Genomic DNA, 57,671 nt, shown 5'->3' with positions numbered 1-57,671 from the left:
CGCGGGATTGATGGCATTGCCGGCGAAATCGGCCATCATGTCATTGACATTCACGGCGTTCGCTGCAACTGCGGCAATAACGGATGCTGGGAGATGTACGCATCAGAAAAGTATATTCAGCGCCGGCTCGAGCAAGAACATCATCATTCCATGCTAGAAGACTTTTCCATAGAAAAAGTGCGCGCATTGGCTGAACGCGGCGACAAGCAAATGGCGCAAATATTGGCGGAGGCCGGCCGCTACCTGGGAATTGGCATTTTACATATCATTTATGCGTATAACCCGGAAGCCGTCATCGTTGGCAGTACGATTGGCAAGGCGGGCAAATGGGTGCTGGAGCCGGCACGGGATGAAGTCGAAAAAAGGATATTGGTAAAAAACGGGAACGGCCCGTTCATTATTCCATCGCAGTTATTGGAAAAAAGCTGTGCGATCGGCGCTGTGGCTTCCGTATTAGAAAAAGTAGTGATGCCTTCGGAGTTAGAAGTCATTTCCTAGCAGTCTAAACCAGGTGCCCTAAAAGTTTTTTGGGACACCTTATTTTTGTATCATAAATTCTTCACTTTGGCAGAAAGTAAAGAGGTGCCTGCTGTTTTCTTTATATGACAACGAGAAAAAAGGATAGATGAAAGCAGTTTATGGCTTCCATCTATCCTTTCTAACGATCATTAAGCTTTTTTCTTAATTTTCCCTGTCCACGTTTTAAAACCGCCTTTTAAATGGTACAAATCGCGGTAGCCTTTGCGGTACAGCATTTGCGCGGCGCGGCCGCTGCGCAGCCCGTTTTGGCAATATAAGTAAATTGGCTGATCTTTTCGCAGCTCTTTCATGCGCATGCGTAGTTGGGTCAAAGGAATATTGCGCGCCCCTAAAATATGTCCAGCCGCAAACTCATCCGGTTCGCGGACGTCAATTAATTGTGCTTTGCGATAACCGGCGCGGAATTCTTCTTCCGTCAACGCTTTCACCATTTTTCGCTGCATCAAGTAGGTGACGACCGAATAAATGACAATCGCGCCGAGAATGATCAATAGTACTTTCACAAGCCAGTCCTCCTTTTTGTACATTCGCTAACATCTATTATATAAAGGTTGCTATTTGGAAGCAAAGCATTTTCATAGCAACGCCATGAAAGGAAAGAGGAACTTTTTTCACGATATAGCGTTTTTCTTTCCATGTTCCGTTTTGTTTGCTAAACTAGTAAACGCGAACTTAAAAAAAGAAGGGTTGAAAGATGGCAAAAGAAGTATGGCGCTTTATTGATTCGGGCTATTGTTCCCCATCGTTTAATATGGCGCTTGATGAAGCGCTGCTCGATTGGCATAGCGAAGGAAAAATTCCGCCGACAATTCGTTTTTACGGCTGGAATCCGCCGACGCTATCGATCGGTTACTTTCAAAAAGTCGAAAAGGAAATTGATTTAGAAGCGGTAAAACGCCATGGCCTCGGATTTGTGAGACGGCCGACAGGAGGACGCGGCGTTCTCCATGATAAAGAGCTGACGTACAGCGTGATTGTTTCCGAGGAGCATCCAGATATGCCAAAAACGGTAACCGAGGCGTATCGGGTGATTTCGCAAGGAATTTTAGAAGGATTTCGTTTTCTCGGCTTAAATGCCTATTTTGCCGTGCCAAGAACGGAAGAGGAAAAAGCCGATTTAAGAAGCCCAAGATCCGCCGTCTGTTTTGATGCGCCGTCATGGTACGAGCTCGTCGTCGAAGGCCGCAAAATTGCCGGCAGCGCACAGACTCGGCAAAAAGGGGTTATTTTGCAGCACGGCTCGATTTTGCTTGACTTAGATGAAGATTTGCTTTTCAGTTTGTTTAAATATCCAAACGAACGGGTAAAAGAGCGCCTGCAGCGAAATTTTAAAAACAAGGCGGTGGCGATTAACGAATTGACCGACCGCAAGATTACGATCGAAGAAGCGAAAGAAGCGTTTTATAAAGGATTTGAGAAAGGGCTCAATATCGTGCTGGAACCGTATACGTTATCGCCGGAAGAGCTCGAATATGTTCATAAGTTGGCGCGTACGAAATATGAAAGCGATGAATGGAATTTCAAACGCTGATTGGCAACATGGAAAATCATTCATTTATCGGCAAAAAAGGCGGGATTTTTCCGTTTCTCTCCCTTTTTCGCCGTTTTCTATTGTTTTTTTTATTTGACAAAATGAAAAACAGTTGACCTAAACACAATATATAGTATGTTTTTTAGTAAAAACCATACTATATATTGTTTTTTTATGGTTAATATGGTAAGGTAGAAAAGACAGAACATGCAGGCAGAAAAGTGATGAAGAAATAGAAAGAAGAGGAGAGATTGAAGAATGACGGTCGCGTCTTCAGAAAAAATGAAAATTGATATCGAAAAGCTGAATGAGGATATTCGCCTTTTTCCACAAGTGCATCCGATTACGGAGGACATGAAAATTACGCATAAAGGTGTTTCTCGTTTAGTGATGTTGGATCGCTACTCATTTAAAGATACGGAAAAATTAACGCTGGGAGTCGGCGATTTTGTCGTATTGACGATTAAAGAAGATCCGAAATTTCCGGCTCGCGGCTTGGGGTTTATCGTCGATATCGATTGGGAGACGAAAAAAGCGAAAGTGCTCGTTGAGGAAGAATATCGGCACGTGCTTGAAGGAGAAGAAGCAGAGACGGGAATCGTCGTCCGCTCGCTTGATGTGATCGACAAACCGCTCGAAATCTTTTATGAACAAATTGCCAAACGCAATGCGACAGGTTTGGCGGCGGTGGAAAAAACGGAGGAAAAACGGAAAGAGTGGTTTGAAAAGTTTTATCAAGAACTTGTCAGCTTAAACTTTGTGCCGGCGGGACGCGTATTGTACGGCGCTGGGTCTGGCAAAGAGGTAACGTATTTTAACTGCTATGTCATGCCGTTTATAAAAGATTCGCGTGAAGGGATTTCCGAGCATCGCAAACAAGTGATGGAGATTATGAGCCGCGGCGGCGGCGTCGGCACGAACGGTTCGACATTGCGTCCGCGCAACACGCTGGCGCGCGGGGTAAACGGCAAATCGTCCGGGTCGGTCTCCTGGCTTGATGATATTGCGAAATTGACCCACCTGGTTGAACAAGGTGGCTCCCGCCGTGGCGCGCAGATGATCATGCTTGCTGACTGGCATCCGGACATTATCGAATTTATCGTATCGAAAATGCAAAATCCGCGCATTTTGCGCTACTTGATTGAAAATATGGAAGACGAAGGCATTAAAAAAGCGGCACAAGACAAATTGAAATTCACGCCGCTTACCGAGCGGGAACGCGCGATGTACCAGGCCATCGTTAACTACAAAAACGTTCCGGGTTACGGCGGCTTCAGTGAAGAAATTATTAAAGAAGCCGAAGAAAAATTACGGACAGGCGGGACATACACGGTACATAACCCGGACTTTTTAACGGGCGCCAACATTTCCGTCTGCCTGACGAAAGAGTTTATGGAAGCCGTCGAAAAAGATGAAGAGTACGAACTGCGCTTCCCGGATGTTGAAACGTATTCCGAAGAAGAAATGCGGATTTACAATGAAAAATGGCACGAAGTCGGCGATGTGCGTGAATGGGAGAAAATGGGATACCGCGTGCGCGTGTACCGCAAAATTCGCGCCCGCGAGCTTTGGAAGCTGATTAATATTTGCGCAACGTACTCCGCGGAACCAGGCATTTTCTTTATCGATAACGCCAACGAAATGACAAACGCCCGCGCGTACGGTCAAAAAGTGGTTGCGACCAACCCGTGTGGTGAATAATCGCCTCACGTAAAAAACTGCGGAATTAAGCGGGGAGGCTGAGATGCTAACCCGAACCGAAGGCTGAGCCTAAAAACTCAGTCAGGGGCAACGCATAGGTGGTGAACCTGCGAAAGCAGAATATAATCCACCCACGAGGCCGCAGCATTGCACACGCTTATGAAAAATGTGTGCAATGAAGATGTATGCTGAGCTAACGGGAAATGAACCGTTAGAACTAGGGGATAAAAAGCCCCTAGGGTAACATAACTGGAACAACCTCTCGCACCATATTCCGTCTGCAACCTGGCCGCCATTAACTTAGCGAATATGGTCGATAAAGAAAAGAAAGTCGTCGACTATGAAAAATTAAAACGCACCGTCGAAATCGGCGTAAGAATGCAGGACAACGTCATTGACGCAACACCGTATTTCCTGGAAGAAAACAAAAAACAAGCGCTCGGGGAGCGCCGCATCGGCCTTGGCGTCATGGGATTGGCTGATTTGCTTATTTATTGCGAAAAAGAATACGGTTCCGAAGAAGGGAACAAGCTGGTCGATGAATTGTTCAAAACGATTGCGACGACCGCTTACCGGGCGTCGATTGAACTGGCCAAAGAAAAAGGCAGTTTCCCGTTCCTTGTCGGGGAAACGGAAGAGGAAACGCAAAAACTGCGGGAAGCGTTTATTAACACCGGCTATATGAAACGGATGCCGGAAGATATTCGTCAAGACATTTTAAAATACGGCATTCGCAATTCGCATTTGCTGACTGTGGCTCCGACAGGATCCACTGGGACGATGGTCGGGGTTTCTACAGGACTTGAACCATATTTTTCCTTTTCTTACTATCGGAGCGGCCGCCTCGGCAAGTTTATTGAGGTGAAAGCCGATATCGTTCAAGAGTATTTAGACAAGCATCCAGAAGCGGATCCGAACAACTTGCCGCACTGGTTTGTGACCGCGATGGACCTATCGCCGGAAGCGCATGCCGATGTGCAATGCATCATTCAGCGTTGGGTCGACTCGAGTCTATCGAAAACGGTGAATGCGCCGAAAGGATATACCGTTGAGCAAGTGCAAAAGGTATACGAACGTTTATGGCGCGGCGGCGCAAAAGGCGGCACGGTCTATGTGGACGGAAGCCGCGATGCGCAAGTATTGACGCTGAAAGCAGAAGAAAATACGCTCGAAGAGCAGCTCGAACTGCTTCCGGAAGAGGGAGAGGATAAAGAAACAAAACGCGCCGTTGTTCTCGTCGATACGATTCAAGACTTACGCGCGACTGATGTAACGATCGGCTCTGAAGTCGGCAACATTTGTCCCGTTTGCCGCGAGGGTACGGTCGAAGAAATCGGCGGCTGCAACACGTGCACGAGCTGCGGTGCGCAGCTAAAATGCGGGCTGTAAGCAAAATTAAGTAGAGAAAGCTGGCTTCAACCATGAGGCCGGCTTTTTTTCATTCATGAAAGCATGGAAAAGAAAATATAGTAATATAAGGCGTAATTACTGACTAAGGGGGATAACAATGCTGATCCATGTTGTGCAGCGAGGGGAAACGCTTTGGGCGATTGCCCAACGCTACAGGGTGCCGCTTGACCAGGTCGTCGCGGCCAATGGGCTGAAAGATGCTAACCGTCTCGCGGTCGGTCAGGCGCTCGTCATTCCGGTTCCGTATCGCTATCATACCGTTCGTCCGGGAGAAACATTATGGGCTATCGCCAGACGATACGGCGTTTCGTTGGATGCGATTGTTCAGGCCAACCGAATCAGCAACCCTTCCGTCCTTTATCCAGGAACGGTTCTTTTTATTCCGCCTAGGACCCATACGGTGCAGCGGGGGGAAACGTTGTCGCAAATCGCCGCGCGATATGGGACGACCGTGCAAGACATCCTGAGAGTCAATCGGATTGCTGATCCGAATGTGATTTCCCCTGGCATGGTATTAACGATTCCTCATTCTAAGCCGATCATTGAAGTGAATGCGTTTACGATTGATCCAGGGGAAAAAGGAGCGCAGCAAGTCCGGGAAGTAGGCCGCCATTTAACGTACGCATCTGCGTTTGCGTACACGATCAGAGCAGATGGCGGACTCGATCCGTTCAATGATTCGGCCATCATTCAGGCAGCAACGGCAGAAAGGGTCGTTCCGATGATGGCGATCACCAATTTTACGTATAAAGATCCGGGGTCAAGATTGGCTCAGACGGTCCTTTCCAATACACAGTTGCAAAACCGGCTGCTTGACAATGTTGTCCGTACGATGCGGGAAAAAGGATATCGCGGGTTGAACATTGATTTTGAAAATGTCTATCCTTCTGATCGTGAGCGGTATAATCAATTTTTGCAGCGCGCTGTGGAGCGGCTTCATCGGGAAGGATACTTTGTTTCGACTTCTCTCGCCCCAAAAACAAGCGGGGAGCAAAAAGGACTGTTATATGAGGCTCATGACTACCCGGCACATGGGAGAATTGTCGACTTTGTCGTGCTGATGACGTATGAATGGGGATACCGGCTCGGGCCGCCGCAGGCGATTTCCCCGATTCATCAAATTAGAAGAGTGCTCGATTACGCGGTCAGCGTGATACCAAGAAACAAAATTTTTATGGGGTTTCAAATTTACGCGCGCGACTGGGTGCTTCCGCATGTACAAGGGCAAGAGGCGGAAACGTTCAGTCCGCAGGAAGCAGTAGAACGCGCCATTCGTTATGGAGCAACGATTCAATACGATCCAATCGCCGCATCGCCGTTTTACCGCTATGTCGACAGCCAAGGGCGGGCGCATGAAGTTTGGTTTGAGGATGCCCGCAGCGCCCAGGCGAAATTTGAGTTGGTGAAAGAATATCAGCTAAGGGGAATTAGCTATTGGGTGCTTGGTTATTCTTACCCGGAAAATTGGGTATTATTAGAAGATAATTTTCGCGTTCGTAAGTTATGATAAATGGCTTTTTCAGGCGAGGTGCGTGTAAGCGGGCTACTCCGGCAGCACGCGCTTTTTTGTTTGAAATATTCCGTTTTCCTTTTTTGACTGTGAAGGATGGACGATGGAAGAAATGCTCGAGGCAACCTATGATATTTATACGAAAGAGAAGGGGAAGTCGGCCATCCATATACCATTGCTAGAGGAATTAGAAAAAGAGAGGAGAAGACAAAGATGTCGTTAGAGGTTATTTCTGAACGGTTTCGCCGTTTTGCTATTCGTGAATGCCGAGACTCTAGTGAACTATATGAACAGTTGGCATTAAATATCGCCGAAGATGACGAACTATTGCGCCTTGCTTCAGCCGCTCGAAGCGGTCAGCCGATTCCGAACTTGTTATTTGGTGCGGTACACTATTTATTGCTTAAAGGATATAGGCATGAGCTGCGTGAATTTTATGGAAGTATAGTTGATCAGCCGCGAAACCCGCAACACGCTTTCCCTTATTTCCGTGATTTCTGTATCCACTATCAAGAAGACATTACAGCGATGTTGACAAGTAAACTTGTGCAGACGAATGAGGTTCGGCGTTGCGCGTATTTATATCCTAGTTTTTGTTTTATTTATAATATAGCCAAAAAGCCTCTATCGCTCATTGAAATTGGCACAAGCGCCGGTTTGCAGCTGGCGTGGGACAAGTACCGATATGATTACGGTTTGCACGAGACATACGGAAACCCGCATTCCAATGTTGTGATTACCTCCGAAATTCGCGGAGAGCGTTTGCCATTTTTGCTGCCGAAAAGTCCTCCTGCTTATGATTCGCCAATCGGCAAGATAACAGTGATCGCCGTTCCATTTCCTTTGCTGTTTACATTTCTATGGCACATGATGCATGAGCCCTAATCCACTTCCGCCTGAACGGTCCGCTTTATAGAATCGTTTAAACGTGCGCATTGTGAAAGATGAACAAAGGTTTTGCTATATAGTTGCAAGGCAACATCAATACGATATTTTTCCATTTTCCGTTCATACTAACGGTGGGTGAGTATGAATGGAAATGAGGTGAACGGATGAAACCTTTTGTTCCGCAGCTTGTTTATTTTGAGCCAGAAGCGCTTTCATATCCACTTGGAAAAGAATTGAAAGAGAAATTTGAAAACATGAACATTGAAATTCGCGAAACGACGTCACACAATCAAGTGCGCGGCATTCCAGGAGAAAATGAATTGCAGCGCTATCGGAACGCAAAATCCACGCTTGTCGTGGGGGTGAGGCGGACGCTGAAATTTGATACATCAAAGCCATCAGCGGAATATGCGATTCCGCTGGCAACTGGCTGTATGGGCCATTGTCATTATTGTTATTTGCAAACGACTTTAGGAAGCAAACCGTACATTCGTGTCTATGTCAACTTGGACGATATTTTTGCGCAAGCAGAAAGGTATATTAACGAACGAGCCCCGCAAATTACCCGCTTTGAGGCAGCTTGTACGTCCGATATTGTCGGTATTGACCATCTGACCCACTCGCTTAAAAAAGCAATTGAATTTATTGGCGCGACCGAATATGGACGCTTGCGTTTTGTCACGAAATATGAGCATGTGGATCATTTACTTGATGCGAAACATAACGGAAAAACTCGCTTTCGCTTCAGCGTGAATTCCCGCTATGTCATTAAAAACTTTGAACCGGGCACGTCATCGTTCGAGGCGAGGATCGAAGCGGCGCGCAAAGTGGCGAACGCGGGATATAAACTTGGATTTGTCATTGCGCCGATTTATATGCACGAAGGCTGGGAAGAAGGGTATTTGGAGCTGTTTAAACGTTTGTCCGAACAGCTCCAAGGTGTTGATTTGTCTGACTTGACGTTTGAATTGATTCAACATCGTTTTACGAAGCCGGCTAAGGCGGTGATCCAAAGACGTTATCCAAAAACCAAGCTCGATCTTGATGAAAGCAAACGCAAGTATAAATGGGGGAGGTACGGAATCGGCAAATACGTGTACCCGGATGATGATGCCCAGCGGCTGGAGATGACAATGCGCCGCTATATCGCCGAATTTTTCCCGGAAGCAGCGGTGCAATATTTTACGTAATCCTTGTCATTTTGCGCCTCCATGATATAATAATACTGATTGCTATTTTTTTCTTACAATGGTTTACGGGAGGGGACAGAAATTGCCGACACCAAGCATGGAAGATTATATTGAACAAATATATATTTTAATTGAAGAAAAAGGATATGCCCGCGTATCTGATATCGCAGAGGCATTGTCCGTACATCCCTCCTCGGTGACAAAAATGGTGCAAAAATTGGACAAGGATGAATATTTGGTTTATGAAAAATACCGCGGTTTAGTGTTGACGGCGAAAGGTAAGAAAATCGGCAAGCGGCTTGTATATCGCCACGAACTGCTCGAACAGTTTCTGCGCATTATCGGCGTGGATGAGGAAAATATTTATCGCGACGTCGAGGGAATTGAACATCACTTAAGCTGGAATGCAATCGACCGCATCGGCGATTTAGTGCAATATTTTCAGGAAGATCCAAACCGCATTGAGACGCTTCGAAACATTCAAAAACGTAATGAACAGGCAGAAGAGTAAGAGAGAATCTTACTCTTTTTTTATTGCTGTACTAAATCGAGGTTCTCTCTCTTACATATATACAAACGGCAAGTAAGGGGGAGACAAGGTTGGACATTGACATCGTATTTTCCGGAGGTGGAATAAAAGGATTTGCGTTCCTTGGCGCTTATGAAGCGATTGAAGCCAAAGGACTGCGATGGAGACGGCTTGCTGGGACGAGCGCGGGGGCGCTCATTGCCACGTTGATTGCCGCGGGTTACACAAGCAAGGAAATGATTGACTTGTTGGATGGATTGGAACTGCAGTATTTTTTGGATGAGCGGAAATGTCTTTTGCCATTTCCTGTATGGAAATGGGTGCGAATTTATTGGCGAATGGGATTGTATAAAGGCGAAGCATTGGAGCAATGGTTGGAAGGGGTATTAGCGGCACGGGGCATAAAAACGTTTGCTGATTTGCCAAAAGAAAGTTTATATCTTGTTGCATCGGATGTAACAAATGGACGAATGCTAATTTTGCCGGATGATTTGCCGCAATACGGGATGGATCCGTCATCGTTTTCTGTCGCAAAGGCGGTGCGGATGAGCATTAGCATTCCGTACTTTTTCGAACCGGTCAAACTGCAGACGAAGAAAGGAAAATATATTATCGTCGACGGAGGCGTGCTTAGCAACTTCCCTCTATTTTTATTCGATGAAGAAAAAAAGGTAAAAAAACGGCCTGTCCTTGGCATACAGTTAAGCGCAAAGCTGGCGGAAAGGCCAAAGCGGAAAATTAACAATGCGATTGATTTATATGAAGCGCTGTTTGTCGCCATGAAAGAAGCTCATGATGCCCGTTACATCTCACGGCGCCATGAAAAAAATATTGTCTTTCTCCCCGTCGAAAACGTTTTATCCACGGAATTTTCCGTCACCCCTGATACGAGAGACCGCTTAATTCAATATGGAAGAGAAAGAACGGAACAATTTTTAAAAACATGGCCATAATGAAACAGGAGGCGAGCACGACGGCTTCACCCGGCATCGTGTTGCTGTATTTGTTCTATGCCGCAGAAAACAAAGGCGAAAATAAAAAAGAATCAAGCTAGAAAGACGCTCGATTCTTTTTTTTGCCTTTTTTTCCGTCGATGACCGTTAAATGGGTCGTTGTCGCCCGTTTTCTCGACGGCCGTTTCATTTTTAAATGCGCATGGTTTGTTTTTTGCTTTCTCACCGCTTGGGGATGGAGTTTTTTCGATTGACGCACCGCTTTTAAATAGGCAAGATGGTCTTTGTTTGTACGGCGTTTATAGATAAAGTGATAGAAAACGGATATTGCTGCGATGACAAGCATGACGAACACGATTTTGCGAAATAGAGCAGTTGGATGTGCGAAAAGCGTGTATAGGATGCCGAACACTCCGAGAAAAAGGGTAATCCCGACAAGCGGATGAATGGTACCGCGCCGCAATGAGTCCACCCCCTTACATGTTACTGGACAGCTTTTGTTTCCATTTCGATGTTTTCTTCTAAGCGGAGCAGCTCTTGGAAGGAAGCAATTGCCACTTCCACTTGGTCATCGGTCGGCTCTTTGGTTGTCAAAAGCTGCAGCCATAACCCCGGATAGCCGAGCCAGCGTAAAACGGGGATATCCCTCAATTTATTTGTAAACTGTAACACCTCAAATGAAACACCAAGCACGACCGGAATGAGGGCGATCCGGTTAACGACTCTTAGCCAAAGCGGATCTGTCGGCACAAACATATAGACAAAGATGCCGACGATGACGGTGAATAGAATAAAGCTGCTGCCGCAACGGTAGTGAAGCCGTGATGAACGCTGAACATTTTCCACCGTAAGCGGCAGTCCCGCTTCATAGGCGTTGATGACTTTATGTTCTGCGCCATGATATTGGAAAACGCGTTTAATAAGCGGCGTCATCGAAATAAAGTAAATGTACGCGAGAAGCAAAGCGAGCTTAAATGCTCCCTCGATCAAAATTTGTGCCATTTTCCCCGGAAACAGCGGCTTAAAGCATGCTGCTAAAAAGACGGGAACGAGCGTAAAAATCGTTTTGGCAAACAGAAAGGACAACACGCCGACGACCGCCACACCAAGAACGAGAGAAAGTTTGGACGAATCCGCTTTCGCTGTTTGCAATGCTTCCTCTTCACCTGGATCGAGATCATAGCGTTCGCTAGCAAACTGCAAATGTTTTGCTCCATTTGCGCTCGCTTCAATAATCGCGACGATGCCGCGAACAAACGGAATTTTTTTGAGAAACGCGAGCGTCGGATTTGCCTGGCGCGGCAAACGAAAGTATTCAATGGTATGATCTTTGCGGCGAACGGCAGTGACAGAATGGGTTTTTCCAGCAAACATGACCCCTTCGATTACTGCTTGACCGCCGTACATTGGTTTTGCGGTTTTTTCCATTGCTGACACCAACCTATTCTTTATCTTTATTATTTTATTCTACAAAAAACGTCTAGAAACCTCTAGGTTGATGTTATTATTATCATTTCCAAAAATTTCAACGTTTACACCTGCGGCTGTTGCACTTTTTTGCCGCTTTATTCATGACTTTGCAAATAACCGGTCATACTACGTACAAGGAGGTGCAAAACAAAATGGCGGAAAATCAAGAGCAGCTCGAACAAAATAAGAAAGAACGGCCGATGTCTCTTTTGTTGAAAACAGTCATTACAGGATTTGTTGGTGGCGTGTTTTGGAGCTTAATTGGATATTTAGCGTATTTTTTCCATTTCAGCGAAATAAGCCCGAATATGATTTTGATCCCATGGGTTGCCGGTGATTGGAAATATGGAAAGCTTGGCAATTATATCGCCATTTTGCTCATTGGATTATTATCCATATTAGTCGCCCTCATTTATTATGCTGCACTAAGGCGAATAAAAGGAATGTGGGCGGGCATATTGTATGGCGTTGCCTGGTGGCTGCTTGTATTTTACGTATTGAATCCTCTCTTCCCTAATTTAGAAACTGTTTCCCATTTACAGCGGAATACCATCATTACGACGCTTTGCTTGTACATTTTATATGGCGTTTTCATCGGGTACTCGATTTCATTTGAAACGGAGGAAATGAATCGGCAAACGCAATCAACATCAACACCATCAACATCATCAAATAAGTAGTGGGAAGCGCCGGCTTTATGGTAAAATAAAGAATGTTTCAATATTTCTTTCGCTGGGTTAAAGGAGTTAAGAATATGGTGCATCTTCTTCTCATTAACGGTCCGAACTTGAATCTTCTCGGCAAGCGGGAGCCGCATATTTACGGAAGCACAACGCTTCATGAGCTTGAGCAAGAACTGATGTCGTTTGCAGGCGAACAAGGGGCGGAACTGACAAAGCAATCATGAAGGCGCGATTATGACCGAATTCATGAGGCGGAAGGAAAATACGACGGCATCGTTTTAAATGCCGGCGCGCTTACGCATTTATAGTTATGCGATTCGCGACGCGATTGCCAGTGTCAGCATCCCAGTGGTGGAAGTACATATTTCCAATATTCATGCGCGCGAGCCCTTTCGCCATCAGTCTGTGATTGCTCCGGTTGTTGCCGGATAAATTGTCGGTTTTGGATTAATGGGTTATCGGCTAACCATTTTAGCATTATTACAAATACAGGGAAGAGGAGATTGAAAGATGGAAAAACTCGAAAAATTACGCGCATTGTTTGACGAACATGATATTGACGGCCTGCTTGTCACCAATCCGTACAACCGCCGCTATATTACCGGTTTTACGGGAACGGCCGGCGTCGCGGTTATTAGCCGGGACAAAGCTGTGTTTATTACTGATTTCCGCTATGTCGAGCAAGCATCCCAGCAAGTGAAAGGCTTTGAAATTGTCCAACATACCGGCCCGATTGTCGACGAGGCTGCGAAGCAAGTCGCCCGCCTTGGCATTCAAAAGCTCGGCTTCGAGCAGGAAGATGTTTCGTATGCGACGTTTAGGGCGTATGAAAGCGCCGTAAAGGCGGAACTCGTCCCAACTTCGCATGTCATTGAAAAGTTGCGCTTGATTAAGTCGGAATCAGAGATTAAGATATTAAAGGAAGCAGCGGAAATTGCCGATGCGGCATTTGAACACATTCTTTCCTTTATTCGTCCAGGTGTAAAAGAAATTGACGTGGCGAATGAGCTGGAATTTTTTATGCGTAAACAGGGTGCGACTTCCTCTTCGTTTGATATCATTGTCGCATCTGGCTACCGCTCTGCATTGCCGCACGGAGTGGCGACGGAGAAATCCATCGAAAAAGGCGAACTCGTCACCTTGGATTTTGGCGCCTATTACAAAGGATATTGTTCCGACATTACAAGAACGATTGCCGTCGGTGCCATTAGCGAGGAGCTAAAAACGATTTATGACATTGTGCTTCAAGCGCAATTGCGCGGCATGGAAGGAATCAAGCCGGGAATGACCGGAAAAGAAGCGGATGCGCTGACGCGCGATTACATTAGCGAAAAAGGCTATGGCGAATATTTCGGACATTCCACCGGCCATGGAATCGGCCTTGAGATTCACGAGGGACCGGCGTTATCCGTCCGTTCCGATGTCGTGCTGGCGCCGGGCATGGTAGTCACCGTGGAGCCGGGGATTTATATCCCAGGACTTGGCGGCGTGCGCATTGAAGACGATACGGTTGTCACGGAAAACGGCAATGAATCGCTGACTCATTCGCCAAAAGAACTGATTATTTTATAAATTTATCGTGTGGGAGGATTTTAACGGATGATTTCAGTGAACGATTTTCGTACAGGATTAACGATTGAAGTAGATGGCGACATTTGGCGCGTCATCGAATTCCAGCACGTCAAACCAGGAAAAGGGGCAGCGTTCGTCCGCTCGAAGCTTCGCAACCTTCGCACAGGTGCGATTCAAGAAAAAACGTTCCGCGCCGGCGAAAAAGTAAACCGCGCCCAAATCGATACGCGCAAAATGCAGTATTTATATGCCAACGGCGATCAGCACGTATTTATGGATATGGAAACATATGAGCAAATCGAACTTCCAGCGAAACAAATCGAACATGAATTGAAATTTTTAAAAGAAAACATGGAAGTTTACATCATGATGTACCAAGGCGAAACGATTGGGATAGAACTTCCGAACACCGTCGAATTAAAAGTAGTAGAAACAGAACCGGGCATTAAAGGCGATACCGCTTCTGGCGGATCGAAGCCAGCGAAGCTGGAAACCGGTCTTGTTGTACAAGTTCCGTTCTTTGTCAACGAAGGCGATACGCTTATTATCAATACGTCAGACGGCACATACGTGTCCCGTGCGTAACGTTGTTTGCCCCTTGCGCTTGACGCAAGGGGCTTTTTTGCTGCGATGAAGCCTTTTTCAGCTAAGGTTTTTCTGAACCTTTTTTCTTTTCGTATAAAAATGATGTACTGATGAGCATGATGCCAATCAAGACATAACTAATCGATGCCGGTGTATCTCCCGATAGCAAAAAAACATGGAACAGACCAAGAATTCCGAGGACCGCAAATATACATCCAACCCAAAATGTCATTTTCCCGAACGTAGAGAGTTTTCTCATGATTTTCCCCCTTTACAACCTGCCTCTATTTCCATTATGAAACTATTTCCGCAAACATGGCCATATATTTCCTCTTAAGGGTTCTTTGCCACAAAAGAAAAAAATCCCTTCTGAAATTCCCTGTTCCGGCATACGTTTGTACTAACCATCTCATTTTTATATTAGGAGGAATATATGAAACGGTGGCTACCATTCATTGAACCAGCCGTTTTGTCAATGGCAGGAATGCGGTTGCTGTCAGCGACTCTGGAGATGATCGCTGCGCTTGCCATGCTGCTGTTCAATGATGTCAAAAAAGCGTTGGCCGTCAATGCGCTTCTTGCGGTGATTGGACCGACTATTTTTATCGTCACGATGACGATTGGGCTGCTTTCTTTAGCGGACGAGCTTTCTTATACGAAATTAGGTTTGATCGCTTTAGGAATCATTCTTATTCTCATCGGCATTTATAAGTAAGTCATAAATTCGTTTTCCATCCCATACATATGAACTAGTCCAGCAGGGAGGGGAATAAAATGCAAGCGATATGGGATATACTTCCGAAAACGATTGCCGCCATACTGCAGCAACAGCCTCCTTCATGGCATGAACAGATGGAAGAAATTCGCATAAGGGTTCTTCGGCCATTAGAAATTATTGTGAAAGGAAAGTCTCAATTTCTCCCATATAAAGTGACTTGCGAAGATGGAATGCATTTGCTTAATAAATTGAGTCAATATTCGATTTATGCAATAGAAGAAGAATTGAAACGAGGGTTTATTACCGTACAGGGAGGCCATCGTGTTGGACTAGCAGGAAAAGTCGTAACCGAGGGCGGAAGCGTGAAAGCGATTCGTCATGTGACTTCTTTCAATATCCGTATTGCGAAACAGAAAATCGGCATCGCTGAATCGCTTGTGCCGTATGTGTATGACGGGCGCTGGCATAATACGATGATCATCGGTTCGCCGCAGACAGGGAAAACGACGCTGCTGCGCGACGCGGCGCGAATGATCAGCACTGGGGTTCGCGCGAAACATATTCCATCACAAAAAGTAGGGATTGTCGATGAACGTTCGGAAATTGCCGGGTGTGTGAAAGGCATTCCGCAATTTGAATTAGGCGACCGCATCGATGTGCTCGATGCATGCCCGAAAGCAGAGGGAATGATGATGATGATCCGCTCGATGAGCCCGGATGTGTTGATCGTTGATGAAATTGGCCGCGCCGAAGATAGCGAAGCAATTTTAGAGGCGGTGAACGCTGGGGTATGCATATGGACGACAGTCCACGGAAGAAGTTGGAAGGATGTGCTGCAGCGCCCGACATTGCGCCCCATCATTGAGCAAGGGGTATTTGAACGGTTTGTTGAACTGACGAACGAGTTCGGTCCGGGCACGGTAAGACGCATTACAGATGCGTATGGAACGGCGCTGTATGAGCGGATGGTGAAAAGCAGATGAAGCTGATCGGCGCAATGTTGATTCTCCTTACGACAACGTGGTTTGGATTTGAATCGGCGCGAATGCTAAAGGAGCGTCCGAGACAGCTGCGCCAGTTGAAAGCGGCGCTCAAGGTGCTAGAAGCAGAAATTATGTATGCGCACACTCCGCTATCTGAAGCCGCGTTGCATATTAGCAAGCAAATATCGCTGCCGCTTTCCAAACTGTTCGAGCAATTCGCCGCCAAGCTGCAAAAAGGAGAAACGAGCGTTCAACAAGCGTGGGAAGAAAGCCTGCAAACGGTATGGAGTTCGACGGCGCTCAAGCAAGGGGAATTAGAGATTATGAGGCAATTCGGAGATACGCTTGGGCAGTACGACCGCTTGACACAGCAGAAACAAATCACGCTGGCGCTCGTTCATTTGGAGCGGCAAGAGGCCGAGGCACTCGAACGGCAGGCACGCTATGAAAAAATGGCGAAAAGCCTAGGAATTCTTACAGGATTGTTGCTTGTGATTTTACTGATTTGAACAGGAGGCAGAACGAAATGGGCATTGATGTCGATATTATTTTTAAAATTGCTGGCGTTGGAATCGTGGTGGCCTTTTTGCATACGGTGCTTGACCAAATGGGGAAAAAGGAGTATGCCCAATGGGTTACGCTGCTTGGCTTTATTTATATTTTGTTTATGGTCGCCTCGATTGTGAGCGACTTGTTTCAAAAAATTAAAGACGTATTTTTATTTCGCGGTTAGGAGGGATGGGCGATTGAAATTTTACAAATTGTCGGTCTTGGTTTGATTGCGACGTTTTTAGTCGTGCTCCTGAAAGAACATAAGTCGAGTGTTGCCTTTTTGCTAACGGTATTTGTCGGCTGTCTCATTTTCCTGTTTCTTGTCGACAAAATCAGCGCGATTTTAAATATGCTGCAAAAAATGGCAGCTAGCACCAAAATCAATATGGTTTATTTGGAAACGATTTTGAAAATTATTGGCATTGCCTATATTGCGGAATTTGCTGCGCAAATTTCCAAAGACGCCGGTCAAGGAGCGATTGCCTCGAAAATTGAATTGGGGGGGAAAATTATTATTTTGGCGCTGGCGATCCCGATTTTAACAGCGATTATTGAAACGGTCATCGGCTTGATTCCTGCGTCGTGACGGGAGAATGGGGGTGATGAATTGATCCGAAAAATCATAACAGCGGCAAGTTTCTTTTTCTTCTTTTTATCCCCGTTTGTTGTACAAGCTGCCACTTCTAATGAGCAGTTGGTGCAAAAGCAAATCGAACAGCTGGATGTCAGCGAAATTCGTCAATTTTGGGAAGATATTGTGACGAAATACGGCGGCTTTTTGCCGGAAAGCCAAAAAGGATCGCTTATGGATTTTTTAAGGGGCGAAAAAGAATTGTCGTTAAAAGAATGGCTTGTCGCGTTGATGAAATTTCTCTTTTACGAATTGCAAGTAAACGGAAAATTGCTAGGAACGTTAATTGTATTAACGGTGTTTAGCATGGTGCTGCAATCATTGCAAAACGCGTTTGCGCAACAAACCGTCAGCAAAGTCGCCTATGCCGTTGTTTACATGGTGTTGCTGATTATTGCGTTAAACAGTTTTCGTCTCGCAATGGACTATGCGCTCGACGCTGTAAGGACGATGAGCCATTTTATGATCGCGATGATTCCTCTGTTGTTGGCGCTGCTCGCGTCTTCCGGAGGAGTGATATCGGCGGCGTTTTTTCATCCGATTATTCTATTTCTGATGAATATGACAGGAACGATTGTTGAATATGTAACGTTGCCGCTTTTGTTTTTGGCCGCACTTTTAAGCATTGTCAGCACGCTCACGGATCATTATAAAGTCACACAGCTAGCGGGGCTGCTGACGAAAATCGGCGTCGGGATACTCGGAGTCATTTTGACGGTTTTTCTTGGAGTCATGTCGGTAAAAGGAACGACATCGGCGATTGCCGACGGGATTGCGCTGCGGACGGCGAAGTTTGTGACGGGAAACTTCATTCCTGTTGTCGGCAAAATGTTTACCGATGCGGCCGATACCGTCGTGGCTGCCTCGATGTTATTGAAAAATACGGTCGGCATAGTCGGAGTTGCCATTTTATTGATGATCGCCGTGTTCCCAGCGCTGAAAATTTTTGCCATTGCGTTGGTGTACAAAATTTCCGCAGCGATCATGCAGCCCTTAGGGGGAGGGCCAGTCATTTCTTGCCTCAGCATTATGAGCAAAAGCATTGCCTATGTATTTGCAGCGCTGGCCATCGTCTCGCTGATGTTTTTCCTCAGTTTGACTATTATTATTACGGCCGGAAATATTACAATGATGGTTCGATAGGGGGAAAACGATGCAATTTGTAACGGAATGGATCACCAATATTCTTATTTTTATTTTATTTGCGACCATCATTGATTTTCTGCTTCCCTCTAGCAACATGCAGAAGTACGTAAAAATGGTAGTGGGACTCATTTTGCTGTTGCTCATGCTATCACCGATTTTGCAGCTTATGTCCATCCATCCTGACCGTCTCGTCGCCTCTGCCATATCCAGTCTATCGGAAAAGGGGAATGAACAAGGAATGATAAAAAATGAAATGGAAATGAAGAAAAAAGAAATACAAGCCTCACAACGTGCATATATTTTAGAACAAATGGCTGTCCAGATGAAAAAACAGGTAGATGGGGAGTTGATGAAGGAATATGGATTAAGCGTGGAAGACGTCTCTCTGCAAGTAAAAGAAAAAGAGGATTTACAAATTCCGAGAGACATTGAAACGATTGAAGTAGTGCTTTCCAAACAAGAGACGCCGGAAAGGATTCAGCCTGTGGTAATTGACACATCAAGGCCGGTCCATTCACCAGATAGCAATCTTCAACTAGAAAAAGAACTACGCACTTTTTTAGCAGGCAAATGGGAAGTCGATGAAAATAAAATTGCGGTGGTAGTCAAAGGGAGGGAATGGGGGGATGCGCGAGCTCATTAAACGTTTTTTCTCATCGCCAAAAAAAGAAGCAGACGAACAGAAGAAAACGCCTTTTTCGTATATCGTCTTGCTGTTATTAGTAGGGATTGGGCTTATGGTGATGAGCCATTTTTCGAAGGAAGAGGAAGTGGCATCCGTTCATAAAGAAACAGCCGCGCCATCATCGCAGCAAGCAGAACCTGCTTTTGGAATCAAACAAGAGACAAAATCGAAAGCGATCGCCGCTTATGAAGAACGCTATGAAAAAGAGCTAAAAACAGCGCTCGAAGCGATTGAGGGAGTAGAAGATGTCACCGTTGTCGTCAATCTCGATACAACAGAAACGAAAATATTAGAGAAAAACCGCGTTTCTCAGCAACAAACGACCGAAGAAACGGACCGTGAAGGAGGAAAACGGAAGATTGAAAACAACTCTACGAATGACGAAGTTGTCATTGTCCGTGATGGCGATAACGAAACACCGATCGTCTTGACAACGAAAAAGCCGGAAATTCGCGGAGTGTTAGTAGTCGCGAAAGGTGCGGATAACTTGCAAATAAAGAAATGGATTGTCGAGGCAGTGACGCGCGTGTTAAACGTTCCAAGCTACCGCGTTGCCGTATTGCCGAAAAAATAATAGGATTTGGGGGAGGATGGTTATGATGTTAAGAAAACAGACGGTTTGGCTATTAACGATGTTAAGTTTAGTTGTTGTTTTGTCGGTGTATTATGTAACAGCGCCAAAAGATATGAATGACAATATCGCTTTTACGAGCCATGAAGATGCAACGAAACAAAAAGAAAGCAATAAAGATCAAGCCGATGTGGCGGTAGAAGAAATGGAAACGACAGATGGAAAAGTCACTTCCAGCACTTCCAGTGATGATATGTTTACTGCGCTCCGCATGCAAATTGAGGATGAGCGCAGCCGTCTGCGCGACCAATTAAATGCTATTGTTGCTTCCGCCAATGCCACCGCACAACAAAAAAGCGAAGCGATGGATAAAATTGAAAAGCTTCAGGCGTTAGCGGAAAAAGAGGCAACGTTAGAAACATTAATCAAATCGAAAGGCGGCTATGAGGATGTATTGGTGCGCGCGGAAGATGACCAAGTGCGAGTAACGATTAAAGCAAAAGAGCATTCCAAGAAATCGGCCAACGAAGTGATCCATATGGTAAAAAGTGAAATTCCGGAAGCCAATGATGTAGCGGTTGAATTTCAGCCGGCTGGATAATGAAAAGCTGCTCTTACCAAGGGCAGCTTCTTTTTTATGATAAAAAACCTTTTTATTGTGTGATTATTATGTGTATAATCGTTATGAGTAGATTTTATAACTAGCAGACAAAAAACTTAACACTTTGTATCGTAGAAAGGTGTGAGGAAAATGAAAATCCAAGAAATCCGCGAATTGATCCGTTTAATTGATCAATCAAGCATTGACGAATTTGTTTATGAACAAGATGGAACGAAAGTACATATGAAAAAAGCTGCGGCAGGAGCACCAGTCCAGGCAGTGGTTGCGGCACCGCCGGCAGAGCCGATAGCGAAGCCGGCAGCAGAAGAAGCAAAACCACAGGTGCAGGCGCCAGTGCAAGCGGCTAATGTGCAAGTGGAAACAATACCACAAGAAGCGCCGAAGCCAAAGACGGAAAATACAGAAAACTTACATAAAATCACTTCGCCGATGGTCGGTACGTTTTACGCTGCGCCGTCCCCAGATGCCCCTCCATACGTCAAAGTGGGAGATAAAGTGCAAAAAGATACGGTCGTCTGCATTATTGAAGCGATGAAGCTATTTAATGAAATCGAGGCAGAGGTAAACGGGGAGATTGTCGAAGTGCTTGTCCAAAATGGACAGCTTGTTGAGTATGGACAACCTCTATTTTTGGTAAAGCCTGAATAAGGGAGAGAACGAGCGATGATCAAAAAAGTATTAATTGCCAACCGCGGGGAAATCGCCGTTCGCATTATTCGCGCCTGCAAAGAGCTGGGAATTGAAACGGTGGCTGTTTTCTCTGAAGCAGACCGCGAGGCGCTGCACGTCCAGCTCGCCGATGAAGCGTACTGCATCGGACCGACCGCTTCCAAGGACAGCTATTTAAATTTCACCAACATCATGAGCGTCGCTACATTAACAGGATGCGATGCGATTCATCCGGGATACGGGTTTTTGGCAGAAAACGCGGCGTTTGCCGAACTTTGCCGTGAATGCAATATCACGTTTATCGGTCCGAGTCCGGAAGCGATTACAAAAATGGGGATTAAAGATATTGCCCGCGAGACGATGCGGGAAGCAGGAGTGCCGGTCGTTCCTGGATCAAAGGGCGTTATTGAAAATATCGACGAAGCGCTTGCCATTGCCAATGAGATTGGCTATCCGGTCATTATTAAAGCGACGGCAGGCGGCGGCGGCAAAGGCATTCGCGTAGCCAGAAATGAGCAAGAACTCATTAAAGGCATTAACATTACACAGCAGGAAGCGGCTACCGCATTTGGCAATCCGGGCGTATATATTGAAAAATATATTGAAGACTTCCGCCATGTGGAAATTCAAGTGCTGGCTGACTCCTACGGAAATGTGATTCATCTTGGCGAGCGGGATTGCTCGATTCAACGCCGCCTGCAAAAGCTGGTCGAAGAGGCGCCGTCGCCGGCGCTTGATGAAGAAACTCGCAAGCAGATGGGAGAAGCGGCGGTACAGGCGGCCCGCGCGGTGAACTACACCGGCGCCGGCACGGTAGAATTTATTTTTGACCATAATGCGAAAAAATTTTACTTTATGGAAATGAACACACGCATTCAAGTAGAACACCCAGTGACGGAATTAATTACGGGGGTGGATTTAGTAAAAGAACAAATCCGCATCGCCTCCGGCGAAAAACTGTCGCTGACCCAAGAGGAAGTCACCTTTAACGGCTGGGCGATCGAATGCCGGATTAATGCGGAAAATCCAGCGAAAAACTTTATGCCATCACCGGGCAAAATAGAAATGTATTTGCCGCCGGGAGGCTTGGGAGTACGGGTCGATTCCGCTGCGTACCCTGGCTATACGATCCCGCCTTATTACGACTCGATGATCGCGAAACTGATTGTGCACGCCCCTACGCGTGAGGAAGCGATCGCCCGTATGAAACGGGCGTTAAGCGAGTTTATTATCGATGGCATTCATACAACGATTCCGTTTCACATAAAATTATTTGAACACGAAAAATTTGTGAGTGGCGAGTTTAATACAAAGTTTTTGGAGTTATATGATATTATGAAGTCATGACGGGAGGTGGTATCATGTCAGAACATATTTTTGAGATGGAGCAAGATCATGGCACATTAGGAAAAGTGGAAATCGCCCCGGAAGTGATTGAAGTGATCGCGGGAATCGCCGCCAGCGAGGTGGAAGGAATCGCGCAAATGCGAGGCAACTTTGCCGCTGGTGTTGTCGAGCGGTTTGGCAAGAAAAATCATGGCAAAGGCGTCAAAGTCGATTTACGGGATGACGGCGTGGCCATTGATATTTACTGTCTTGTTCAATTTGGCGCATCGATTCCGAATGTAGCCAAAAAAGTGCAGGAAAACGTCCGCCAAGCATTGTTTAACATGACGGGGCTGGAAACGAGCGAAGTCAACGTTCATATTGTCGGTATTCAGTTTGAAACAGCAAAGCAGGAACAGGAAGTGGAGCAGGGATAAATCGGAAAAGGGCGCATTCGCTTGAGGCGATCGTGCCCTTTTGTTTTTGTATTTTTGCCGAAAGTTTGTTATTGTATTGAACGAGCCTTTTTGCAAAGAGGCCTCGAAGCATAAGGAGACGAATGGATGTTCCAAAATAAATAAAAAAATCAAGGCTAATGATTTGTGCGTAGGGGAGTGCCTTTTATCCGAAAAATATGGTATGATTCTGATATAAATGTTCGTGTTTGGAAAGGAGGAGCAAAATGAAGAGGCATGAAGCTCGGGAAAAGGCGCTGCAGGCATTATTTCAAGTCGATGTAGGCCACATCCCTCCGGAGGAGGCGCTGCAAAACGTGACAGGAGGAAAAGAAGCGGACCCGTTTTTGCAGCAGCTTGTGTATGGCGTGGTGGAACATCAGCAAGAAATTGACGAATTGCTGCGCGCCAACCTGGAAAAATGGACATTAGAGCGGGTAGCGAATGTCGACCGCGCGATTTTGCGCATGGCCACTTATGAAATGAAATATGTCGATGATGTTCCTGTCAAAGTGAGCCTAGATGAGGCTGTTGAATTAGCCAAAAAATTTGGCGATACGAAATCAGGGAGTTTTGTCAACGGTGTGCTTTCGAAAGTAAAAGATGCATTGCATATTCAAGAATAGAAAGGAGAAAGGTTGCCCATGACAGCACAAATCATTAGCGGCGCCGAGCTGGCAAAGGAAATAAGAGGACAATTGGCAAAAGAAGTAGAGGTGCTAAAGCAAAAAGGAATCGAGCCGGGGCTTGCGGTCATTCTTGTCGGCGATGATCCCGCTTCCCATTCTTACGTAAAAGGAAAGCAAAAAGCGTGTGCGGAAGTCGGCATTCGTTCAACACTGTTGACGTTTCCGGCGACGATTACGGAACAATTTTTATTAGAAAAAATTCAAGAATTGAACGCCGATCCATCCGTGCACGGCATTTTAGTGCAGCTTCCGCTTCCTAGCCATATTAACGAGCTAAAAGTGATTGAAACAATCTCTCCAGAAAAAGATGTGGATGGGTTTCATCCTATTAACGTCGGCAGAATGATGGTCGGACAAAAAGCGTTTCTCCCTTGTACGCCATATGGTATTTTAGTAATGGTGAAATCGATCGGCGTGGATATTGCAGGGAAACATGTGGTTGTTGTCGGCCGCAGCAACATTGTCGGTAAGCCGGTTGGACAGCTGTTTTTGCGCGAGCATGCGACGGTGACGTATTGCCATTCGAAAACAAACAATTTAGCTGCCATTACGCGTCAGGCCGATATTTTAATCGTTGCTGTCGGCAAAGCACGGTTGATTGGCGCTGATTATGTCAAACCAGGGGCGGTGGTCATTGATGTCGGCGTAAACCGGCTGGAAAATGGAAAGCTGTGCGGAGATGTCAATTTCGATGAAGTAAAGGAAGTAGCAAGTTACATTACACCGGTTCCAAAAGGGGTCGGGCCGATGACGATTACGATGCTGCTTCATAATACGATTGAAGCGGCAAAGGAGCTTATGCACCGGTAAAGTTCATTCCATAAGAGAGGGTTAAAGCGGTGGCAGAGATAAAATATGTAACCGTCGGAGCGCTGACGAAATACATTAAACGCAAGTTTGATGTGGATCCGCATTTGCGCGATTTGTGGATTAAAGGGGAAATTTCCAATTTTAAATATCATTCTCGCGGCCATATGTATTTTACGCTGAAAGATGAACAAGCCCGCATTCAGGCGGTCATGTTTGCCGGATATAATCAATATTTGCATTTTCGTCCGGAAGATGGCATGAAAGTGCTCGTTCGCGGCGAGATTTCCGTTTACGAGCCGAGCGGAAACTATCAAATTTACGTAAAAGAAATGCAGCCGGAAGGAATCGGAAATTTATATTTGGCGTATGAACAGCTAAAAAAGCGGCTTGAGGCGGAAGGATTGTTTTCGCCGCAGCATAAAAAGCCGCTTCCCGCCTTCCCACGCTATATCGGAGTCGCCACTTCGCCGACCGGAGCGGCGATCCGCGATATTATCACAACGATTCGGCGCCGTTATCCGATTGCCACGATCATTTTATTTCCGACGCTCGTTCAAGGGGAACATGCGGCAGAATCAATCGTCCGTTCCATCGAAAAAGCGAATGAACTTGGCTATATTGATGTTCTGATTGTCGGTCGCGGAGGCGGCTCGATTGAAGAATTATGGGCGTTTAATGAGGAAATCGTCGCCCGCGCCATTTTTGCCTCCGAAGTGCCGATTATTTCTGCGGTTGGCCATGAGACTGACTTTACGATCGCTGATTTTGTTGCCGACTTGCGCGCACCAACCCCAACGGGTGCGGCGGAATTGGCCGTACCGCATATAACCGAGCTGATTGAACGTATTTCCCAGAGAAGAGTTCGGCTTATACGCGCCATGAAAGAAAAAATAGCGATGGAATCAGAACGGCTGTCACGTGTGCAAAAGTCCTACGCCTTTCGATACCCGGAAAAACTGTATGAACAAAAAGAACAGCAGCTAGACGCTTTGCTGGAACGATTGCAGCGTCATACCGAGCGGATGTTCGATAAACAGCGCGAACGGCTTGAACAGCTGCGCTTGACTTTGTTGCGCTACCATCCGGCTGAACAGCTTTCGAGAATGAAAGAAAAACAGCAATCATTGGCGAAAACACTGGAAAAAGAGATGCGTACGATTATGCATCAACACGAGCTTCGTTTTGCATCGCTTGTTTCCCATTTGCATGCGCTTAGTCCGCTGAAAATTATGGAGCGAGGGTATAGCTTAGTTTATAATGAAAAAAAGGAACTTGTAAAAAGCATTCGCCAGCTTCAGATCGGAGATATGATTCAAGTACGCTTGCAAGATGGACAAATTGACTGCCACGTATGGGGAATGGAGGAGAAGCAGCTACATGAGTGAGGAAAAAGAACTGACGTTTGAAGAAGCAATACAAAAGTTAGAAGAGATCGTCGAAAAATTAGAAGAAGGAAATGTGCCGCTGGAACAGGCGATTTCTTTTTTTCAAGAAGGAATGAGACTTTCCAAGCTTTGTCACGATAAACTGCAGCATGTCGAAAAGCAGATGGAATATATTTTGCGAGAGGATGGACAGCTCGCTCCTTTCTCGATGCAGGAGGAGGAATAACGCTTGAACCGGATGGCAGTAGAACAATTTTTGCAGCAGCAAAAACAGCGTTTGGAAGCAACGCTGCCGCGTTATATTGCAAGGCTGCAAGCGCCTGATACGCTGAAACAGGCGATGGCGTACTCGCTGGAAGCAGGCGGGAAGCGGATTCGACCGCTGCTTCTGTTTGCCACTTTGCATTCGTTTGAAAAAGATCCGGATATTGGCCTTCCCGTCGCCTGTGCGATTGAGATGCTCCATACATACTCATTAATTCATGATGACTTGCCGAGCATGGATGACGACGATTTGCGGCGCGGCAAACCGACAAACCATAAAGTGTTTGGCGAGGCGATGGCGATTTTGGCTGGAGACGGATTGCTGACATACGCGTTTCAGGTTATCGCAGAGATGAAGGATGACCGCATCGCACCGGAAGTCCAAATTCGTTTAATCGAAGAGCTGGCGAAAGCGGCGGGGCCGGAAGGAATGGTCGCGGGACAAGTTGCTGATATCGAAGGAGAAGGTCGGGAACTGTCGCTTGCACAGCTCGAATATATCCATCGCCATAAAACCGGAAAAATGCTGCAATACAGCGTATTGGCAGGCGCATTGCTTGCTGGGGCTAGCGAAAGACAGCAACGTGATTTATATGAATTTGCCTCCCATCTTGGCCTTGCTTTTCAAATTCGCGATGATATTCTCGATATTGAAGGTTCGGAAGATAAGATTGGCAAACGGGTCGGCAGCGATGTGGAAAAGAAAAAAGTGACATATCCGTCGTTATTGACGATGGAGGGAGCGAAAGGGAAGTTAGCTTTGCACATTGCCGAGGCAAAGCGCTGTTTGCAAAAAGCAGGAGTGAAGGATGACGTATTGCAATATATTTGTGATTTAGTTGCTACACGCGACCATTAACACAGTGTTCATTGCTGATTGCAAACTAATATGTTATAGTGAAATAATGAGAGTTTTTCCTTGTATGCCGTTATCACATTCGTGTTAGCGGCTCTTTTTCTCTTACTAACAAAAATCGATTTTTTATGTCCAATCATGTATAATAATAACTAACTTCTTATTATAGCAACGTGGTTAGAGGAAAGGATAAAAACGAAAGCGAGTGATCTCGTTTGGATGTTACGAAAATCGAAAATCCGCGCTTTTTAAAAAATATGTCGACAAAGCAACTCATTGAGCTAAGCGCTGATATTCGCAAATTTTTAATTGAAAAGCTGTCGAAAACAGGCGGGCATATCGGCCCAAACCTAGGCGTCGTCGAGCTGACGATTGCGCTTCATAAAGAGTTTGACAGTCCAAAGGACAAGCTAATTTGGGACGTCGGCCATCAGGCATATGTTCATAAAATTTTAACGGGACGTGCCGCCGAATTTGATACATTGCGGCAGTACAAGGGGCTGTCCGGATTTCCAAAACGAAGCGAAAGCGAACATGACGTATGGGAAACGGGTCATAGTTCCACATCGCTATCCGCAGCGATGGGAATGGCCATTGCCCGCGATTTGAAGGGAACGGATGAATATATCGTTCCGATTATCGGTGATGGGGCGCTGACGGGCGGCATGGCGCTTGAGGCGCTCAATCATATCGGGCATGAGAAAAAAGATATTATTGTCGTTTTAAACGATAATGAGATGTCGATCGCTCCGAATGTTGGCGCGCTTCACAATGTGCTTGGGCGTCTGCGGACAGCAGGGAAATATCAATGGGTCAAAGATGAATTAGAGTTGTTATTAAAACGAATTCCGGCTGTCGGCGGCAAATTGGCGGCAACGGCGGAGCGCATTAAAGACAGCCTGAAATATTTGCTTGTTTCCGGTGTTTTTTTTGAGGAATTAGGATTTACGTACCTTGGCCCTGTTGATGGCCATAATTTCGATGATTTGTTCGAAAATTTGCGTTACGCCAAAAAGACAAAAGGCCCGGTGCTTCTCCATGTGATTACGAAAAAAGGAAAAGGGTATAGTCCGGCAGAAAATGATAAAGTAGGAACTTGGCACGGCACCGGCCCGTATAAAATCGAAACTGGCGATTTTCTAAAACCGGTGGAGACGGCCCCGTCGTGGAGCGAACTTGTCAGCGAAACGGTGCGGAAGCTGGCGCGCACCGATAAGCGAATTGTCGCGATTACACCGGCGATGCCGGTCGGCTCGAAATTAGAAGGGTTTGCAAGCGAATTCCCGGATCGGATGTTTGATGTCGGAATTGCCGAACAGCATGCGACAACGCTCGCGGCAGGTCTGGCGACGCAAGGAATGAAGCCGTTTTTGGCGATTTATTCGACATTTTTGCAGCGGGCGTATGACCAAGTTGTTCATGATGTGTGCCGGCAAAACTTAAACGTCTTTTTTGCGATTGACCGTGCCGGGCTTGTCGGTGCGGACGGGGAAACGCATCAAGGAGTGTTTGATATCGCCTTTTTGCGACACATTCCGAACCTTGTCATTATGATGCCAAAAGACGAAAACGAAGGCCAGCACATGGTATATACGGCCATCCAATATGACGACGGGCCGATCGCACTTCGCTTTCCGCGCGGCAATGGGCTTGGCGTGAAATTGGATGAGGAACTCAAGGAAATTCCGATCGGCACATGGGAAGTATTGCGTGAAGGCAGCGATCTGGCGATTTTAACATTCGGTACGACGATTTCCATGGCGCTTGAGGCGGCGGAGAAGTTGGCGAAAGAAAATGTTTCTGTAAAGGTCGTCAATGCCCGCTTCATTAAGCCAATGGATGAAAAAATGCTGCACGATTTGCTGGAAAGCAATGTACCGATTTTAACAATTGAAGAAGCGGTACTACAGGGCGGATTTGGCAGCGCTGTTTTGGAGTTTGCCCATGATCATGGCTACCATCAAGCAGTGATTAACCGCATGGGCATTCCTGATCGTTTTATTGAACATGGCAGTGTCAAAGAGCTGCTCAATGAAATCGGCTTAACCACTTCTCATATTATTGATCGAGTCAAAACGATCATACCAAAAAAGCAAAAAAGGGCATGAGAGATGAAAGCGAAAAAAGAACGTCTAGATGTGCTATTGGTAGAACGCGGCTTAATGGAAACACGGGAAAAAGCAAAACGTGCGATTATGGCTGGACTTGTTTATTCGAATGAAGTCCGCTTAGACAAGCCCGGAGAAAAGGTGCCCGTAGACATCCCGCTAACGGTGAAAGGAAACGCTATTCCGTATGTCAGCCGCGGCGGCTTAAAATTGGAAAAAGCGCTGCGTACGTTTGACGTCAGCGTCAAAGATAAAATTGTTTTAGATATTGGGGCATCTACCGGTGGGTTTACCGATTGCGCCTTGCAGCACGGCGCAAAACTATCTTACGCGCTTGATGTCGGCTATAATCAATTGGCGTGGAAACTGCGCCAAGACGAGCGCGTCGTCGTGATGGAGCGGACCAATTTCCGCTACGTTACGCCGGATTATTTTACGAAAGGGCTTCCACAATTTGCGACGATCGATGTTTCCTTTATTTCTTTGAAATTAATATTGCCGGTATTAAAAACGGTACTGGTACCCGGCAGCGACGTCATCGCGCTGGTAAAGCCGCAGTTTGAAGCGGGGCGGGAAAAAGTCGGCAAAAAGGGGATCGTTCGCGATCCGGCCGTGCACGAGGAAGTGTTGGAGTCGATCATAGCGTTTGCCCTTCGTGAAGGATTTGATGTCATGGATATATCTTATTCTCCGATTACCGGCGGCGATGGCAATATTGAATTTTTGCTCCACCTTCGCTTTCCGGGAAATCATGAAGAAGGAGAGAATCATTTGGTAGAGACGGTCGCTGAAGTGGTAAAAGAAGCCCATGTACAGCTAAAAAACAGTTCTGCTTAAGAAAAGGGAATAACGGTTGTTGTTATTCCCGTTTTTACCGTGACATTATTTTGGTGAGGTGGCGGATTTGAACAAAGGACAAAGGCACATTAAAATTCGCGAAATTATTATGACTCACGACATCGAAACGCAAGATGAATTAGTCGATATGCTGAAGAAAGCAGGGTTTAACGTAACGCAGGCGACGGTATCAAGGGATATCAAAGAAATGCAGCTTGTCAAGGTGCCGATGGCCAACGGGCGCTATAAATACAGCCTGCCTTCTGATCAGCGCTTCAATCCGGTGCAAAAACTCAAACGCGTTTTAGTAGATGTGTTTGTCAAATTGGATGGGGCCGGAAACTTGCTTGTTTTAAAAACGTTGCCGGGGAATGCGCATGCCATCGGTGTTTTATTGGATAATTTGGATTGGAACGAAATCGTCGGCACGATTTGCGGCGATGATACATGCCTCATTATTTGCCGCACGGAAAAAGATGCAAAAAAGGTGTCAAAACAGTTGATGGAAATGCTTTAAATAGAGGTGGTGATTCCCTTTGCTTGCGGAATTATCCATAAAAAATTTCGCCATTATCGAATCGCTGTCGATTTCGTTTGAGAAAGGGCTAACAGTATTAACAGGGGAAACGGGAGCAGGAAAATCGATTATTATTGATGCCATTTATTTGCTGATTGGCGGCCGCGGTTCCGCAGAATTTGTCCGTTATGGAGAAGAAAAGGCGGAAATAGAGGGACTTTTTTTATTAAACGATGAAACTCATCCGTGTTATGGCAAATGCGCCGAAGTCGGCATCGATATTAGCGAGGGAATGGTCGTGCTACGCCGCGAAATTTTCGCGACCGGAAAAAGCGTATGCCGCGTAAACGGAAAATTAGTAACGACAGCGGTATTGCGGGAGATTGGTTCGACGCTCGTTGATATTCACGGGCAGCATGAACATCAAGAATTGATGGATCCGGCCCGGCATCTTCCGCTACTGGATGAATTCGGGGGAGCGGAAATTGCAGAAGCGCTTGCCGAATACCGCTCGGTTTATGAGAAATATGAACAATTGCGGAAGAAGCTGAAAAAATTAAATGAAAATGAACAGCAAATGGCCCATCGACTTGATTTGTTGACGTTCCAGCTTAATGAAATTCAGCAGGCGAATTTGCAGCCAAATGAAGACGAACAATTGATGGAGGAAAAAGTAAAAATCGTTAATTTCCAAAAAATTTACGAAGCCTTGAAACATAGCTATGAAGCGCTGTCTGGCGAGCAGCGCGGCCTCGATTGGATAGGGCTGGCGATGAGCCATTTAGACGATGTTGCTTCCATTGATCCGGAGCTAAAGGAAGTGTATGAAACGATCGCCAATAGCTATTATTTATTAGAAGACATCATGTATAAATTGCGCGATCAACTTGAACAATTAGAATATGATCCATACCGTCTCGACCTCATCGAAAGCCGCCTAGGCGAGATTAATCAATTAAAACGAAAATACGGCCCGACGATTGAAGAAATTTTGCAATACGCGGAAAAAATTAGCGAAGAAATTGATACGATTCGAAACCGGGAAATCCATGTTGATGAGTTGCAGAAAGAACTAAAATCGGTGACGGAAGATTTATTAATTGAAGCAAAAAACGTAACCAATGTCCGCAAAAAATATGCAAAAATGTTAATCGACCGTATCCATCAGGAACTAAAAGATCTATATATGGAAAAAACGCAGTTTGACATCGTATTTGCCAAGCGGGAAGGGCCGCTCGATGCGCCGCTTTTGGACGGGGTGCCCGTCAAGTTCCATGAAGACGGCGTGGATGTGGTCGAATTTTATATTTCCACCAATGTCGGCGAACCACTTAAACCGCTTGCCAAAATTGCTTCCGGCGGTGAGCTGTCGCGCATCATGCTGGCGCTAAAAAGCATTTTCTCGAAACACCAGGGGGTTACATCGATCATTTTTGATGAAGTGGATACAGGCGTCAGCGGCCGTGTGGCTCAAGCGATTGCCGAAAAGATTTACCGCATTTCCATCGATTCGCAAGTGCTCTGCATTTCCCACTTGCCGCAAGTAGCAGCAATGGCAGATACGCATCTGTTTATCGCAAAAGAAACGGACGGAACCCGAACGAAAACGCTTGTGAAAGCATTGACAGAGGAAGAAAAAGTAAAAGAAATTGGGCGGATGATTTCCGGTGTGGAAATTACGGAGCTGACAAAAAAACATGCAAAAGAATTGCTTGAGCTAGCAACAAAAATCAAACAATGAAGGGCTATCCATTATGGGTAGCTTTTTTTATAGACCCATCGATTATATTTCCACTGTTTAAGGCAAAATTAAAACTGTAGCCGCCTTTTAAAGGGTGTAGGTGGGAGCGAGGAGAGTGAACAAGATTGAATACAGAAACCATCCGAAAAATCGTTGGGATGTTTCTCCTTATTTTATTAATGATTATTGGCATGTCTAAACCGATGAAGGAATATTTACAAATTCCAAAACAAATCGTTCTGTTTGAAGGAGAAGCGGTACGATTTCCTACCGCAGCACTTCCAGTTCAGGCAACGGTAAAAAACGCTCCCAAATCAATAGAAGTTCAGCGACAGACTCATTCGCTTTCTATAAAGGCAAAACAAAGTGGAGAAAAGAAAATGGTATTAGAAGTTGCCGGAGTGCCGATCAAACAAGTGGATGTAAAAGTACTGCCGACGTTAAAGGTCATTCCTGGCGGTCAATCGATTGGCGTTAAGTTAAATACGGTAGGAGTTCTGGTTGTCGGCTACCATCTCGTCGAAACCGAAAACGGCAAAAAATCGCCGGGAGAAATAGCCGGAATTAAAGTAGGAGATATAATTACAGGTATTAATGGCAAAAAAATTGAAAAGATGAGCGATCTCTCCCCTTTCATTGAGGAAGCAGGAAAAACAGGAAAACCGCTTCATCTCCAAGTTCTGCGTGACCAACACTCCTTTACGACTAAATTGATTCCGCTCAAGGATAAACATGACCACGCTTATCGTATTGGTCTATATATCCGCGATTCCGCAGCGGGAATTGGCACGATGACCTTTTATGATCCTATTTCGAAAAAATACGGAGCACTCGGCCATGTCATTTCTGACATGGATACGAAAAAGCCGATTGTCGTGCAAAATGGGCAAATTATGAAATCAACGGTTACGTCGATTGAAAAAGGAAGCAGCGGCAATCCCGGGGAGAAATTAGCACGATTTTCTGAGAATGAAGAAGTCATTGGAAATATTACAGAAAACAGCCCGTTCGGCATTTTTGGGACGCTGACGAAACCAGTGGAAAACGGAATTTTTACCAAACCGATCCCCATTGCTTTAGCGAACCAAGTAAAAGAAGGTCCAGCGAAAATATTGACGGTGGTGGAAGACAACAAAGTCGAGCAATTTGATATTGAAATTGTCAGCACCATTCCGCAAAAGTTTCCGGCCACTAAAGGTTTGGTTATCCGCGTTACCGACCCGCGGCTATTGAAAAAGACGGGTGGAATCGTTCAAGGAATGAGCGGAAGCCCGATCATTCAAGACGGGAAATTAGTTGGCGCTGTTACACACGTATTTGTGAATGATCCGACTTCAGGATATGGCGTTCATATTGAATGGATGCTGAACGAAGCGGGAATTGATATATATGGCAAGCAGAACAAAAAGGCAAGCTGATCGATTCAGCTTGCCTTTTTCCAATTCAGTAAAAAATTTTATAAAAAACGTCAATAAATTCATTTTTTTTGCATAGATATTTGGTGAAACATTATATAAAATGAATGTATAAGGATTTTTCGACAAAAATGTAAAGATTTCCATTTACAATTGTCAAATTCACTCAATTTTTGTTATAATTTTTTGATCATTTGTTTTTTGATATTTTGTAAAAAATAAAAGGATTTTGTTATCCTATTGTCGAATGTACCTAAATGGAATTTTTCTACACAGCATGAAAAATAGGGAGTGGGGAGGAAGATATTCTTGAAAATTAAAGTATGTATCGCCGACGATAATCGCGAATTAGTTAGCCTGCTCGAGGAATATATTTCCAGCCAAAGCGATATGGAAGTAATCGGCACGGCTTATAATGGCCAAGATTGCTTATATATGCTCGAAGAAAAGCAACCGGATATTTTGCTGTTAGATATTATTATGCCACATTTAGACGGGTTGGCGGTGCTGGAAAAAATCCGCACGAAGCTGAAGCAGCAGCCGAACGTCATTATGCTAACGGCATTTGGCCAGGAGGATGTAACAAAAAAAGCAGTTGAACTTGGCGCCTCTTACTTTATTTTAAAACCGTTTGATATGGAAAATTTGGTGCATCATATCCGACAAATTCATGGAAAAACAACGCCGCTCATGAAAAAGACAGCTCCATCTTACCAGGCGCGCGACAACAAGCCGAAAAACTTGGATGCCAGCATTACGAGCATCATCCATGAAATCGGCGTTCCCGCTCATATTAAAGGGTATTTATATTTACGCGAAGCAATTGCCATGGTGTATCATGATATTGAATTGCTCGGCTCGATTACAAAAGTGCTCTATCCGGATATCGCGAAAAAATACAACACCACTGCTAGCCGTGTCGAACGGGCGATCCGCCATGCGATTGAAGTTGCCTGGAGTCGCGGCAATCTTGAATCCATTTCTTCCTTATTCGGCTACACTGTAAGCATGTCAAAAGCAAAACCGACGAACTCGGAATTTATCGCGATGGTGGCAGATAAGTTAAGATTGGAACATAAGGCTTCTTAAAGGCGCTAATTATCAAAGGTTTTATGGCTTCGAGTGATCAATATCGAAATGAAGCCAGATAAATATTTATACGTACGCATACGAAAGGAAAACACCTCTTATTGCCGGCAAAACAACGGTAAGTAGGAGGTGTTTTGATTTTGTCCGATTTTGATATGGAATTAGACAGATGGTGGTGAGACAACTGGCGGATTTGTTAAGTTTATCATTGCCGTAAAATAAAAAACATCTCTCGCAGAAGCAAACGAGAGATGTTTTTATACGTCGTCTGATGCGAAATTCAACGCTTTGTAAAAATAATTTATCGATTTATATTTTTTAACCTTCGGAAGCATGATATAATATGATATGTGTGTGTCAACACCACAGTTTAAGTCAATCGCACGTCACAAGATGAGCGATTGGCAAAACTTCATTGGGATTTTTAGGAAAAGTAATCCACCCTCCGTCCGCCAAACACAGGGTGGGTTACTTTTTTATTTTATCGATCAGCAACACGACCAACGTTACCAACGAGATCATAAACATTGCTGTCGGCATGTCCATCGGATTCCCCTCCTTATTGGAGGCTCAACCGCCCACCCTGCTCGCACGATTGACCTTAAGTTAATAATACCCCAAATTAGGTAAAAAAGCGACTATTTCCCATTATTTTCCCGATGAAATACGAAGAAAATGGTGTTAATACGCGGTGAGTCTTCCGCATCTCTTGACTTAGTCACTTTGCTAATCCTTCTTGTTTGAAATACGTTACTGACGTGATATGATGAGTAGTAGTCAAATTTTTTTCTCTGGCAGGAAAAGAACAAAAAAAGAGTGGGACTTCCCTGAGAGATGATTTGTTTGCTTAGTATAAGTGTCGAAATCGGGGCCAAGATTAGGAACATAAGGCTTTCTAATAAAAAGGCAGTCCGATGTGGACTGCCTTTTTTATGATTGCTCATTTTGCTTTTTTTCGAGTTCGAGCAATTTTTGCACTAAAATATGCTGCGGCATGTGCATGATTCGTTCGATCGGCATTCCTAGCGCTTTGGCCAGCTTTTGCGCCGTTTCCAAAGAAATTTTCAGCGGCTGCATCGTATCACCTCGCTTGCTTATAAAAAGTATAGCAACTTTTTGTTTTCTCGCATATATTTTTATGATCGCTTTTGCATCGGGAACGGAAAGGAGTAACAAACAGATGACGAAAATTTTCGCGCACCGCGGTTCCGCCGGCACGCATCCGGAAAATACGATGATTGCTTTTTATGAAGCAGAGAGGGTGGGAGCAGACGGCATTGAATTAGATGTGCAACTGACAAAAGACGGACAAATTGTCGTCATTCATGATGAAACGATCGATCGCACGACCGATGGGACAGGATGGGTCAAAGACTTTACGTACCATGAACTGCAGCAGTTTAATGCAGCATATAAATTTGCCGATCAATATGGCGTCTGCCGCATTCCGTTGTTAGAGGAAGTGCTTGCCTGGATTTGTTCGAAACCCCTCCTATTGAATATCGAATTAAAAAACAGCCTGATTGCCTACGAAAAGTTGGAACAAAAAGTGATTGACATGATCCGTCACTACCATCTTGAGGATAGGACCGTTCTCTCGTCCTTTAACCATAACAGCATGGCGTTGTGCCACCGCCTTGCTCCCGTGATCGAAACGGCTTTGTTGTATATCGAGCCGTTATATGAACCGTGGCACTATGTCCGCGTTATGCAGGCAAAGGGGCTGCACCCTTATCATCGCACGGTGACAGAGGCGTTTATCCGCCAAGCCCGCCATCACCAAATTGCTGTTCGCCCTTTTACCATTAACGGAGAATCTTTAATGAAAAAAATGTTCCAATACAAAGTCGATGCCATTTTTACCGATTATCCGCGCCAGGCAAGGGAAGTATTAAAAAAAACGCCTTAAACAAAAATGTTTAAGGTGTTTTTTTCTTGTTTTGAAACCGCGGCTGCACTTTATTGCGCTTGCGGTCGCGATGTAAAATAAATCCGCCGATAAATGCCAGACCGCCTGCAAACAAAAGGAAACCTGCTAAAAACTGCAGGGAAAGAAATGGAAATGGTGAATGCAAAATACCAAATAAGGTGTCGCGCATCCATTTAATTCCAAGCGCCGCCAATAAGCCGGGAATCACTAAAATAAGAAGAGCGATCATTCGTACCATCGTCATCGTGATCCTTTCGCGAAAAGGTAGTTTCATGAACCATCTTAACTGTTCCTCTGCGTTTGTCAAGCAAGGAAAAAACCGTTATGATAAAAATGCCTGCAAAAAATTGCATATGCCAAAGCGTGGTGAAGAACGATGAAAAAAGTATTAATTGTTGGCGCTGGAACTGGGGGAACGGCGCTGCTAAAACTGCTGCATAAAACGGCGGTGTTTCAAGTAACAGCCGTAGTAGATATCGATGAGATGGCTCCAGGAATCAAACTGGCGCGAGAGATGGATATCGCTGTCGGCACGGATTGGCGTGCTTTTATTAATAAAGAAATTGATCTCGTGATTGAAGCAACAGGGAAGCAGGAAGTGTTGGATGACATTCGCAGGGAGTGCGCTCCTAACATCACTGTCGTACCAGGAGCCGTTGCCCATATGATGGCAGAACTGGTGAAAGAAAAGGAAATGTTGATTGCAAAGTTGAAAAGCGAAACGACGAGACGCGGCTTAATTTTTAACGCTTCGCATGATGGCATGATTGTCGTGGATGAATATGCTTACATTACCGATATTAATAACAGCGCCGCCGAAATGATTGAAGTGGACAAGGAAAAAGTAATCGGGAAACACATTTTAGAAGTTCTGCCGACAAGCGGGCTGCCGCGGGTATTAAAAACGAAACAGACGGAATTTCACCAAGAAGTAAAGCTAGCCAACGGGAAAAAAGTTATCACGACAAGAATTCCGATGATCGATGAGACCGGGAAACTGTTCGGCGCTCTGGCGATTTTTAAAGATATTACCGAATTGGTGAAACTGGCCGAGGAAATTACCGATTTAAAAGAAATGCGCATGATGCTCGAAGCGATTATTCATTCATCAGAGGAAGCGATTTCCGTTGTCGATGAGCATGGAAACGGCATTTTAATTAACCCGGCGTATACGCGCATTACCGGCCTGTCGGAAGAAGAAGTAATCGGCAAGCCGGCGACAGCCGATATTGCCGAAGGGGAAAGCATGCATATGCAAGTGCTAAAAACGCGACGGCCTGTCCGCGGGGTGCGCATGAAGGTCGGCCCGAAAAACCGCGATGTGGTCGTGAATGTGGCGCCGATTATTGTCGACGGAGTGCTGAAAGGCAGCGTCGGGGTGATTCATGACGTATCCGAGATTCAGCGGCTGACAGCGGAGCTCAATCGGGCAAGGCAAATTATCCGCACGCTTGAAGCGAAATATTCGTTTGCCGATATTATCGGCACGTCGGAGGAAATAAAGGTAGCAATTGAACAAGCGAAAGTGGCCGCAAAAACGCCGGCGACGATATTGCTGCGCGGTGAATCCGGCACGGGAAAAGAATTGTTCGCCCATGCGATTCATAATGCAAGTGATAGAAAATACAACAAATTTATCCGTGTCAATTGTGCGGCCATTTCTGAAACACTGTTGGAGAGCGAGCTATTTGGTTATGAAGAAGGAGCATTTTCCGGGGCAAAACGCGGCGGCAAACGCGGTTTATTTGAAGAGGCGAACAACGGCAGCATTTTCCTTGATGAAATCGGCGAGCTTTCCGCGAATACACAGGCGAAATTGCTTCGCGTTCTGCAAGAAGGGGAAATCGTCCGTGTCGGCGGCACAAAGCCAATACCGATTAACGTCCGCGTCATTGCCGCCACGAATGTCAACTTAGAGAAAGCGATTGCCGAAGGGACATTCCGCGAAGATTTATATTACCGCTTAAACCGCATGCCGATTTACATTCCGCCACTGCGGGCAAGGAAGGAAGATATCCCGGCGTTGTGCCAGCATTTAATTCAGAAGCTGAACCAAGATTACGGGCGCAACGTCGAAGGAGTCACACCGGCCGCTCTTGATCGCTTGCTCGCTTACGATTGGCCGGGGAATGTGCGTGAATTGGAAAACGTATTAGGCAGGGCGATGATTTTTATGAAGTTTAATGAAGTGATGATCGATGTTCATCATATTCCGCCCCTTGATATTTCGCGGGCCGATTCCCCTTTCCGCAAAAATGAAAAGGAGCTGGAAATTCGTCCGCTTGAAGAGATGGTAGAGCAATACGAAGCGGGCATTATCGAGCAGGCGCTGCGAAAATACAACAACAATAAAACGGCGACAGCGCGGGCGCTTGGCATTTCTATTCGTAATTTATATTACAAGCTGGAGAAATATGGAATTGACAAAAATAGCACGCAATAATTTGCACGGTATGCAAATTATTGCGTATAACCAGCAAAATAAAATCCGAAAAAATAAAGCGCTTTCAATTTTTTGGGTTGGCACGCTTTTTGCATGTTAATAAAGTGCCACCGTAAATTTTGACGAAGAGGTTGGTGTATAAGATGAAGCTGCAATCGTTGATCGATCATGCAACCAAATATGCCGATATGACGGTAGCTGTCGCGGCAGCGGAAGATGAAGAAGTGATTGATGCCGTGACGATGGCGCTCGATCGCCATTTCGGAAAGTTTGTGTTGTATGGAGACCGTGAACAAATTGTGCAACTGTTAAGGCGAAAAGGCTATGCGGATTCCGGCCATATTCAAATCGTTCATGCCAATTCTACTGTGCAAGCAGCTGAGCTGGCGGTAAAATCTGTTCACTTAAATGAGGCAAATGTCCTGATGAAAGGGAACATCCCAACCGCTACGTTGTTAAAAGCAGTGTTAAACAAGGAGTACGGCTTGCGGACGGGAAAGGTGCTTTCCCATGTGGCTGTATTTGAAGTTCCTGGCTATGACCGTTTCATCATGGTGACGGATGCGGCAATGAACATTTCGCCGGATTTGGAACAAAAAGTACAAATTGTGGCGAATGCCGTTGCTGTAGCACGGTCGATTGGCATTGCCACACCGAAAGTGGCGCCGCTGGCGGCGGTGGAAGTAGTCAATCCGGCGATGCCGGCCACTGTTGATGCGGCAGCGCTGACCATGATGCAAAAACGCGGACAAATAAAAGATTGCATCATTGATGGACCACTTGCCCTCGATAATGCTGTTTCGTCTATAGCGGCGGAACATAAGCGCATTGACAGTGAAGTGGCAGGCAGGGCAGATATTTTGCTCGTTCCTGACATTGAAGCGGGAAACATGCTGTATAAATCGCTTGTTTATTTTGCCAATGCCAAAGTCGGGGCCGTCATCGCTGGAGCGAAGGCGCCGATTGTCCTTACATCACGCGCCGATTCGGCGGAAAGCAAACTGTATTCGTTAGCGCTCGCGGTTTGTTCCGCGTCCAAATAAACCATTAGGGAGGAAGTCATCATGGAATTGTTTAAATACATGGAAAAATACGATTATGAACAATTGTTGTTTTGCCAAGATAAAGAATCGGGATTGAAAGCGATTATCGCTATTCACGATACAACGCTCGGCCCAGCATTAGGCGGTACGCGCATGTGGATGTATAACTCGGAAGAAGAAGCGATTGAAGACGCGCTCCGCTTAGCGCGCGGCATGACGTATAAAAACGCTGCGGCAGGACTCAATCTTGGCGGCGGGAAAACGGTCATTATCGGCGATCCGCGCAAAGATAAAAATGAAGCAATGTTCCGCGCGTTCGGCCGCTTTATTCAGGGATTAAACGGCCGCTATATCACCGCGGAAGATGTCGGCACCACCGTTGCCGATATGGATATCATCTACCAAGAAACAGATTATGTGACAGGCATTTCACCAGAATTCGGCTCATCAGGCAATCCGTCTCCAGCAACGGCATATGGGGTGTACCGCGGCATGAAGGCAGCGGCAAAAGAAGCGTTTGGAAGCGATTCATTGGAAGGAAAAGTCATTGCCGTGCAAGGGGTTGGCAATGTCGCCTATCATTTATGCCGTCATCTTCATGAAGAAGGGGCGCAACTTATTGTCACTGACATTAACAAAGAAGCGGTGCAGCGCGCCGTTGAAGAGTTTGGCGCCAAAGCGGTGGACCCGAACGATATTTACGGCGTCGATTGCGATATTTTTGCCCCATGTGCGCTTGGTGGCATCATTAACGATCAAACGATTCCGCAATTAAAAGCGAAAGTCATTGCCGGTTCGGCGAACAACCAGCTAAAAGAGCCGAGACATGGCGATATCATTCATGAAATGGGCATCGTGTATGCGCCGGATTATGTCATCAATGCCGGCGGTGTCATTAACGTCGCGGATGAGTTGTATGGCTACAACCGGGAACGGGCGATGAAAAAAATTGAGCAAATTTACGACAACATCGAAAAAGTATTTGCCATTGCGAAACGCGACGGCATTCCGACGTATCAAGCGGCAGACCGTCTTGCGGAGGAACGCATTGAAACGATGCGCAAGTCCCGCAGCCAATTTTTGCAAAACGGTCATCATATTTTAAGCCGTCGTCGCGGTCGTTAAGGACAATATAAGCGGAAGCGGAAAAGCATGAAAATATTTTCTGCTTCCGCCCCCAGAATGGAGGTAGCAACCGTTGCAAGAGCAGAAGTTTCGCATCTTAACCATTAATCCCGGGTCGACCTCGACAAAAATTGGCGTGTTTGAAAATGAACGCTCCATTTTTGAAAAAACGATTCGCCATGACGCAGAAACGCTGCAGCGCTATCCATCGATTATTGATCAATATGAATTTCGCAAACAAACGATTCTAGACGCGCTCGATGAAGAGGGAATTAATCTTTCCAAGTTAAGTGCTGTTTGTGGCCGCGGCGGGCTTTTGCGCCCAATTGAGGGCGGCACGTACCGCGTCAATGAACAGATGCTCGAAGATTTGCGCAAAGGCTATTCCGGCCAGCATGCTTCGAATCTTGGCGGCATTTTAGCTCATGAAATTGCTTCGGCGTTAAATATTCCTGCCTTTATCGTTGATCCTGTTGTCGTCGATGAACTTGAGCCAATCGCCCGCATTTCTGGATTTGCGCTCATTGAACGGAGAAGTATTTTTCACGCGCTCAATCAAAAGGCGGTAGCGCGCCGCGTCGCCAAGCAGCTCGGCAAATCGTATGAAGAGCTCAACCTCATTGTCGCTCATATGGGCGGCGGAATTACTGTTGGCGCTCATAAAAAAGGCCGGGTAGTCGATGTCAATAACGGATTGGATGGCGAAGGCCCATTTAGCCCGGAACGCGCCGGAACTGTACCAGCAGGCGACCTCGTTTCTTTATGCTTTTCCGGCGAATACTTCCGTGATGAAGTGATGAGCATGCTCGTCGGCAAAGGCGGATTAGTCGGTTATCTCGGCACCAACGATGCGGTAAAAGTCGAAAAAATGATTGAAGCGGGCGATGAGAAGGCGAAGCTCGTATATAGTGCCATGGCCTATCAAGTCGCAAAAGAAATCGGAGCGGCAAGTGCTGTATTGGAGGGACAAGTCGACGCGATTATTTTAACAGGCGGTCTTGCTTACGGAAAACAGTTTGTGAAGGAAATTAGCGATCGCGTTTACTGGATTGCCGACGTCATTGTCCATCCCGGCGAAAACGAATTGCAAGCGCTTGCGGAAGGAGCGTTGCGCGTGTTGAGCGGCGAAGAAAAAGAAAAAGTATATCCAAGCGGAAATGTGGTACACACAACCGTTTTGCGATAGAAAGGAGAAAAGGATATGGCAAAAGAATATGATCTCGTCATCCTTGGCGGCGGAACTGGAGGATATGTGGCGGCGATTCGTGCTTCCCAGTTAGGGTTAAAAACAGCCGTTGTCGAAAAAGGAAAGCTGGGCGGAACATGTCTGCATGCGGGCTGCATTCCAAGCAAGGCGCTGCTGCGGAGTGCGGAAGTATATGCGCAAACGAAAAACGGCGAAACGTTCGGCGTCGTGGCAAACGATGTGCGCCTTGACTTCGCCAAAGTGCAGGCGCGCAAAGCAGCCATTATCGAACAGCTCCATAAAGGCGTCCAACACCTGATGAAAAAAGGAAAAATTGACGTCTATGCCGGCACTGGTCGCATTTTAGGACCATCGATTTTCTCGCCAATGCCGGGAACGATTTCCGTGGAAATGAATGATGGTTCGGAAAATGAGATGCTCGTGCCCAAAAATGTCATCATCGCCACGGGTTCGCGCCCGCGGACGCTGCCGGGTCTTGACATTGACGGCAAATTGGTCATGACATCCGATGAAGCGTTGCAAATGGAAACTCTTCCTTCTTCGATTATTATCGTCGGCGGCGGTGTCATTGGCATTGAATGGGCATCAATGCTGAATGATTTCGGCGTTGACGTGACGGTGCTAGAATACGCCGACCGCATTTTGCCGACGGAAGATCACGACGTCTCCAAAGAAGTGGAAAAGCTCTTAAAACGCCGCGGCATTACGATTGTGACAGAGGCGAAAGTGCTTTCAGAAACATTGGAAAAAGGAAACGGGGTCACGATTAAAGCGGAATATAAAGGCGAACAAAAAACATTTACCGCCGAAAAAATGCTCGTTTCCGTCGGCCGGCAGGCAAACATTGAAGGAATCGGCATCGAAAATACAGATATTGTCGTAGAAAAGGGATTTATTCAAACGAACGAGTTTTATCAAACGAAAGAGTCGCATATTTATGCGATTGGCGATGTCATTGGCGGTTTGCAGCTAGCGCACGTAGCGTCTCATGAAGGAATCGTTGCTGTAGAGCATATCGCTGGCCAAAATCCATCACCAATCGACTATACCATGATTTCGAAATGCGTCTACAGCCGTCCGGAAGTCGCAAGTGTCGGCTTGACGGAAGAAGAAGCGAAAGCAAAAGGATATGAAGTAAAAGTCGGCAAATTCCCGTTTAAAGCGATCGGCAAAGCGCTCGTGTTTGGCGAAGCGGAAGGATTTGTGAAAATCATAGCCGATCAAAAAACGAACGACTTGCTTGGTGTTCATATGGTCGGTCCTCACGTAACCGATATGATTTCCGAAGCGGGACTCGCCCGCGTCCTCGACGCGACGCCATGGGAGGTCGCGCATACGATTCATCCGCATCCGACGTTATCAGAGGCGATGGCAGAAGCGGCGCTTGCTGTGGATGGAAAAGCGATTCATTTTTAAGCGAATAAAGGGAGGTTGTTTCGATGGCAGAAAATCGTCACCAAGCGCTAGGCTTAAGCGATGAAACGGTATTGCAAATGTATGAAACGATGTTGTTGGCTCGCAAAATCGACGAGCGTATGTGGTTATTAAACCGCGCTGGAAAAATTCCGTTCGTTATCTCTTGCCAAGGACAAGAAGCGGCGCAAGTCGGCGCGGCATTTGCCCTTGACCGCACGAAAGATTACGTTTTGCCTTATTACCGTGATATGGGCGTTGTTTTAACATTTGGAATGACACCGACGGAATTAATGCTTTCCGCGTTTGCAAAAGCCGAAGATCCGAACTCTGGCGGCCGGCAAATGCCGGGTCACTTCGGGAAAAAGAAAAATCGCATCGTCACCGGCTCATCTCCAGTAACGACGCAAGTGCCGCATGCAGTTGGCATCGCGCTGGCGGCGAAAATGGAAAAGAAAGATTTTGTCGCTTTTGTGACGTTCGGGGAAGGATCATCGAACCAAGGCGATTTCCATGAAGGTGCCAACTTTGCCGGCGTGCATAAATTGCCTGTCATTTTCATGTGCGAAAACAACAAATACGCGATTTCCGTGCCAATTTCAAAACAATTGGCATGCGAAAAAGTATCGGACCGCGCCATCGGCTACGGCATGCCGGGCTATACGGTAGACGGAAACGATCCGCTTGAAGTGTACAGAGTTGTCAAAGAAGCAGCGGACCGCGCCCGCCGCGGCGAAGGACCGACATTGATTGAAACGGTTTCCTATCGTTTAACCTCGCATTCTTCCGACGACGACCAACGCGCATACCGTTCCGAAGAAGAGTTGGAAGAAGCGCGCGCCAAAGATCCGATTATTTCGTTTGCGAAATATTTGAAAGAAGTCGGTGTATTGACAGATGAACTGGAGAAAGAAATTCACGACCGCGTCATGAAGCAGGTGAACGAAGCGACGGATTATGCAGAAAAAGCGCCGTATGCAGAACCAGAACATGCCTTAAAGTACGTATACGCAGAGAAGTAAGGGGGAATGGACGATGCCAGTGATTTCCTATATTGATGCTGTGACGATGGCGATTCGTGAGGAAATGGAACGCGACCCGCGCGTTTTCGTATTAGGGGAAGACGTGGGCAAAAAGGGCGGAGTATTTAAAGCGACGCAAGGATTGTATGAACAGTTCGGCGAAGAGCGAGTCATTGACACTCCGCTGGCCGAATCCGCGATCGTTGGCGTCGGCATTGGCGCGGCGATGTACGGACTGCGCCCGATTGCCGAAATTCAATTTGCCGATTTCATCATGCCGGCGGTCAACCAAATTATTTCTGAAGCGGCCCGCATTCGCTACCGTTCAAACAACGACTGGAACTGCCCGATCGTCATCCGCGCCCCGTACGGCGGCGGCGTTCACGGCGCATTATATCATTCACAATCGGTGGAAGCGATTTTTGCGAATCAGCCAGGTTTAAAAATTGTCATGCCATCGACTCCGTATGATGTGAAGGGGCTTTTGAAAGCGGCGATTCGCGATGAAGATCCGGTTCTTTTCTTTGAACATAAGCGCGCGTATCGTCTGATTAAAGGTGAAGTGCCGGAAGACGATTACGTATTGCCAATCGGCAAAGCCGACGTTAAACGCGAGGGCGACGATATTACCGTTATTACGTATGGGTTATGCGTTCATTTTGCGCTGCAAGCGGCAGAACGGGTAGCGCAAGACGGCATTTCCGTTCATATTCTTGATTTGCGTACGGTATATCCGTTAGATAAAGAAGCGATTATTGAAGCAGCAAGCAAAACAGGAAAAGTGCTTCTGATTACGGAAGATAACAAAGAAGGAAGCGTCATGAGCGAAGTGGCCGCCATTATCGCTGAACATTGCTTGTTTGATTTAGATGCGCCAATTATGCGCCTTGCCGGTCCAGACGTTCCGGCGATGCCATACGCGCCAACGATGGAAAAATTCTTTATGGTCAACCCGGATAAAGTGGAAAAAGCGATGCGCAAGCTAGCAGCGTTTTAAGCAGGCGGATTTTTGCGATTCAAAATGCAGATTTGAACGGAGATAGGAGGTCATCTACGTGGCAATTGAACAACTTACCATGCCCCAGCTTGGGGAAAGCGTCACCGAAGGCACGATCAGCAAATGGCTCGTTTCCGTCGGCGACAAAGTCAATAAATACGATCCGATCGCCGAAGTCATGACCGATAAAGTAAACGCGGAAATTCCTTCGTCATTTACGGGCGTGATCAAAGAAATTATCGCGAAGGAAGGAGAAACGCTGCCGGTTGGCGCCGTGATTTGTACGATGGAAGTGGAAGGAGAAGGAACAGCAGCGGAAACGAAACAAGAGGAAGCACCGAAAGCAGAAGAAACAAAGGAAGAAGCTGCCCAAGCTCCGAAAAAAGCGGATCGGGCCAATAAAGGGCGCTATTCGCCAGCCGTTCTTCGCCTCGCTCAAGAACATAATATTGATTTGGAGCAAGTGCAAGGAACGGGGCTGGGCGGACGGATTACGCGCAAAGATTTGTTAAAACTCATCGAATCCGGAAATATCCCGAAAGCCGGTGGGCAGCCAGCCGCTTCGGCCCAGCCTGCACCGCAGCCGACACCAGCGCAGGAAGCGCCAAAAGCAGAACCAGCAGCTGCTCCAAAACAACCAACGGCTCCAAACGTCCCTGTTCAAGCAGGAGACATCGAAATTCCGGTCACACCGGTGCGCAAAGCGATCGCCGCGAACATGCTTCGCAGCAAGCACGAAGCGCCGCACGCCTGGACGATGGTCGAAGTCGATGTCACAAACTTGGTTGCGTATCGCGACTCAATCAAAGACGAATTCAAAAAACGCGAAGGCTTCAATTTAACGTATTTTGCCTTCTTCGTCAAAGCGGTCGCCCAGGCGCTCAAAGAATTCCCGCAGCTCAACTCGATGTGGGCGGGCGACAAAATCGTGCAGAAAAAAGATATCAATATCTCAATCGCCGTTGCAACAGATGATGCGTTATTCGTGCCAGTCATTAAGCACGCCGACGAAAAATCAATCAAAGGCATCGCCCGTGAAATCGCCGAGCTCGCCGCCAAAGTGCGCGCCGGCAAACTCCGCCCGGAAGACATGCAAGGCGGCACGTTTACAGTGAACAACACCGGCTCTTTCGGTTCGGTGCAATCGATGGGCATCATCAACTATCCGCAAGCAGCGATTTTGCAGGTCGAATCGATTGTCAAACGCCCGGTTGTCAAAGACGGCATGATCGCGATCCGCGACATGGTGAACTTATGTTTATCGCTTGACCACCGCGTTTTAGACGGTCTCATTTGCGGCCGCTTCCTGGCGCGTGTCAAAGAGATTTTGGAAAACGTATCGAAAGACAATACGCCGATTTATTAATATAGGAGAACCTCACCGCAAATTCGTTTGTGGTGAGGTTTTTCGTGTTATAATACTCTTTAATAGAAATTTCTCTTAGAAAAAATGATTTATTATTACTGAAGTGATGGAACAGGAAAAATGAAAGCCGATAATTGTTGGTATGCATTGCAAGAATATACGGCCCATGGCATTGTTTTTGTTTTAGCGTCTATGAAAAAGCAAATGGAATTTGATCGATTTTAGGCTTTGTCTTTTCGCAAAAGTTTTTTGTTCGTTGCTAGAACGATGCACATGTACTACAATAAAAAATATCAGTAATATTTTTAAAAGTGCAAAAGAAAGCGGTTTCTATGGATGGGAGAAAGCACTGAAAAGGGGGAAAACATAGTGAGCGATATTTCAACGATGAAAAATGTGACGTTTCCCGCTCCAAGCTTTGCGGAGTGGAAGCAGGAAGTGGAAAAGTCATTAAAAGGGAAACCGTTCGAAAAATTGTATTCGACTACATATGAGAATATCACGATTCAGCCTATTTATACGCGCCATGATGTAGAGAAGCTTGCCTATATCGAACAGTATCCAGGTTTTGCTAATTATATCCGCGGCACCAGGCCAAATGGATATATCAAAGAACCTTGGAAAGTAAGCCAGGAAATTTCCGCAAGCAGTCCAACCGAGTGGAACGAGATCGTCAAGCATGATTTGGAAAAAGGGCAAACGGAAATCCATATCGTATTGGAGCGGTTAGGGTTTCCAGTTACATCACTTGACGATATCGAAGCTATGTTTTCCGGTATTTCATTGGATACGTATTCGCTTCGCGTCGATGCGGGAGCACAGTCGCTTTCATTTTTAGCGCTGTTCGCCGCTTATTTGCAACAACGGCAAATACCGTTTAATACGGTGCGCGGAACGATTGGCATGGATCCCATCGGCGCGCTGGCGGAAACAGGAAAGCTCTCTCCATCGGTTGCGGCTTTGTATGATGTCATGGCGGATGTAACGAAGTGGGCGCAAGAACATATGCCAAACGTAAAAACGGTGATCGTCCGCGGCGAGCCGTATCATAATGGCGGAGCGAACGCAGTGCAAGAGCTGGCTTTCGCCTTTGCAACAGCAGTGGAATATATCCGTGCTTGCTTGGAAAGAGGAGTGGCGGTTGATGCCATTGCGCCGCGAATCCAGTTTTCGTTCTCTGTCGGCTCCAACTTTTTTATGGAAATCGCCAAGCTTCGCGCGGCAAGGCTCATTTGGTCCAATATTGTCAAAGCGTTTGGCGGCAGTGAGTCATCGCAAAAAATCGCGATGCATGCACGCACGTCCTATTTTACGAAAACGGTGTACGATCCGTATGTCAACATGCTTCGCGCGGCGGCCGAGGCGTTTGCGGCAACGGTTGGCGGCACAGACAGCCTTCATGTTTCTCCGTTTGACGAAGCGATCGGCCCAGCTGATGAATTTTCGCGGAGAATTGCCCGCAACACGCAGCTGATTTTGTTGGAAGAAGCGCATATCGCCAATGTCATTGACCCGGCTGGCGGTTCGTACTATGTGGAAACGTTGACGGCTCAAGTGGCGGAAGAAGCGTGGAAGCTGTTCCAGCAAATTGAAGCAAGAGGCGGCATCGTTCAGGCGCTCGCGGACGGCTTTGTGCAGGAGCAAGTGGAAGCAGTCGCAAGGCAGCGCAAGAAAAACGTCGAAACGAGAAAAGAAAAAATTGTCGGCACCAATTTTTACGCGAACTTGGCGGAAGCACCGGTTGAAAAAACGAATATAAGCAACGAACATCAGCGGTCTTCATCCGTCATCAACAAAGAGCATGCTGCCGCGCTGCAGGCGGGCTTTGCCAATCAGCAATGGATCGAAACGGCAGTTGACATGGCTTTGCGCCGAGCAACCGCTCGGGAAATCGAAGCAGCATTGAAAACAGAGGAAGCGTCCATCCATGTCAAGCCGATTACACAATGGCGCCTTGCCGAACCGTTCGAACGGCTGCGCAAAGCTTCGGAAGCCTATCTGAAAAAATACGGTTCTCGCCCTGCCGTTCATCTCATCAATATCGGAAATATTCCAAACTATAAAGCGCGCGCCGATTTTATTACCGGCTTTTTTGAAGCCGGCGGGATGGCTGTTGAAAAAAGCGAAGGCGTTCATAGCGCTGAGGAAGCGGTGTCAGAAGCAATCAATGCAAACGGGACGCATTATGTTATTTGCGGCTCGGATGAAAGCTACACTGATATTGTTCCGGCGATCGCCAAAGCGTTCAAGCAGGCAAAGCCAAACGTGAAGCTGTATGTCGCCGGAAAACAGCCGGCCGATATCGAACAGACTTTCATCGAGGCTGGGGTCGATGGCTTTATCCATATCGGTTCGAACTGTTATGAAATGATTGTATCGTTTATGAAAGAGATGGGGGTGGCCCTCAATGAATAAACAAGTTGATTTTACCAATCTTTCGCTAGAAATCACAAAACAAACGGCAGATGAGCGACAATGGAAACAGGCGATCGAAGACAAGGTGCGGGCATCCATCGATGACCTGCTGTTTCAGACGAATGAGCATATCGCCATTAAGCCGCTTTATACGAAAAAAGATATCGAAGATTATGATTTTCTTGATTATATGCCGGGAATCCCACCGTATTTGCGCGGGCCGTATCCGTCGATGTACGTGAATCGGCCGTGGACGATCCGGCAATATGCGGGGTTTTCGACAGCGGAAGAAAGCAATGCCTTTTACCGCCGCAATTTGGCGATGGGGCAAAAAGGGCTGTCCGTTGCCTTTGACCTTGCCACCCACCGCGGCTATGACTCCGATCATCCACGCGTCGTCGGCGACGTCGGCAAAGCAGGGGTGGCGATCGATTCGGTTTTGGATATGAAGATTTTGTTTGACGGCATTCCGCTTGACCAAATGTCGGTGTCGATGACAATGAACGGTGCAGTGCTGCCGATTATGGCGTTTTATATTGTCACGGCCGAAGAGCAAGGCGTCACGCAAGACAAGCTTTCCGGGACGATTCAAAACGATATTTTAAAAGAATATATGGTGCGCAACACTTACATTTATCCTCCGGAAACGTCGATGCGCATCATTGCGGATATTTTTGAGTACACTTCAAAATACATGCCAAAGTTTAACAGCATCAGCATTTCCGGCTACCATATGCAAGAAGCGGGGGCGCCGGCCGATATTGAATTGGCGTATACGCTCGCTGACGGATTGGAGTACGTGCGCACTGGCTTAAAAGCAGGAATTGATATCGACTCCTTTGCGCCACGGCTTTCCTTCTTCTGGGCGATCGGCATGAATTATTTCATGGAAGTTGCGAAAATGCGCGCGGCGCGCATCATGTGGGCGAAAATGATGAAAACGTTCAACCCGAAAAACCCGAAATCGCTCGCATTGCGGACGCACTCGCAAACATCGGGATGGAGCTTGACCGAACAAGATCCGTTTAACAATGTCGTGCGCACATTGATCGAAGCGCATGCGGCGGCGCTTGGCCATACGCAGTCGCTCCATACGAACGCGCTCGATGAAGCGATCGCGCTTCCGACCGATTTCTCGGCGCGCATTGCCCGTAATACACAGCTTTACTTGCAAGATGAAACGGGGATTTGCAATGTCATTGACCCATGGGCAGGTTCTTATTATGTAGAAACGTTAACGAACGAATTGATGAAACGGGCGTGGAAGCATATTGAAGAAATCGAAAGCCTTGGCGGCATGGCCAAAGCAATTGAAACGGGGATTCCGAAAATGCGCATTGAAGAAGCGGCGGCAAGACGCCAAGCACGCATTGACTCCGGGGCGGAAACGATCATCGGCGTCAACAAATACCGTCCGGAAAAAGAAGAGCCGATTGAAATTTTAGAAGTCGACAATACGGCGGTGCGGATGCGCCAGATTGAAAGATTAAAACAGCTGCGCGCCTCCCGCGATGAGCAAAAAGTACAAGAGGCGCTTGACGCGATTACGAAAGCGACGGAAACAGGAGAAGGAAATTTGCTTGAATTGGCCGTGCAGGCGGCGCGCGTCCGTGCGACATTGGGCGAAATTTCGTATGCGATTGAAAAAGTGGCGAAGCGCCATAAAGCGGTGATCCGCTCGATTAGCGGCGTGTACAGCTCCGAATTCCAAAATGAAGAGCAATTTGAACGCGTCAAAAAAATGACCGATGAATTTTATGAATTGGAAGGGCGTCGCCCGCGGATTATGATTGCGAAAATGGGGCAGGACGGCCATGACCGCGGGGCGAAAGTGATCGCGACGGCGTTTGCCGATTTAGGATTTGACGTTGACATCGGCCCGCTGTTCCAGACGCCGGAAGAAACGGCGCGCCAAGCGGTTGAAAACGATGTCCATGTCGTCGGCATCAGCTCGCTCGCCGGCGGTCATAAAACGTTGCTGCCGCAATTGGTGGAAGAACTGCGCAAGCTTGGCCGCGAAGATATTATCGTTGTTGTCGGCGGCGTCATTCCGCCGCAAGATTATGAGTTTTTATATCAACACGGCGCATCTGCCATTTTCGGGCCGGGAACAGTTATTCCAGTTGCCGCCGAAAAAGTGATCGAAGAAATTTATAAACGTCTCGGTTACGAGGAAGTGAGCCAATGAGCGACGAACGAACACAGCGTCCCGAATGGGTGGAAGAGGACAGGAAAGACGAATTTGCCACTACGTATGTGAAAGCGGCTCCTCCGTCCGCCCCGAAGCGGTGGGTGAAACGAAAAGAACGGTCCGTGGAGGAGTATGTCGCCGGCGTGCTAAACAATGACCGTACGATTTTGGCGCAGGCGATCACCTTGGTGGAAAGCAATGCCGCGAAGCATATGGACATCGCCCAGCAAGTGCTAAATAAACTTTTGCCGCACGTCGGCAAGTCGATCCGCATCGGCATCACCGGTGTGCCGGGAGCGGGGAAGAGCACGTTCATCGAAGCGTTTGGCACGTTTTTATGTGAAAAGGGACATCGCGTCGCTGTGCTGGCGGTCGATCCGAGCAGCTCCATTACCGGCGGCAGCATCCTCGGCGATAAAACACGGATGGAAACACTGGCCCGCCATCCGCGCGCCTTTATTCGTCCGTCCCCATCAGGCGGAGCGCTTGGCGGGGTGCACCGCAAAACGCGGGAAACGATGATGCTTTGCGAAGCGGCGGGATATGACATCATATTGGTGGAAACGGTCGGCGTCGGGCAAAGCGAGTTTGTCGTCCGCGGCATGGTCGATTTCTTTTTAATGCTGGTGTTGACCGGAGCAGGTGACGAATTGCAAGGAATGAAGCGCGGAATTATGGAATTAACCGATGCGATTGTGATTAACAAAGCGGATGGCGACAATAAGCCGAAAGCGTTGGCGGCCCAAAAAGAATACAATCAATTTCTCCACTATTTGCGTCCAGCAACGCCGGGCTGGGAAACAAAAGCGTATACGTGCTCGGCGCTTTTAGGAGAAGGCATCGAAGAGATTTGGAACGTGATTGAGAAGTTTGTGGAAACGACGAAACAGTCGGGCGTGTTTGATATGCGCCGGCGCCATCAACAAAAAGATTGGATTTACTCGATGATTAAAGATTATTTAGAAACAAGTTTCTTTTCCCATCCTGCGGTAAAAGAGAAGCTGCCGGTCATTGAAAATAAGGTTATTTCTGGAACACAATCCGTTACTTCCGCGGTACGGGAACTCATTAAGATATATGAAAGTAGGTCATAATGGAAAAATGTGATACGATAGGAGAAGGAGGTGCTTAGCATGTTTCAATTTCCACTATTTAATGATATTGTGGAACAATCACGCCGCGAAATCGTGGAGGCTGGCTTTGAAGAGTTGCGTACTCCTGAAGAAGTTGATGCGGCATTCAAGCGTCCAGGCACAACGCTTGTGATGATTAACTCGGTATGCGGTTGTGCGGGGGGCATTGCTCGTCCTGCAGCGGCACACGCGATTCATTATGACAAACGTCCAGACCATCTTGTAACCGTATTTGCCGGACAAGATAAAGAGGCAACGGCGCGGGCAAGGGAATATTTTGAAGGACAGCCGCCTTCTTCTCCATCTTTCGCTTTATTAAAGGATGGCAAGCTTTGTATGATGATTCATCGCCATGAAATCGAAGGGCATGAGCCGATTGAAGTCGTTCAAAAGCTGCAGGCGGCATTTGATCAATATTGTGATGAAGTATAACGGAGCTGAATTTTTCAGCTCCGTTATTTATTTGCTTGTTATTTTCAAAAAGTAAAAATGATTTATTTATATGAATTGCATAATTATTACTTAATGTGTTAATATACAAAACGTAGAATATATATTCAAAAACAAAGTGTGTATTATTAATTAATCTTTAAAACTTATTCATAATATTATAAAAATTATTTAATTTTTTTGAGCAGAGAGGGAGAGACACCGTATGAAAAAATCGTTGTTGCTTTTTATTGCTAGCATTCTATTAATTGGTTTGCTCTCGGCGTGTGGCACAGGGGGGCAGAAAAACGGAAGCGGAGAGCAAAAGAAAGTATTAAAAATGGGCACTTCCGCCGACTATGCGCCATTTGAATATATTGATACGGCGAAAGGGAATGACATTATTGGCTTTGATGTCGATTTGGCGAAAATGATTGCGAAAGAATTGGGATATGAAATTCAAATCGTGGATATGGATTTTACTGGTCTTATCCCAGCACTGCAGTCGGGAAAAGTCGATTTTGTGTTGGCGGGAATGACACCGACGGAAAAACGCAAGAAAAGCGTTGATTTCTCGGATGTGTATTATGTAGCGCGAAACATGATCGTTTCCAAAAAAGGAAGCGGCATTAAAACGGTCGAAGATTTAAAAGGAAAAACGGTTGGTGTTCAAACTGGCTCGATTCAAGAAGGAGAAGCAAATAAAATTGCAAAGACAGTTGACATGAAAATTGAAAGCCGCAACCGCATTCCGGAGTTAATTCAAGAGATTCAAGCAGGGCGCTTTGATGCAGCGATTATCGAAGATACAGTCGCAAAAGGGTATTTGAAAAATAGCAATGGCAAATTAGAAGGGCACACGATGCCAACAAGCGAACAAGAAGCAGGCTCCGCTATCGCCTTCCCGAAAGGCAGCAAGCTGCGCGATGAGTTTAACAAAGTATTGCAAGAAAAAATGAAAAACGGCGAAGTGGACAAGTTGATTAAAAAATGGTTTGACCAGTAAAGTTATGCGTTCAAAAAGGATCTGATCTCCTTTTTGAACGTTTTCACTATGTTGCAAGGAAGGATGAAGGCTCACGTGAATTTAGATTTTTCGCAAATTGTTCCATCAATTCCGTATATATTGCAAGGAATCGCAGTTACGTTAAAAATTGTCGTTTTTGCGGCGTTGTTAGGGTTTGTGTTTGGAGTTATTTTAGCGTTAATGAAGATTGGCGGAATGAAGGTTTTGACATGGTTTGCCGATGCCTATACATCCGTGTTTCGCGGCACGCCGCTTGTATTACAGCTTGTTCTTATTTATTTTGGAATACCGCAGCTTACCGGTTTTGAAATTGACGCGTTTCCCGCAGCGGTCATCGCGTTCGGGTTAAACTCCGCCGCCTATGTCTCTGAAATTATCCGTGCCGGCATTTTAGCCGTTGATAAAGGACAGCGGGAAGCGGCGCTGGCGCTTGGTGTTCCGTATAAGCTAATGATGCGAGACATTATTTTGCCGCAAGCGCTGAAAAATATTTTGCCGGCATTGATGAATGAATTGATTACATTGACGAAAGAATCTGCGGTTGTAACGGTAATTGGAGCAATGGATGTCATGCGGCGGGCTTACATCGTTGGCGGACAAGTTTATCGGTATATTGAGCCGCTATTGATTGCTGGATGTATTTACTATGTTTTAGTCATGCTTCTTACGCTGCTTGGCAAAGCGTTAGAAGGGAGATTGAGAAAAAGTGATTAAAGTCGAGGATTTGCATAAATCGTTTGGGAAATTAGAAGTATTAAAAGGAATTACGACAACGATTAAGCAAGGCGAGGTAGTGGCGGTGATCGGTCCATCCGGGTCGGGAAAATCGACGTTTTTACGCTGCTTAAACTTGTTGGAGGAACCGACGCGGGGGAGAATTTGGATTGGTGACCAGGAAATTACGGATAAAAAGACAAACATTATGAAAGTGCGCCAGCATGTCGGCATGGTGTTTCAACATTTTCATTTGTTTCCTCATATGACCGTGCTTGAAAATGTCACGTATGCCCCGATTAAAGTAAAAGGAATGACGAAAGCCGAAGCGGAGGCAAAAGGCATCGAGTTGTTGAAAAAGGTCGGATTGGAACAAAAGGCAAACGAATATCCAAGCCGGCTGTCGGGCGGGCAAAAGCAGCGCGTGGCGATTGCAAGGGCGCTTGCTATGTCGCCGGATGTGATGCTGTTTGACGAACCAACGTCAGCGCTTGACCCGGAAATGGTCAAAGAAGTTCTTGAAGTAATGAAGTCGCTTGCCCATACGGGAATGACGATGGCGATTGTCACTCATGAAATGGGCTTTGCCCGTGAAGTCGCTGACCGGGTGTTGTTTTTAGACGGCGGCCAGCTTGTCGAGGACGCGCCGCCACATGAATTTTTTGCATCTCCGAAAAGCAAGCGGGCTCAAGAATTTCTTGAAAAGATGTTATAATGAAGTACAATAAAAAGATGATCTTTGGATCATCTTTTTTAATTTTGGTCAGGGGAATGAAGAAATGGTGAAAATCGGATACCGCACAGCGAAAACAGCAATAGGCACCGCGCTTTCGATTAGCATCGCCCAGCTAGCAGGGTTACATAATTTTGCCTCTGCCGGCATTATTACGATTTTATGCATTCAAGTCACAAAAAAACGATCGCTGCAAACGGCATGGGCTCGCTTTGTCGCCTGTGTCGTAGCGATGTTGTTTTCTTATATCTTTTTCCGAGGGATCGGCTATTATCCGTTTACGGTCGGACTATTGCTTCTCTTTTTTATTCCGACGACCGTATGGCTGAAGGTAAATGAGGGGATCGTCACCAGCTCGGTCATTATTCTCCATTTGTACGCAGCAAGGCAGTTTACATGGTCCATTATTTTCAATGAACTGCTGCTGATTGCCATCGGTATGAGCGTGGCGCTGTTGATGAATATGTATATGCCAAGCGCAGAAAAGAAGCTAAAGGAATATCAGCGCATTGTCGAAGATTTATTCCGCATTATTTTAAAAGAGATTGTCCGCTATTTGCGCACAAATGAAACGGATTGGGACGGAAAAGAATTGCCGCTTGCGGCCGAGACGCTGCAGCAGGCAAAGCAATTGGCGCTGCGCAATGTCGAAAATCGCATGCTGCGGTACGAGGACGAATATGTTCATTATTTTCGCATGCGGGAAAGACAGCTGGAAATTATAGAAAGAGTGCTGCCGCTTGTTACTTCGCTGACGTATACGGTAGAGCAACGCATGATGATCGCCGATTTTATCGACAAATTAAGCGATGCCATTCATCCGGGCAATACGGCCGACCGTTTTCTCCGCGAGCTTTATGATATGCGAAAACGGTTTGAAACGATGCCGCTTCCAAAAACACGCGAAGAATTTGAGGAACGCGCCGCGCTATTGCATTTAGTAAAAGAGTTGGAGCAATATTTGATTATTAAAAGTCAGTTTGGTGTATCGGAAAGGAAAAAATAAACTTCCGCTGCGATGGGCGAACGATGCATGCTTGCACTGCGTTTGTTTCACACTATAATAAAAACAACGGAAAAAGGGTGAAACAAAATGGTACGCTTTCTGCTAGCAGCCATGTTGTTCGTTTCTTCGTTCTTGTCGTTTCTTGACTTTTCCGCAGCGGAGATAACTCCGTTGATCATTATCAATAAGACAACCAATAAAATGGCCTTTATCCGTAACGGAAGAATTGAATCAGTATATCCAGTGGCGACGGGCGTCAATGCGTCATTAACGCCGGAAGGGCTGTTTACCGTGACGGTGAAAGCGAAAAATCCGTATTACCGCAAAAAAAACATTCCAGGCGGTGCGCCAAACAATCCGCTTGGAACGCGATGGATCGGTTTTAATGCGCGAGGAACGGGCGGCCGCATATATGGAATCCACGGCACCAACAACCCAGCCTCCATCGGAAAATATGTCTCGCTAGGCTGTGTGCGCATGTATAATCAAGACGTCGAACAGGTATACGAAAAAGTGCCGATCGGCACAAAAGTGCTGATTATCCGCAGCAATGAATCGTTTTATTCGATTGCCAAGCGATATGGGGCGCTTTGATGAAAAGGCAAGCTTCCTCATCACGGAGCTTGCCTTTTTCGTGCAGACAAGCGACCTGTTGAAAAACGGATGACCCCGCCGCCTCCGCTTTTCTAATTAAAACCACATGCTAATGCCGGCTAAAATCGTGGTAATGAGCATGGAAATCAACATTAAATAAACGACGAACTTTTGTGTTTTCCGGGACATTGTATTTCCTGGTTACTAAAATCTATAAAAATCGACTCCTCGCGATGGAACCGGGAAACACCT

The 57,671-nt window shown here is 46.4% G+C and carries 57 protein-coding genes and 4 pseudogenes (1 of these 61 running past the window's edge); 54 read left to right on the top strand and 7 right to left on the bottom strand.

Features of this window, described 5'->3' with window-relative positions; all coding sequences use genetic code 11:
- Positions 1-498, top strand: the 3' portion of a protein-coding gene (locus tag GCA01S_RS07180) for an ROK family transcriptional regulator (protein WP_042408550.1). Its footprint begins 696 nt before the window's first position; only the last 498 of its 1,194 coding nucleotides appear in the window; the start codon falls outside the window, past its left edge; its stop codon occupies positions 496-498.
- 170 nt (positions 499-668) lie between these two features.
- Here the strand turns inward: GCA01S_RS07180 and GCA01S_RS07175 are convergent, their stop codons facing one another.
- Positions 669-1,043 (bottom strand): rhodanese-like domain-containing protein, encoded by a 375-nt coding sequence (locus GCA01S_RS07175; protein WP_017435181.1) that lies wholly within the window; start codon positions 1,041-1,043, stop codon positions 669-671.
- Positions 1,044-1,234: 191 nt separating this feature from the next.
- On the opposite strand from GCA01S_RS07175, the gene GCA01S_RS07170 reads away from it, so the two are divergent.
- From GCA01S_RS07170 to GCA01S_RS07135, 8 genes and pseudogenes are all read left to right on the top strand, one after another.
- On the top strand, positions 1,235-2,071 hold the full coding sequence (locus tag GCA01S_RS07170; protein ID WP_017435182.1) for a lipoate--protein ligase family protein: 837 nt from the start codon (positions 1,235-1,237) through the stop codon (positions 2,069-2,071).
- A 258-nt stretch (positions 2,072-2,329) separates the two neighbouring features.
- Positions 2,330-3,763, top strand: a pseudogene (locus GCA01S_RS07165) (vitamin B12-dependent ribonucleotide reductase); the annotation flags it as partial.
- Between the two features lie 261 nt (positions 3,764-4,024).
- A pseudogene (locus GCA01S_RS07160) lies at positions 4,025-5,161 on the top strand (vitamin B12-dependent ribonucleotide reductase); the annotation flags it as partial.
- A 118-nt stretch (positions 5,162-5,279) separates the two neighbouring features.
- Positions 5,280-6,689, top strand: coding sequence for a LysM peptidoglycan-binding domain-containing protein (locus tag GCA01S_RS07155; RefSeq protein ID WP_042408548.1), 1,410 nt, complete (start codon positions 5,280-5,282; stop codon positions 6,687-6,689).
- Between the two features lie 216 nt (positions 6,690-6,905).
- Positions 6,906-7,493, top strand: a pseudogene (locus tag GCA01S_RS07150) (DUF2332 domain-containing protein); the annotation flags it as partial.
- Positions 7,494-7,744: 251 nt separating this feature from the next.
- Complete coding sequence (splB, locus tag GCA01S_RS07145; protein ID WP_017435189.1) at positions 7,745-8,770, top strand: spore photoproduct lyase; 1,026 nt, start codon at positions 7,745-7,747, stop codon at positions 8,768-8,770.
- A gap of 82 nt (positions 8,771-8,852) precedes the next feature.
- On the top strand, positions 8,853-9,281 hold the full coding sequence (gene mntR / locus GCA01S_RS07140) for a transcriptional regulator MntR (RefSeq protein WP_017435190.1): 429 nt from the start codon (positions 8,853-8,855) through the stop codon (positions 9,279-9,281).
- A gap of 89 nt (positions 9,282-9,370) precedes the next feature.
- Positions 9,371-10,252, top strand: a complete 882-nt coding sequence (locus tag GCA01S_RS07135; RefSeq protein WP_042408545.1) for a patatin-like phospholipase family protein — start codon at positions 9,371-9,373, stop codon at positions 10,250-10,252.
- Positions 10,253-10,349: 97 nt separating this feature from the next.
- Here GCA01S_RS07135 and GCA01S_RS07130 read toward each other — a convergent pair whose 3' ends face one another.
- Both GCA01S_RS07130 and GCA01S_RS07125 read right to left on the bottom strand, forming a co-directional pair.
- A complete protein-coding gene (locus GCA01S_RS07130; RefSeq protein WP_042408542.1) occupies positions 10,350-10,715 on the bottom strand; it encodes an SA1362 family protein in 366 nt (121 codons plus the stop codon).
- A gap of 20 nt (positions 10,716-10,735) precedes the next feature.
- Positions 10,736-11,680, bottom strand: coding sequence for a DUF1385 domain-containing protein (locus GCA01S_RS07125; protein WP_017435194.1), 945 nt, complete (start codon positions 11,678-11,680; stop codon positions 10,736-10,738).
- 194 nt (positions 11,681-11,874) lie between these two features.
- Here GCA01S_RS07125 and GCA01S_RS07120 point away from each other — a divergent pair, with 194 nt between their 5' ends.
- The 4 genes and pseudogenes from GCA01S_RS07120 (at position 11,875) to efp (ending at position 14,562) form a co-directional block, all read left to right on the top strand.
- Complete coding sequence (locus tag GCA01S_RS07120; protein ID WP_017435195.1) at positions 11,875-12,402, top strand: YqhR family membrane protein; 528 nt, start codon at positions 11,875-11,877, stop codon at positions 12,400-12,402.
- 74 nt (positions 12,403-12,476) lie between these two features.
- Positions 12,477-12,837 (top strand): annotated as a pseudogene (aroQ, locus tag GCA01S_RS07115) (type II 3-dehydroquinate dehydratase).
- Between the two features lie 78 nt (positions 12,838-12,915).
- A complete protein-coding gene (gene pepQ / locus GCA01S_RS07110) occupies positions 12,916-13,977 on the top strand; it encodes a Xaa-Pro dipeptidase (protein WP_042408539.1) in 1,062 nt (353 codons plus the stop codon).
- A gap of 27 nt (positions 13,978-14,004) precedes the next feature.
- Complete coding sequence (efp, locus tag GCA01S_RS07105) at positions 14,005-14,562, top strand: elongation factor P (RefSeq protein WP_017435198.1); 558 nt, start codon at positions 14,005-14,007, stop codon at positions 14,560-14,562.
- Positions 14,563-14,623: 61 nt separating this feature from the next.
- Here efp and GCA01S_RS07100 read toward each other — a convergent pair whose 3' ends face one another.
- Positions 14,624-14,821: a hypothetical protein gene (locus GCA01S_RS07100; protein ID WP_017435199.1), complete on the bottom strand. Its 198-nt coding sequence runs from the start codon at positions 14,819-14,821 to the stop codon at positions 14,624-14,626.
- A gap of 174 nt (positions 14,822-14,995) precedes the next feature.
- On the opposite strand from GCA01S_RS07100, the gene GCA01S_RS07095 reads away from it, so the two are divergent.
- The 23 genes from GCA01S_RS07095 to spo0A all read left to right on the top strand — a co-directional run bounded on the left by GCA01S_RS07095 (position 14,996) and on the right by spo0A (position 34,631).
- The gene (locus GCA01S_RS07095; protein WP_042408535.1) at positions 14,996-15,277 is read left to right on the top strand and encodes a YqhV family protein; all 282 of its coding nucleotides are present in this window, start codon (positions 14,996-14,998) and stop codon (positions 15,275-15,277) included.
- A gap of 59 nt (positions 15,278-15,336) precedes the next feature.
- Positions 15,337-16,263: a stage III sporulation protein AA gene (gene spoIIIAA, locus GCA01S_RS07090; RefSeq protein ID WP_042408532.1), complete on the top strand. Its 927-nt coding sequence runs from the start codon at positions 15,337-15,339 to the stop codon at positions 16,261-16,263.
- Positions 16,260-16,772 (top strand): stage III sporulation protein SpoIIIAB, encoded by a 513-nt coding sequence (spoIIIAB, locus tag GCA01S_RS07085; protein ID WP_042408529.1) that lies wholly within the window; start codon positions 16,260-16,262, stop codon positions 16,770-16,772. The genes spoIIIAA and spoIIIAB overlap by 4 nt, the downstream gene beginning before the upstream one ends.
- Positions 16,773-16,789: 17 nt before the next feature.
- Positions 16,790-16,996 (top strand): stage III sporulation protein AC, encoded by a 207-nt coding sequence (gene spoIIIAC, locus GCA01S_RS07080; RefSeq protein WP_017435203.1) that lies wholly within the window; start codon positions 16,790-16,792, stop codon positions 16,994-16,996.
- An 18-nt stretch (positions 16,997-17,014) separates the two neighbouring features.
- Entirely contained in the window at positions 17,015-17,401 is a 387-nt protein-coding gene (gene spoIIIAD, locus GCA01S_RS07075) for a stage III sporulation protein AD (protein ID WP_026078462.1), read from the top strand.
- Between the two features lie 21 nt (positions 17,402-17,422).
- The gene (gene spoIIIAE / locus GCA01S_RS07070) at positions 17,423-18,589 is read left to right on the top strand and encodes a stage III sporulation protein AE (RefSeq protein WP_042408526.1); all 1,167 of its coding nucleotides are present in this window, start codon (positions 17,423-17,425) and stop codon (positions 18,587-18,589) included.
- 10 nt (positions 18,590-18,599) lie between these two features.
- Positions 18,600-19,235, top strand: a complete 636-nt coding sequence (gene spoIIIAF / locus GCA01S_RS07065) for a stage III sporulation protein AF (RefSeq protein WP_017435206.1) — start codon at positions 18,600-18,602, stop codon at positions 19,233-19,235.
- Entirely contained in the window at positions 19,219-19,851 is a 633-nt protein-coding gene (gene spoIIIAG, locus GCA01S_RS07060; protein ID WP_017435207.1) for a stage III sporulation protein AG, read from the top strand. The genes spoIIIAF and spoIIIAG overlap by 17 nt, the downstream gene beginning before the upstream one ends.
- A 25-nt stretch (positions 19,852-19,876) precedes the next feature.
- Positions 19,877-20,449 (top strand): SpoIIIAH-like family protein, encoded by a 573-nt coding sequence (locus tag GCA01S_RS07055; protein ID WP_042408571.1) that lies wholly within the window; start codon positions 19,877-19,879, stop codon positions 20,447-20,449.
- Positions 20,450-20,599: 150 nt separating this feature from the next.
- Complete coding sequence (gene accB / locus GCA01S_RS07050) at positions 20,600-21,118, top strand: acetyl-CoA carboxylase biotin carboxyl carrier protein (protein ID WP_017435209.1); 519 nt, start codon at positions 20,600-20,602, stop codon at positions 21,116-21,118.
- Between the two features lie 15 nt (positions 21,119-21,133).
- Positions 21,134-22,486 carry an acetyl-CoA carboxylase biotin carboxylase subunit gene (gene accC / locus GCA01S_RS07045; RefSeq protein ID WP_042408522.1) on the top strand — a complete coding sequence of 451 codons (1,353 nt, stop codon included), beginning with the start codon at positions 21,134-21,136 and terminating at the stop codon, positions 22,484-22,486.
- A gap of 14 nt (positions 22,487-22,500) precedes the next feature.
- A complete protein-coding gene (locus GCA01S_RS07040) occupies positions 22,501-22,902 on the top strand; it encodes an Asp23/Gls24 family envelope stress response protein (RefSeq protein ID WP_017435211.1) in 402 nt (133 codons plus the stop codon).
- Positions 22,903-23,147: 245 nt separating this feature from the next.
- Positions 23,148-23,546, top strand: coding sequence for a transcription antitermination factor NusB (gene nusB / locus GCA01S_RS07035; protein WP_017435212.1), 399 nt, complete (start codon positions 23,148-23,150; stop codon positions 23,544-23,546).
- An 18-nt stretch (positions 23,547-23,564) separates the two neighbouring features.
- Positions 23,565-24,419: a bifunctional methylenetetrahydrofolate dehydrogenase/methenyltetrahydrofolate cyclohydrolase FolD gene (gene folD / locus GCA01S_RS07030; RefSeq protein ID WP_017435213.1), complete on the top strand. Its 855-nt coding sequence runs from the start codon at positions 23,565-23,567 to the stop codon at positions 24,417-24,419.
- Between the two features lie 29 nt (positions 24,420-24,448).
- Positions 24,449-25,804, top strand: a complete 1,356-nt coding sequence (xseA, locus tag GCA01S_RS07025) for an exodeoxyribonuclease VII large subunit (RefSeq protein ID WP_042408518.1) — start codon at positions 24,449-24,451, stop codon at positions 25,802-25,804.
- Positions 25,797-26,030: an exodeoxyribonuclease VII small subunit gene (locus GCA01S_RS07020; RefSeq protein WP_017435215.1), complete on the top strand. Its 234-nt coding sequence runs from the start codon at positions 25,797-25,799 to the stop codon at positions 26,028-26,030. Before xseA ends, GCA01S_RS07020 begins: the two co-directional genes overlap by 8 nt.
- A gap of 12 nt (positions 26,031-26,042) precedes the next feature.
- A complete protein-coding gene (locus GCA01S_RS07015) occupies positions 26,043-26,927 on the top strand; it encodes a polyprenyl synthetase family protein (protein ID WP_174407481.1) in 885 nt (294 codons plus the stop codon).
- A gap of 212 nt (positions 26,928-27,139) precedes the next feature.
- Complete coding sequence (dxs, locus tag GCA01S_RS07010) at positions 27,140-29,032, top strand: 1-deoxy-D-xylulose-5-phosphate synthase (protein ID WP_042408512.1); 1,893 nt, start codon at positions 27,140-27,142, stop codon at positions 29,030-29,032.
- 3 nt (positions 29,033-29,035) lie between these two features.
- Positions 29,036-29,869, top strand: a complete 834-nt coding sequence (locus GCA01S_RS07005; protein ID WP_042408509.1) for a TlyA family RNA methyltransferase — start codon at positions 29,036-29,038, stop codon at positions 29,867-29,869.
- A gap of 67 nt (positions 29,870-29,936) precedes the next feature.
- Positions 29,937-30,386 (top strand): transcriptional regulator AhrC/ArgR, encoded by a 450-nt coding sequence (gene ahrC / locus GCA01S_RS07000; protein WP_017435219.1) that lies wholly within the window; start codon positions 29,937-29,939, stop codon positions 30,384-30,386.
- 19 nt (positions 30,387-30,405) lie between these two features.
- Positions 30,406-32,127, top strand: a complete 1,722-nt coding sequence (gene recN / locus GCA01S_RS06995) for a DNA repair protein RecN (RefSeq protein WP_042408507.1) — start codon at positions 30,406-30,408, stop codon at positions 32,125-32,127.
- A gap of 125 nt (positions 32,128-32,252) precedes the next feature.
- A complete protein-coding gene (spoIVB, locus tag GCA01S_RS06990) occupies positions 32,253-33,545 on the top strand; it encodes a SpoIVB peptidase (RefSeq protein WP_042408504.1) in 1,293 nt (430 codons plus the stop codon).
- Between the two features lie 306 nt (positions 33,546-33,851).
- Positions 33,852-34,631: a sporulation transcription factor Spo0A gene (gene spo0A / locus GCA01S_RS06985; RefSeq protein WP_017435222.1), complete on the top strand. Its 780-nt coding sequence runs from the start codon at positions 33,852-33,854 to the stop codon at positions 34,629-34,631.
- 930 nt (positions 34,632-35,561) lie between these two features.
- On the opposite strand, the gene GCA01S_RS19250 is transcribed toward spo0A, so the two are convergent.
- Entirely contained in the window at positions 35,562-35,708 is a 147-nt protein-coding gene (locus GCA01S_RS19250; protein WP_070104534.1) for a YycC family protein, read from the bottom strand.
- Positions 35,709-35,811: 103 nt separating this feature from the next.
- Between GCA01S_RS19250 and GCA01S_RS06980 the strand changes: the two genes are divergently transcribed.
- Positions 35,812-36,540: a glycerophosphodiester phosphodiesterase gene (locus GCA01S_RS06980; RefSeq protein ID WP_042408501.1), complete on the top strand. Its 729-nt coding sequence runs from the start codon at positions 35,812-35,814 to the stop codon at positions 36,538-36,540.
- Between the two features lie 10 nt (positions 36,541-36,550).
- Here GCA01S_RS06980 and GCA01S_RS06975 read toward each other — a convergent pair whose 3' ends face one another.
- Positions 36,551-36,799: a DUF2627 domain-containing protein gene (locus GCA01S_RS06975; RefSeq protein ID WP_026078465.1), complete on the bottom strand. Its 249-nt coding sequence runs from the start codon at positions 36,797-36,799 to the stop codon at positions 36,551-36,553.
- Between the two features lie 138 nt (positions 36,800-36,937).
- Between GCA01S_RS06975 and GCA01S_RS06970 the strand changes: the two genes are divergently transcribed.
- The 17 genes from GCA01S_RS06970 to GCA01S_RS06890 all read left to right on the top strand — a co-directional run bounded on the left by GCA01S_RS06970 (position 36,938) and on the right by GCA01S_RS06890 (position 57,419).
- A complete protein-coding gene (locus tag GCA01S_RS06970; protein WP_042408499.1) occupies positions 36,938-39,004 on the top strand; it encodes a sigma-54 interaction domain-containing protein in 2,067 nt (688 codons plus the stop codon).
- A 143-nt stretch (positions 39,005-39,147) separates the two neighbouring features.
- Positions 39,148-40,047, top strand: a complete 900-nt coding sequence (gene yqiS / locus GCA01S_RS06965; RefSeq protein WP_017435229.1) for a phosphate butyryltransferase — start codon at positions 39,148-39,150, stop codon at positions 40,045-40,047.
- Between the two features lie 21 nt (positions 40,048-40,068).
- Entirely contained in the window at positions 40,069-41,172 is a 1,104-nt protein-coding gene (locus GCA01S_RS06960) for a leucine dehydrogenase (protein ID WP_017435230.1), read from the top strand.
- 73 nt (positions 41,173-41,245) lie between these two features.
- The gene (buk, locus tag GCA01S_RS06955) at positions 41,246-42,358 is read left to right on the top strand and encodes a butyrate kinase (protein WP_017435231.1); all 1,113 of its coding nucleotides are present in this window, start codon (positions 41,246-41,248) and stop codon (positions 42,356-42,358) included.
- 15 nt (positions 42,359-42,373) lie between these two features.
- Positions 42,374-43,795: a dihydrolipoyl dehydrogenase gene (gene lpdA, locus GCA01S_RS06950; protein ID WP_042408496.1), complete on the top strand. Its 1,422-nt coding sequence runs from the start codon at positions 42,374-42,376 to the stop codon at positions 43,793-43,795.
- A 23-nt stretch (positions 43,796-43,818) separates the two neighbouring features.
- Positions 43,819-44,814: a thiamine pyrophosphate-dependent dehydrogenase E1 component subunit alpha gene (locus GCA01S_RS06945; protein ID WP_017435233.1), complete on the top strand. Its 996-nt coding sequence runs from the start codon at positions 43,819-43,821 to the stop codon at positions 44,812-44,814.
- Between the two features lie 13 nt (positions 44,815-44,827).
- Positions 44,828-45,811 (top strand): alpha-ketoacid dehydrogenase subunit beta, encoded by a 984-nt coding sequence (locus tag GCA01S_RS06940; RefSeq protein WP_017435234.1) that lies wholly within the window; start codon positions 44,828-44,830, stop codon positions 45,809-45,811.
- A gap of 58 nt (positions 45,812-45,869) precedes the next feature.
- On the top strand, positions 45,870-47,177 hold the full coding sequence (locus GCA01S_RS06935; protein WP_042408493.1) for a dihydrolipoamide acetyltransferase family protein: 1,308 nt from the start codon (positions 45,870-45,872) through the stop codon (positions 47,175-47,177).
- A 369-nt stretch (positions 47,178-47,546) separates the two neighbouring features.
- Positions 47,547-49,592, top strand: coding sequence for a methylmalonyl-CoA mutase family protein (locus GCA01S_RS06930; protein ID WP_042408491.1), 2,046 nt, complete (start codon positions 47,547-47,549; stop codon positions 49,590-49,592).
- Positions 49,585-51,780 carry a methylmalonyl-CoA mutase gene (gene scpA / locus GCA01S_RS06925; protein ID WP_042408488.1) on the top strand — a complete coding sequence of 732 codons (2,196 nt, stop codon included), beginning with the start codon at positions 49,585-49,587 and terminating at the stop codon, positions 51,778-51,780. The genes GCA01S_RS06930 and scpA overlap by 8 nt, the downstream gene beginning before the upstream one ends.
- Positions 51,777-52,877, top strand: coding sequence for a methylmalonyl Co-A mutase-associated GTPase MeaB (gene meaB, locus GCA01S_RS06920; protein ID WP_042408486.1), 1,101 nt, complete (start codon positions 51,777-51,779; stop codon positions 52,875-52,877). The genes scpA and meaB overlap by 4 nt, the downstream gene beginning before the upstream one ends.
- Positions 52,878-52,916: 39 nt before the next feature.
- Positions 52,917-53,348 (top strand): BrxA/BrxB family bacilliredoxin, encoded by a 432-nt coding sequence (locus tag GCA01S_RS06915; RefSeq protein ID WP_017435240.1) that lies wholly within the window; start codon positions 52,917-52,919, stop codon positions 53,346-53,348.
- A gap of 223 nt (positions 53,349-53,571) precedes the next feature.
- On the top strand, positions 53,572-54,351 hold the full coding sequence (locus tag GCA01S_RS06910) for a transporter substrate-binding domain-containing protein (protein WP_017435241.1): 780 nt from the start codon (positions 53,572-53,574) through the stop codon (positions 54,349-54,351).
- Between the two features lie 75 nt (positions 54,352-54,426).
- A complete protein-coding gene (locus GCA01S_RS06905) occupies positions 54,427-55,086 on the top strand; it encodes an amino acid ABC transporter permease (protein WP_017435242.1) in 660 nt (219 codons plus the stop codon).
- Positions 55,079-55,801 (top strand): amino acid ABC transporter ATP-binding protein, encoded by a 723-nt coding sequence (locus tag GCA01S_RS06900; protein ID WP_042408482.1) that lies wholly within the window; start codon positions 55,079-55,081, stop codon positions 55,799-55,801. The genes GCA01S_RS06905 and GCA01S_RS06900 overlap by 8 nt, the downstream gene beginning before the upstream one ends.
- 64 nt (positions 55,802-55,865) lie before the next feature.
- Positions 55,866-56,825: an aromatic acid exporter family protein gene (locus GCA01S_RS06895; protein WP_017435244.1), complete on the top strand. Its 960-nt coding sequence runs from the start codon at positions 55,866-55,868 to the stop codon at positions 56,823-56,825.
- 87 nt (positions 56,826-56,912) lie between these two features.
- Complete coding sequence (locus GCA01S_RS06890; protein WP_017435245.1) at positions 56,913-57,419, top strand: L,D-transpeptidase; 507 nt, start codon at positions 56,913-56,915, stop codon at positions 57,417-57,419.
- 96 nt (positions 57,420-57,515) lie between these two features.
- Here the strand turns inward: GCA01S_RS06890 and prli42 are convergent, their stop codons facing one another.
- The gene (prli42, locus tag GCA01S_RS20060) at positions 57,516-57,608 is read right to left on the bottom strand and encodes a stressosome-associated protein Prli42 (RefSeq protein WP_017435246.1); all 93 of its coding nucleotides are present in this window, start codon (positions 57,606-57,608) and stop codon (positions 57,516-57,518) included.
- Between the last annotated feature and the right edge of the window lie 63 nt (positions 57,609-57,671).

This window comes from Parageobacillus caldoxylosilyticus NBRC 107762 (assembly GCF_000632715.1).
GTDB lineage: Bacteria > Bacillota > Bacilli > Bacillales > Anoxybacillaceae > Saccharococcus > Saccharococcus caldoxylosilyticus.
The sequence above is the reverse complement of the archived record's forward strand: the minus strand, read 5'-3'. Positions and strand labels throughout refer to the sequence as shown.

Excerpts from the sequence above, each read along its gene's own strand:
- GCA01S_RS06890 (WP_017435245.1), top strand. The coding sequence starts at position 56,913 with ATGGTACGCTTTCTGCTAGCAGCCATGTTGTTCGTTTCTTCGTTCTTG.
- GCA01S_RS07015 (WP_174407481.1), top strand. The coding sequence starts at position 26,043 with ATGGCAGTAGAACAATTTTTGCAGCAGCAAAAACAGCGTTTGGAAGCA.
- GCA01S_RS19250 (WP_070104534.1), bottom strand. The coding sequence starts at position 35,708 with ATGCAGCCGCTGAAAATTTCTTTGGAAACGGCGCAAAAGCTGGCCAAA.
- spoIIIAA (WP_042408532.1), top strand. The coding sequence starts at position 15,337 with ATGCAAGCGATATGGGATATACTTCCGAAAACGATTGCCGCCATACTG.
- lpdA (WP_042408496.1), top strand. The coding sequence starts at position 42,374 with ATGGCAAAAGAATATGATCTCGTCATCCTTGGCGGCGGAACTGGAGGA.
- pepQ (WP_042408539.1), top strand. The coding sequence starts at position 12,916 with ATGGAAAAACTCGAAAAATTACGCGCATTGTTTGACGAACATGATATT.
- GCA01S_RS06895 (WP_017435244.1), top strand. The coding sequence starts at position 55,866 with ATGGTGAAAATCGGATACCGCACAGCGAAAACAGCAATAGGCACCGCG.
- GCA01S_RS06970 (WP_042408499.1), top strand. The coding sequence starts at position 36,938 with ATGAAAAAAGTATTAATTGTTGGCGCTGGAACTGGGGGAACGGCGCTG.
- accB (WP_017435209.1), top strand. The coding sequence starts at position 20,600 with ATGAAAATCCAAGAAATCCGCGAATTGATCCGTTTAATTGATCAATCA.
- efp (WP_017435198.1), top strand. The coding sequence starts at position 14,005 with ATGATTTCAGTGAACGATTTTCGTACAGGATTAACGATTGAAGTAGAT.
- splB (WP_017435189.1), top strand. The coding sequence starts at position 7,745 with ATGAAACCTTTTGTTCCGCAGCTTGTTTATTTTGAGCCAGAAGCGCTT.
- folD (WP_017435213.1), top strand. The coding sequence starts at position 23,565 with ATGACAGCACAAATCATTAGCGGCGCCGAGCTGGCAAAGGAAATAAGA.
- spoIIIAF (WP_017435206.1), top strand. The coding sequence starts at position 18,600 with ATGCAATTTGTAACGGAATGGATCACCAATATTCTTATTTTTATTTTA.
- GCA01S_RS06915 (WP_017435240.1), top strand. The coding sequence starts at position 52,917 with ATGTTTCAATTTCCACTATTTAATGATATTGTGGAACAATCACGCCGC.
- GCA01S_RS06980 (WP_042408501.1), top strand. The coding sequence starts at position 35,812 with ATGACGAAAATTTTCGCGCACCGCGGTTCCGCCGGCACGCATCCGGAA.
- nusB (WP_017435212.1), top strand. The coding sequence starts at position 23,148 with ATGAAGAGGCATGAAGCTCGGGAAAAGGCGCTGCAGGCATTATTTCAA.
- spoIIIAG (WP_017435207.1), top strand. The coding sequence starts at position 19,219 with ATGCGCGAGCTCATTAAACGTTTTTTCTCATCGCCAAAAAAAGAAGCA.
- GCA01S_RS07100 (WP_017435199.1), bottom strand. The coding sequence starts at position 14,821 with ATGAGAAAACTCTCTACGTTCGGGAAAATGACATTTTGGGTTGGATGT.
- GCA01S_RS07020 (WP_017435215.1), top strand. The coding sequence starts at position 25,797 with ATGAGTGAGGAAAAAGAACTGACGTTTGAAGAAGCAATACAAAAGTTA.
- scpA (WP_042408488.1), top strand. The coding sequence starts at position 49,585 with ATGAATAAACAAGTTGATTTTACCAATCTTTCGCTAGAAATCACAAAA.
- GCA01S_RS07155 (WP_042408548.1), top strand. The coding sequence starts at position 5,280 with ATGCTGATCCATGTTGTGCAGCGAGGGGAAACGCTTTGGGCGATTGCC.
- GCA01S_RS07120 (WP_017435195.1), top strand. The coding sequence starts at position 11,875 with ATGGCGGAAAATCAAGAGCAGCTCGAACAAAATAAGAAAGAACGGCCG.
- GCA01S_RS06910 (WP_017435241.1), top strand. The coding sequence starts at position 53,572 with ATGAAAAAATCGTTGTTGCTTTTTATTGCTAGCATTCTATTAATTGGT.
- prli42 (WP_017435246.1), bottom strand. The coding sequence starts at position 57,608 with ATGTCCCGGAAAACACAAAAGTTCGTCGTTTATTTAATGTTGATTTCC.
- spoIIIAC (WP_017435203.1), top strand. The coding sequence starts at position 16,790 with ATGGGCATTGATGTCGATATTATTTTTAAAATTGCTGGCGTTGGAATC.
- meaB (WP_042408486.1), top strand. The coding sequence starts at position 51,777 with ATGAGCGACGAACGAACACAGCGTCCCGAATGGGTGGAAGAGGACAGG.
- GCA01S_RS06945 (WP_017435233.1), top strand. The coding sequence starts at position 43,819 with ATGGCAGAAAATCGTCACCAAGCGCTAGGCTTAAGCGATGAAACGGTA.
- GCA01S_RS07055 (WP_042408571.1), top strand. The coding sequence starts at position 19,877 with ATGTTAAGAAAACAGACGGTTTGGCTATTAACGATGTTAAGTTTAGTT.
- GCA01S_RS07125 (WP_017435194.1), bottom strand. The coding sequence starts at position 11,680 with ATGGAAAAAACCGCAAAACCAATGTACGGCGGTCAAGCAGTAATCGAA.
- GCA01S_RS07095 (WP_042408535.1), top strand. The coding sequence starts at position 14,996 with ATGAAACGGTGGCTACCATTCATTGAACCAGCCGTTTTGTCAATGGCA.
- accC (WP_042408522.1), top strand. The coding sequence starts at position 21,134 with ATGATCAAAAAAGTATTAATTGCCAACCGCGGGGAAATCGCCGTTCGC.
- GCA01S_RS06940 (WP_017435234.1), top strand. The coding sequence starts at position 44,828 with ATGCCAGTGATTTCCTATATTGATGCTGTGACGATGGCGATTCGTGAG.
- yqiS (WP_017435229.1), top strand. The coding sequence starts at position 39,148 with ATGAAGCTGCAATCGTTGATCGATCATGCAACCAAATATGCCGATATG.
- GCA01S_RS07170 (WP_017435182.1), top strand. The coding sequence starts at position 1,235 with ATGGCAAAAGAAGTATGGCGCTTTATTGATTCGGGCTATTGTTCCCCA.
- GCA01S_RS07005 (WP_042408509.1), top strand. The coding sequence starts at position 29,036 with ATGAAAGCGAAAAAAGAACGTCTAGATGTGCTATTGGTAGAACGCGGC.
- GCA01S_RS06960 (WP_017435230.1), top strand. The coding sequence starts at position 40,069 with ATGGAATTGTTTAAATACATGGAAAAATACGATTATGAACAATTGTTG.
- GCA01S_RS06975 (WP_026078465.1), bottom strand. The coding sequence starts at position 36,799 with ATGGTACGAATGATCGCTCTTCTTATTTTAGTGATTCCCGGCTTATTG.
- GCA01S_RS07040 (WP_017435211.1), top strand. The coding sequence starts at position 22,501 with ATGTCAGAACATATTTTTGAGATGGAGCAAGATCATGGCACATTAGGA.
- spoIIIAB (WP_042408529.1), top strand. The coding sequence starts at position 16,260 with ATGAAGCTGATCGGCGCAATGTTGATTCTCCTTACGACAACGTGGTTT.